The sequence below is a fragment of the Acinetobacter sp. ANC 3903 genome, assembly GCF_002135315.1.
Taxonomy (GTDB): Bacteria; Pseudomonadota; Gammaproteobacteria; order Pseudomonadales; family Moraxellaceae; genus Acinetobacter.
The window spans coordinates 1-57671 of sequence record NZ_NEGA01000019.1; the positions used below are offsets into that span (position 1 = coordinate 1).

General features: G+C 42.6%; 54 protein-coding genes and 2 pseudogenes (1 of these 56 running past the window's edge). 24 read left to right on the top strand and 32 right to left on the bottom strand.

The genetic code is table 11. The annotated features are described in order from the left end of the window. Positions 1–516 precede the first annotated feature (516 nt). From B9T29_RS13685 to def, 3 genes are all read right to left on the bottom strand, one after another. On the bottom strand, positions 517–2529 hold the full coding sequence (locus B9T29_RS13685) for a TonB-dependent copper receptor (RefSeq protein ID WP_086176454.1): 2013 nt from the start codon (positions 2527–2529) through the stop codon (positions 517–519). Positions 2530–2600: 71 nt separating this feature from the next. After that, positions 2601–3026 carry a DUF2946 family protein gene (locus tag B9T29_RS13690; protein ID WP_086176455.1) on the bottom strand — a complete coding sequence of 142 codons (426 nt, stop codon included), beginning with the start codon at positions 3024–3026 and terminating at the stop codon, positions 2601–2603. Between the two features lie 93 nt (positions 3027–3119). Next, on the bottom strand, positions 3120–3650 hold the full coding sequence (gene def / locus B9T29_RS13695; RefSeq protein WP_086176456.1) for a peptide deformylase: 531 nt from the start codon (positions 3648–3650) through the stop codon (positions 3120–3122). A 119-nt stretch (positions 3651–3769) separates the two neighbouring features. On the opposite strand from def, the gene B9T29_RS13700 reads away from it, so the two are divergent. The 3 genes from B9T29_RS13700 to B9T29_RS13710 all read left to right on the top strand — a co-directional run bounded on the left by B9T29_RS13700 (position 3770) and on the right by B9T29_RS13710 (position 6767). Next, positions 3770–4924 (top strand): LysM peptidoglycan-binding domain-containing protein, encoded by a 1155-nt coding sequence (locus tag B9T29_RS13700; RefSeq protein WP_086176457.1) that lies wholly within the window; start codon positions 3770–3772, stop codon positions 4922–4924. 83 nt (positions 4925–5007) lie between these two features. Then, on the top strand, positions 5008–6153 hold the full coding sequence (dprA, locus tag B9T29_RS13705) for a DNA-processing protein DprA (RefSeq protein ID WP_086176458.1): 1146 nt from the start codon (positions 5008–5010) through the stop codon (positions 6151–6153). Positions 6154–6197: 44 nt separating this feature from the next. After that, positions 6198–6767, top strand: coding sequence for an L-threonylcarbamoyladenylate synthase (locus tag B9T29_RS13710; RefSeq protein WP_086176459.1), 570 nt, complete (start codon positions 6198–6200; stop codon positions 6765–6767). A 422-nt stretch (positions 6768–7189) separates the two neighbouring features. Here the strand turns inward: B9T29_RS13710 and B9T29_RS13715 are convergent, their stop codons facing one another. Further along, positions 7190–8104 (bottom strand): DMT family transporter, encoded by a 915-nt coding sequence (locus B9T29_RS13715; protein WP_086176460.1) that lies wholly within the window; start codon positions 8102–8104, stop codon positions 7190–7192. Positions 8105–8291: 187 nt separating this feature from the next. Here B9T29_RS13715 and B9T29_RS13720 point away from each other — a divergent pair, with 187 nt between their 5' ends. From B9T29_RS13720 to B9T29_RS13740, 5 genes are all read left to right on the top strand, one after another. Further along, the gene (locus B9T29_RS13720) at positions 8292–9044 is read left to right on the top strand and encodes a helix-turn-helix transcriptional regulator (RefSeq protein WP_086176461.1); all 753 of its coding nucleotides are present in this window, start codon (positions 8292–8294) and stop codon (positions 9042–9044) included. Between the two features lie 201 nt (positions 9045–9245). After that, on the top strand, positions 9246–9806 hold the full coding sequence (locus B9T29_RS13725; RefSeq protein ID WP_086176462.1) for a hypothetical protein: 561 nt from the start codon (positions 9246–9248) through the stop codon (positions 9804–9806). Positions 9807–9964: 158 nt separating this feature from the next. Continuing rightward, a complete protein-coding gene (locus B9T29_RS13730; protein WP_086176463.1) occupies positions 9965–10510 on the top strand; it encodes a glutathione peroxidase in 546 nt (181 codons plus the stop codon). Between the two features lie 209 nt (positions 10511–10719). Further along, positions 10720–11145, top strand: a complete 426-nt coding sequence (locus tag B9T29_RS13735; protein WP_086176464.1) for an RcnB family protein — start codon at positions 10720–10722, stop codon at positions 11143–11145. A gap of 421 nt (positions 11146–11566) precedes the next feature. Continuing rightward, positions 11567–12169 carry a hypothetical protein gene (locus B9T29_RS13740; protein ID WP_086176465.1) on the top strand — a complete coding sequence of 201 codons (603 nt, stop codon included), beginning with the start codon at positions 11567–11569 and terminating at the stop codon, positions 12167–12169. Between the two features lie 74 nt (positions 12170–12243). Here the strand turns inward: B9T29_RS13740 and adhP are convergent, their stop codons facing one another. Further along, positions 12244–13278 (bottom strand): alcohol dehydrogenase AdhP, encoded by a 1035-nt coding sequence (adhP, locus tag B9T29_RS13745; protein WP_086176466.1) that lies wholly within the window; start codon positions 13276–13278, stop codon positions 12244–12246. Between the two features lie 231 nt (positions 13279–13509). On the opposite strand from adhP, the pseudogene B9T29_RS13750 reads away from it, so the two are divergent. After that, a pseudogene (locus B9T29_RS13750) lies at positions 13510–14488 on the top strand (pirin family protein). 36 nt (positions 14489–14524) lie between these two features. Then, positions 14525–14969: pseudogene (locus B9T29_RS13755) on the top strand (AAA family ATPase). Positions 14970–14974: 5 nt separating this feature from the next. On the opposite strand, the gene B9T29_RS13760 reads toward B9T29_RS13755, so the two are convergent. Then, positions 14975–15280 carry a hypothetical protein gene (locus B9T29_RS13760; protein ID WP_086176467.1) on the bottom strand — a complete coding sequence of 102 codons (306 nt, stop codon included), beginning with the start codon at positions 15278–15280 and terminating at the stop codon, positions 14975–14977. A 277-nt stretch (positions 15281–15557) separates the two neighbouring features. Here B9T29_RS13760 and B9T29_RS13765 point away from each other — a divergent pair, with 277 nt between their 5' ends. Then, positions 15558–16502, top strand: a complete 945-nt coding sequence (locus tag B9T29_RS13765; protein WP_086176468.1) for a hypothetical protein — start codon at positions 15558–15560, stop codon at positions 16500–16502. A 106-nt stretch (positions 16503–16608) separates the two neighbouring features. Here B9T29_RS13765 and B9T29_RS13770 read toward each other — a convergent pair whose 3' ends face one another. From B9T29_RS13770 to B9T29_RS13820, 11 genes are all read right to left on the bottom strand, one after another. Then, positions 16609–17268 carry a hypothetical protein gene (locus B9T29_RS13770; protein WP_086176469.1) on the bottom strand — a complete coding sequence of 220 codons (660 nt, stop codon included), beginning with the start codon at positions 17266–17268 and terminating at the stop codon, positions 16609–16611. Between the two features lie 82 nt (positions 17269–17350). Beyond that, positions 17351–17770, bottom strand: a complete 420-nt coding sequence (locus tag B9T29_RS13775; RefSeq protein WP_086176470.1) for a F0F1 ATP synthase subunit epsilon — start codon at positions 17768–17770, stop codon at positions 17351–17353. 26 nt (positions 17771–17796) lie between these two features. Next, the gene (atpD, locus tag B9T29_RS13780) at positions 17797–19191 is read right to left on the bottom strand and encodes a F0F1 ATP synthase subunit beta (protein ID WP_086176471.1); all 1395 of its coding nucleotides are present in this window, start codon (positions 19189–19191) and stop codon (positions 17797–17799) included. A gap of 29 nt (positions 19192–19220) precedes the next feature. Then, positions 19221–20090: a F0F1 ATP synthase subunit gamma gene (atpG, locus tag B9T29_RS13785; protein ID WP_086176472.1), complete on the bottom strand. Its 870-nt coding sequence runs from the start codon at positions 20088–20090 to the stop codon at positions 19221–19223. Positions 20091–20178: 88 nt separating this feature from the next. Next, on the bottom strand, positions 20179–21723 hold the full coding sequence (gene atpA / locus B9T29_RS13790) for a F0F1 ATP synthase subunit alpha (RefSeq protein ID WP_086176473.1): 1545 nt from the start codon (positions 21721–21723) through the stop codon (positions 20179–20181). 63 nt (positions 21724–21786) lie between these two features. Beyond that, a complete protein-coding gene (locus tag B9T29_RS13795; protein ID WP_086176474.1) occupies positions 21787–22323 on the bottom strand; it encodes a F0F1 ATP synthase subunit delta in 537 nt (178 codons plus the stop codon). A gap of 12 nt (positions 22324–22335) precedes the next feature. Continuing rightward, complete coding sequence (locus B9T29_RS13800; protein ID WP_086176475.1) at positions 22336–22806, bottom strand: F0F1 ATP synthase subunit B; 471 nt, start codon at positions 22804–22806, stop codon at positions 22336–22338. Positions 22807–22844: 38 nt separating this feature from the next. After that, complete coding sequence (atpE, locus tag B9T29_RS13805; RefSeq protein ID WP_000424060.1) at positions 22845–23090, bottom strand: F0F1 ATP synthase subunit C; 246 nt, start codon at positions 23088–23090, stop codon at positions 22845–22847. A gap of 82 nt (positions 23091–23172) precedes the next feature. After that, positions 23173–24048: a F0F1 ATP synthase subunit A gene (atpB, locus tag B9T29_RS13810; RefSeq protein ID WP_086176476.1), complete on the bottom strand. Its 876-nt coding sequence runs from the start codon at positions 24046–24048 to the stop codon at positions 23173–23175. Between the two features lie 111 nt (positions 24049–24159). After that, a complete protein-coding gene (locus B9T29_RS13815) occupies positions 24160–24552 on the bottom strand; it encodes an ATP synthase subunit I (RefSeq protein ID WP_086176477.1) in 393 nt (130 codons plus the stop codon). Positions 24553–24722: 170 nt separating this feature from the next. Next, a complete protein-coding gene (locus B9T29_RS13820) occupies positions 24723–25562 on the bottom strand; it encodes a metal ABC transporter solute-binding protein, Zn/Mn family (RefSeq protein ID WP_086176478.1) in 840 nt (279 codons plus the stop codon). 141 nt (positions 25563–25703) lie between these two features. Between B9T29_RS13820 and B9T29_RS13825 the strand changes: the two genes are divergently transcribed. The 3 genes from B9T29_RS13825 to znuB are packed head-to-tail and all read left to right on the top strand — an operon-like array spanning position 25704 to position 27769. Beyond that, entirely contained in the window at positions 25704–26201 is a 498-nt protein-coding gene (locus B9T29_RS13825; protein WP_086176479.1) for a transcriptional repressor, read from the top strand. Further along, positions 26174–26965, top strand: coding sequence for a zinc ABC transporter ATP-binding protein ZnuC (gene znuC, locus B9T29_RS13830; RefSeq protein ID WP_086176480.1), 792 nt, complete (start codon positions 26174–26176; stop codon positions 26963–26965). Before B9T29_RS13825 ends, znuC begins: the two co-directional genes overlap by 28 nt. 3 nt (positions 26966–26968) lie before the next feature. Then, on the top strand, positions 26969–27769 hold the full coding sequence (gene znuB / locus B9T29_RS13835; RefSeq protein ID WP_086176481.1) for a zinc ABC transporter permease subunit ZnuB: 801 nt from the start codon (positions 26969–26971) through the stop codon (positions 27767–27769). Positions 27770–27888: 119 nt separating this feature from the next. Here the strand turns inward: znuB and B9T29_RS13840 are convergent, their stop codons facing one another. Then, a complete protein-coding gene (locus tag B9T29_RS13840) occupies positions 27889–28509 on the bottom strand; it encodes a LysE family transporter (RefSeq protein WP_086176482.1) in 621 nt (206 codons plus the stop codon). A 162-nt stretch (positions 28510–28671) separates the two neighbouring features. Here B9T29_RS13840 and B9T29_RS13845 point away from each other — a divergent pair, with 162 nt between their 5' ends. Then, positions 28672–29589 carry a Dyp-type peroxidase gene (locus tag B9T29_RS13845; RefSeq protein WP_086176483.1) on the top strand — a complete coding sequence of 306 codons (918 nt, stop codon included), beginning with the start codon at positions 28672–28674 and terminating at the stop codon, positions 29587–29589. 61 nt (positions 29590–29650) lie between these two features. Here the strand turns inward: B9T29_RS13845 and B9T29_RS13850 are convergent, their stop codons facing one another. The 3 genes from B9T29_RS13850 to B9T29_RS13860 are packed head-to-tail and all read right to left on the bottom strand — an operon-like array spanning position 29651 to position 34447. Further along, the gene (locus B9T29_RS13850) at positions 29651–30016 is read right to left on the bottom strand and encodes a lysozyme inhibitor LprI family protein (protein WP_086176484.1); all 366 of its coding nucleotides are present in this window, start codon (positions 30014–30016) and stop codon (positions 29651–29653) included. Then, on the bottom strand, positions 30000–31583 hold the full coding sequence (locus B9T29_RS13855) for a hypothetical protein (RefSeq protein WP_086176485.1): 1584 nt from the start codon (positions 31581–31583) through the stop codon (positions 30000–30002). Before B9T29_RS13855 ends, B9T29_RS13850 begins: the two co-directional genes overlap by 17 nt. Further along, positions 31580–34447, bottom strand: a complete 2868-nt coding sequence (locus B9T29_RS13860; RefSeq protein ID WP_086176486.1) for a type VI secretion system Vgr family protein — start codon at positions 34445–34447, stop codon at positions 31580–31582. Before B9T29_RS13860 ends, B9T29_RS13855 begins: the two co-directional genes overlap by 4 nt. A 223-nt stretch (positions 34448–34670) precedes the next feature. On the opposite strand from B9T29_RS13860, the gene B9T29_RS13865 reads away from it, so the two are divergent. From B9T29_RS13865 to B9T29_RS13885, 5 genes are all read left to right on the top strand, one after another. Next, on the top strand, positions 34671–35825 hold the full coding sequence (locus tag B9T29_RS13865) for a methionine aminotransferase (RefSeq protein ID WP_086176487.1): 1155 nt from the start codon (positions 34671–34673) through the stop codon (positions 35823–35825). A 139-nt stretch (positions 35826–35964) separates the two neighbouring features. Continuing rightward, positions 35965–37332: an MATE family efflux transporter gene (locus B9T29_RS13870; protein ID WP_086176488.1), complete on the top strand. Its 1368-nt coding sequence runs from the start codon at positions 35965–35967 to the stop codon at positions 37330–37332. Between the two features lie 164 nt (positions 37333–37496). Continuing rightward, positions 37497–38867 carry an LLM class flavin-dependent oxidoreductase gene (locus B9T29_RS13875; RefSeq protein ID WP_086176489.1) on the top strand — a complete coding sequence of 457 codons (1371 nt, stop codon included), beginning with the start codon at positions 37497–37499 and terminating at the stop codon, positions 38865–38867. A gap of 302 nt (positions 38868–39169) precedes the next feature. After that, positions 39170–40531 carry an LLM class flavin-dependent oxidoreductase gene (locus tag B9T29_RS13880; RefSeq protein ID WP_086176490.1) on the top strand — a complete coding sequence of 454 codons (1362 nt, stop codon included), beginning with the start codon at positions 39170–39172 and terminating at the stop codon, positions 40529–40531. 251 nt (positions 40532–40782) lie between these two features. Beyond that, positions 40783–42150 (top strand): LLM class flavin-dependent oxidoreductase, encoded by a 1368-nt coding sequence (locus B9T29_RS13885; protein ID WP_086176491.1) that lies wholly within the window; start codon positions 40783–40785, stop codon positions 42148–42150. Between the two features lie 125 nt (positions 42151–42275). On the opposite strand, the gene B9T29_RS13890 is transcribed toward B9T29_RS13885, so the two are convergent. Both B9T29_RS13890 and B9T29_RS13895 read right to left on the bottom strand, forming a co-directional pair. Continuing rightward, entirely contained in the window at positions 42276–43103 is an 828-nt protein-coding gene (locus B9T29_RS13890) for an ABC transporter ATP-binding protein (RefSeq protein ID WP_086176492.1), read from the bottom strand. Between the two features lie 37 nt (positions 43104–43140). Next, positions 43141–43356, bottom strand: a complete 216-nt coding sequence (locus B9T29_RS13895; protein ID WP_086176493.1) for a TOBE domain-containing protein — start codon at positions 43354–43356, stop codon at positions 43141–43143. Positions 43357–43585: 229 nt separating this feature from the next. Between B9T29_RS13895 and B9T29_RS13900 the strand changes: the two genes are divergently transcribed. Then, the gene (locus B9T29_RS13900; protein ID WP_086176494.1) at positions 43586–44674 is read left to right on the top strand and encodes a sigma-54 interaction domain-containing protein; all 1089 of its coding nucleotides are present in this window, start codon (positions 43586–43588) and stop codon (positions 44672–44674) included. Positions 44675–44871: 197 nt separating this feature from the next. Here the strand turns inward: B9T29_RS13900 and B9T29_RS13905 are convergent, their stop codons facing one another. The 9 genes from B9T29_RS13905 to B9T29_RS13945 form a co-directional block, all read right to left on the bottom strand. Further along, the gene (locus tag B9T29_RS13905; protein WP_086176495.1) at positions 44872–45702 is read right to left on the bottom strand and encodes an ABC transporter permease; all 831 of its coding nucleotides are present in this window, start codon (positions 45700–45702) and stop codon (positions 44872–44874) included. A gap of 22 nt (positions 45703–45724) precedes the next feature. After that, positions 45725–46558, bottom strand: coding sequence for an ABC transporter ATP-binding protein (locus B9T29_RS13910; protein WP_086176496.1), 834 nt, complete (start codon positions 46556–46558; stop codon positions 45725–45727). Between the two features lie 21 nt (positions 46559–46579). Continuing rightward, entirely contained in the window at positions 46580–47608 is a 1029-nt protein-coding gene (locus tag B9T29_RS13915) for an ABC transporter substrate-binding protein (protein ID WP_086176497.1), read from the bottom strand. An 11-nt stretch (positions 47609–47619) separates the two neighbouring features. After that, complete coding sequence (locus B9T29_RS13920; protein WP_086176498.1) at positions 47620–48432, bottom strand: ABC transporter permease; 813 nt, start codon at positions 48430–48432, stop codon at positions 47620–47622. A gap of 2 nt (positions 48433–48434) precedes the next feature. Further along, the gene (locus B9T29_RS13925) at positions 48435–49280 is read right to left on the bottom strand and encodes an ABC transporter permease (RefSeq protein WP_416202494.1); all 846 of its coding nucleotides are present in this window, start codon (positions 49278–49280) and stop codon (positions 48435–48437) included. Next, positions 49274–50524 (bottom strand): MFS transporter, encoded by a 1251-nt coding sequence (locus tag B9T29_RS13930; protein ID WP_086176500.1) that lies wholly within the window; start codon positions 50522–50524, stop codon positions 49274–49276. Before B9T29_RS13930 ends, B9T29_RS13925 begins: the two co-directional genes overlap by 7 nt. 15 nt (positions 50525–50539) lie before the next feature. Continuing rightward, the gene (locus tag B9T29_RS13935; protein ID WP_086176501.1) at positions 50540–51595 is read right to left on the bottom strand and encodes an ABC transporter substrate-binding protein; all 1056 of its coding nucleotides are present in this window, start codon (positions 51593–51595) and stop codon (positions 50540–50542) included. A 25-nt stretch (positions 51596–51620) separates the two neighbouring features. Next, a complete protein-coding gene (locus B9T29_RS13940; protein WP_086176502.1) occupies positions 51621–53120 on the bottom strand; it encodes a carbohydrate porin in 1500 nt (499 codons plus the stop codon). Positions 53121–53704: 584 nt separating this feature from the next. Next, positions 53705–54553: an SDR family NAD(P)-dependent oxidoreductase gene (locus tag B9T29_RS13945; protein WP_086176503.1), complete on the bottom strand. Its 849-nt coding sequence runs from the start codon at positions 54551–54553 to the stop codon at positions 53705–53707. A 235-nt stretch (positions 54554–54788) separates the two neighbouring features. Between B9T29_RS13945 and B9T29_RS13950 the strand changes: the two genes are divergently transcribed. The 3 genes from B9T29_RS13950 to phoR form a co-directional block, all read left to right on the top strand. Further along, positions 54789–55478 (top strand): TetR/AcrR family transcriptional regulator, encoded by a 690-nt coding sequence (locus B9T29_RS13950; protein ID WP_086176504.1) that lies wholly within the window; start codon positions 54789–54791, stop codon positions 55476–55478. Positions 55479–55716: 238 nt separating this feature from the next. Then, positions 55717–56424, top strand: coding sequence for a phosphate regulon transcriptional regulator PhoB (gene phoB, locus B9T29_RS13955; RefSeq protein ID WP_228146618.1), 708 nt, complete (start codon positions 55717–55719; stop codon positions 56422–56424). Between the two features lie 24 nt (positions 56425–56448). Further along, positions 56449–57671, top strand: the 5' portion of a protein-coding gene (gene phoR / locus B9T29_RS13960; RefSeq protein ID WP_086176505.1) for a phosphate regulon sensor histidine kinase PhoR. Its footprint extends 136 nt past the window's final position; 1223 of the gene's 1359 nt are visible here — the first part of the coding sequence; the start codon lies at positions 56449–56451; its stop codon lies off the right edge, out of view.

The window sequence follows — 57671 nt, forward strand, 5'->3', positions numbered from 1 at the left end:
AACTTCGAGTCATTTCTACCATCAATCAATGAAAATAATTTCGATCAATCAACCAGTAAAAATCCACACAAGTTGTTCTTCATAATCTCTTAATGATCTTCTTGCTGATTCGTCACCAGCAAGCTAGGTCGGCTATATTACACTAGATATTCTCAGTGTCAATCAGTAATTCAAATTATTTTAAACTTTCTTTCTAAAACCCAATCTTAACACTTCGTGCTAAGTTGCTGTTTTATCAGAAGTTTTAATCTTCATCACCGCCGATGGATGTGCATTCTACAGGATTTCAGAGGGCTTGCAACACCTTTTTTAAATGAGTTGAATTGTGTGTTTATTTTATAAACCACAAAATTTATAAGTAATTGTTTTATATATTTAAATTATTTAAGAAAAATGTTTATTATTTTCTTTCGAAATATCAATAGATAATAAGATATTGATATTTATCTATTTTTAGTATTTTAAAATACAAAAAGCAGAGCTTATGCCCTGCTTTTTGCTTTAAATTCAACCGAATTAGAACTTCATACTCATCCGTGCCCAGTAGTTACGTCCAATATTGTTAAACTGTTCATTACTGTCAAAACCAAAACCTGAACTGCCAGCTTTATTTAGATGCTCGGTATAGGTTTTATCAAAAACATTATCAATACCGACTGATACATCCACCCCATCACGTAAATGATAGGTGCCATTTAGGGACAAAGTTGTAAAACCTGCACTTTCTTTAAAGTCCTTACCTACGATATTACCTTGATTTTGACTAATGCGACTTTGATCATCCACTACTCTCCATAATGCACCGAGTGTATATTTATCCTGAATATAACGAAGATTTACTCGCCCTTCTAAAGGTGCAATTTGCGGTAAAGGTTTATCATCGATGGTATTTTTACCCCAAGCATACATCGCACTGACATCAGCTTGCAGATGATTGGTAAATTGATAACCCATACCCGCTTCTGCACCTGCAATGGTAGCATCCACATTGCGTGAATCTGCTGCATTGACCATCATGCTTGGCATCTTGGCTGGATCATAAGTCATCAGGATAAAATCATTAATTAATCCTGCATAAGCTGATACCCATGAGTTCAATGCACCATGCTGATGTTGATAGCCTAAATCTAGTTGTAAAGTCTTTTCTGTATCTAAACGTTTAAAGGTATGCATAGTACCTTCATAATCTGTTTTAAAAAGTTCCCAATAATCCGGCATACGTTCAACATACCCCAAACCAAGATAGCTTTTGGCATCATGATCTGGATGCTGGCTTTCTAAGCGTAAAAAGGCACTTGGTAAGGTCTCAGTCCGCTTCACCCCTTTTGCCAGTTTTTCCACACTCACATCATCAACTCGTACACCACCCAGCAATTTATGTTGCTCATTCAACTGATAGCTTAATTCACCGAATGCACCATAGGAATTAAATTTCATATCGGTTGTCACTGGCATCTTCATCATGGCTGAACTCATCCCGCCAGCATGATGGTTTTGCTGTGAATCCACACCCGATACAAGTTGAAACTTATCCCATTCACTGGTCATCACGAAACGTGTATTAAGCGTACGGCGCGTCACATTCATGGACTTATCTGCTTCAAGAACATCACGTAAGCTATAGTTATCCATGACATGATCGTTAAAGTTGTAATTGATTTGCCCTTCAACTTTTTTAATCACGTCACTGATATTCTTTTTCTCAAATCGCAAGCCTAGACTTTCCCGGGCAAATTTAGAGCCATCCATATCACGGCCAGCATACACCGCTTCACCATCAGCTTTACCACCCGTCAGTTCTAGCCAGGTATTTTCATCCGGTGTCCAGCCAATCGCCAGATCAGTATTCCAGCGCTCCCATGCCGATGGAACGCTGTCCCCATTGCCATCTTGATAATCATCTGCCTCAGAACGATTGGCATTCAGACGGATGTATTTGGTTTCATCACCAATTGCAGTTTCCACATTCTGATCCAGCCGACCATAAGAACCGAGCAGCACACTTGCCTGACCACGATAATTTTTTTCAGCCGTTAATTCAGTTTCCGGGCCACGCTCAAAGATTACCGTCGCAGCCGAACCGGTATTGGCATATTGAACCGTTTGTGGTCCTTTAATGACCGAAATACGGTCATAACTTTCTGGTGAAATATACGAAGTCGGTGAATCCATACGACTTGGACATGCCCCGAGGTTTTCTGTGCCATCAGTTAAAATTTTAATCCGTGAACCAAACATGCCACGGAAAGTAATATCCCCATTGGTGCCTGCCCCGCTATTGACCGCACTAAAACCGACAATACTTTGTAAATAGTCAGCACCATCACTGGCTGGAATCGGCTGGATCGGCTGTTTTGGATCGGCATGCACAATCAAACCATTGGCATCATTACCCTGATGAGCTGTGGCCACAATGGGCGCTAAAGTTTGCACGATTGCTGTTTGCTGCTCAGCAAAGGCTGAAGCTGAATAACATGCAACACAAATCGCAGCCGTAAGCGGCTGTAAATAAAATTTAGGCTGAGCCATTTTTATCTCACTGAATTCATAAATTAAACACGGCCTAAGTCAATCAAGACCCAAGCAAAATCAATGTGGATTTATGCAAATAGTGGCGGGGCTCGCCCTTGGGGGATTAAAAAGAGTCGTTGTAAGACAAACCAGACATGACCAAAGGTCTTTTGGAAGGCCAGTAAACGTACTTGAATACGGTCTAAAACTTCCTTGACCTCAAGCTCAGGCGGCAACACCAGATTGCCATAGACGGTACAGTACTGACATTGATGATGGGCATCATGATGGTCATGCTCTGCAGACTTTTCATGCTGCTGAGTTATTTGATGATGCTGATGAGAATGTCCGGAAACAGAAAATGGGTAAGAAATTGGTTTTTGTAATAATGCACGGGTAATAGTTTCACAGACCGGAGCAATCTGATATTGCTTCGGTAATAAAGGCTGCAAAAATACAGCAATCTGTAAAAATACTGCTAGAAACGAGAGTAGCAGCCCACCCCGCAGAACCATAGGCAAACCCTAGAATTTGTCGCAGGCAAGTATAACAAAGCCCAATTTGAATTGGGCTTTTTTTTAAACTCTTTAATCCAGAAGTCGTAAGGATTAGCGTTTCACTGCAACTTTTTCTTTTTGACGCTGACGCACCACTTTTTCTACTTTTTCACGTGCACGTTGACGTTTTAAAGGCGATAAATAATCGACAAATAATTTGCCATTTAAGTGATCCATTTCATGTTGAATGCAAACAGCGAGAAGTTCATCCACTTCCATCTCAAAGGATTGACCCTCAAGGTTAATTGCCTCGATTTTTACACGTGACGGACGCTCAACTTTATCGTATATTTGAGGCACTGACAGGCAGCCTTCTTCATAAGGCTGAGTTTCTTCAGTTAATGGCGTGACTTTGGGGTTAATGAATACCATGGGTTGATCTTTGTTTTCAGATAAATCCATGACAATCAGCTGAATGTGACGATCCACCTGTGTGGCAGCCAAACCAATACCTGGGGCTTCATACATGGTTTCAAACATATCGGCTGCGAGCTGACGAATTTCATCAGTAACTTCTTCGACTGGTTTAGCAATGGTACGAAGACGGGGATCCGGGAAACTTAAAATAGGTAATAAGGCCATACGGTGTCCTCACTTATGCCATTGATCAAAAAACAAAATGAAGGAATGCTTCATCAAAAAAATGTGTGTAATATCGTTATTATAACGCAACTACATACATAATTTTAGGAATTATGATAATGAAAAAGGTTTTGAAGGGCATGCCAACTTTTAGTGCCTTGGGGTTTAGAAAACAATTATTGGCACTTGCCGTATGTGTAAGTGTTGGGGCCGGAATGGTGAGCATTGCTGAAGCAGCACCTACCCGTAACGTCAATCCACCTGCATTAAAAGCCGGAGCACCACAAGTTTATGTGGTGAAAAAAGGCGATACTTTATGGGATATTTCCAAAAGATTTTTGAAAAATCCGGTGCGTTGGCCTGAAATTTGGGCCAGCAATAAACATGTGAAAAATCCACACTGGATTTTCCCGGGCGACCGCCTGCTCATGTGTACCTATAATGGCAAACCGATCATCGGTAAAGATGAAGGTGATGGCTGTGAAGGGATTATCCGTCGTTATACTGGTGGCACCAAGTTACAACCTCAGGTTCGGGTGGAATCATTAAACAATGCTATTCCTGTGATTCCACTGGAATACATCAAACAATGGCTAGAACGCAGCACTATTGTGGCACCTGAGTCAGTTACAGGTACGCCTTACATTGTAGGAACTGCTGACCAACGCGTTCTGGCTGCTCAAGGTCAAACCGTTTATGCACGTGGCAATGGACTGGAAGTCGGTCAACGTTATGCGGTTTACCGTGAAGGTGAACCGTATATGTTTACCGATGCAAAAGGCAAAAAATACAATGCCGGTCTTGAATTGACTCAGGTTGCATCTGGAGTTGCGGTACGTGGTGAAAATGACATTACCACCCTAGAACTAACAGATACTTATAATTCTGAAGTTCGTCGTGGCGACCGTGTACTGCCTGAATATGATCCAATGCTGCCAACTGTGTTCTACCCGACCAATGCTGAAGATGTGGTTGCCGGTGGTCAAGTTGTTCGCGTGATGGGCTCAATTGGTACAGCTGCAAAACACAGTGTTGTTACCATTGACCGTGGTAGCTTGCAGGGTGTTCAAACCGGACAGGTATTGTCGGTGAACCAAAAAGGTGAAGTCGTGACTGATCCAAAAACCAAAGAACGCGTTCAGCTCCCTGGACAGCGCATTGGTAACATTATGGTATTCAAAAGCTTTGATAACTTAAGCTATGCTTATGTACTGGATAGCGAATTACCGATTAAAGTCGGTGCCGGCATTCAGCCGCCACTGATGGATGAATAATCCCTAAATCTAGAAATGAGGCTGAAATTCAGCCTCATTTTATTTTCAAATAATAAAAAGAAGACACAATTAAAGGTCTCGTTATGCTCAACTCATTAAGCTCCTTGCAGCTGGATTACATTCGCGTATGGTTTTTGGTGCAGCACTCGATCACCAGCTTTTATAAAATCAAGCAACACTATACCCATCTAGCTGAGGCAACACAGCCTGATCAAATTGAAACCTGGCAAAAGCTTGGCATTCACAAAAACCATATTCAACGCCTGCGAGATTTTCATCTTCCTGAATCACAGCTGCAATTCCAGCATTGTGTTGCCCTGATTCAAAAAGATAGCGATTTCATTCTCACATTCGACCATCCTGACTACCCCACCCAGCTGCTGCCTTATTGCAACAAACCGCCGATCCTGTTTGGTCAAGGAGATGCTCAAATCCTGCTGCAACCACAAATTGCCATCGTCGGCAGTCGTAAACCCAGTAACCACGGACGTCAGGTCGCCTATGACTTTGCTTATTATCTTAGTGAACAAGGCTTTTATATTAATAGTGGCTTGGCGCAAGGCATTGATGAGGCTGCCCATCAGGGGGCTTTGCAACACAATCACACCATTGCGGTGATGGGAACCGGACTAGACCAGACCTATCCCAGTCAACATCAGCAATTACGCCAACAGATCCTTGACCATTCAGGCACCGTCATTACCGAATTTTTACCCGGAACCGCGCCTTTGCAGCAACATTTTCCACGGCGCAACCGTATTGTCAGTGCCTTAAGCCTCGGCGTCATTGTTGCAGAAGCGGCACTGAAAAGTGGTTCTTTAATCACGGCGAAATGGGCAGCCGAACAAGGTAAATCTATCTTTGCCATTCCCGGTCATATTTATAGTGAGCACCATCAAGGCTGCCATCAGCTGATTCGTGAAGGTGCCATTTTAGTGGATCATCCTGAACAGGTGATTGAAGATCTGGCTCTACCGACTCAATGGCAAACTCAACAGCATAGCGAACAAGCCAGTAAAATCGCACCTTTGAATACTCAACCCGTACTGCCAGCGTATTTGAGCATTCTGTATAACCAGTTGGACTGGATGGGACAACATCTGGATGAGCTGGTCACTCAGCAGCAGTTAGATGTTGCCACACTGACCAGCCAACTGATGGAACTGGAGCTGCTTGGCTTGTGTACCCAACAGGCAGGCTTGTATCTACGTTGTCGTCCAGGCAAATAAGGTTCACAATAGCCCTTTAACAAATGTGAAGGGAAAAAAATCTGATGATTACCACCTCTGTTGCCGAAGCTGCTCAATGTTTAAAACAAGGACATGTTTTAGCATATCCCACAGAGGCAGTTTGGGGCTTAGGCTGTGATCCTTTTAATGAACAAGCGTTCCTGGAGATTTTACGTTTAAAGCAACGTCCGATTGAAAAAGGGGTTATTTTACTGGCAGCGCAAATTGCGCAAGTCGAACATCTGTTAGAACCACTGACTGCAGAAATGCGTCAAAAAGTGATTGATTCCTGGAGCCATCGCTCTCCGACTGAACGCGCAACCACCTGGTTGTTACCGGCAGGCGATCATATTCCTGCATGGATTAAAGGCAACCATCCCAAAGTGGCGGTACGAGTCACCACACACCCCTTATGCGTTGCACTATGCAATGCCTTTAACGGTTTTATTGTCTCAACCAGTGCCAACCCTGCCGGGGAAAATCCCGCCCGCTCTTTGCAAGAAGCCAGCCAATATTTTTCCAGTCAGGTCAATTATTTGAATGGTGATTTGGGTCTAAGCAAAGAACCCAGCCGTATTATCGATGCTGAAACAGGTGAAGTGATCCGCGCTTAATGCGGGTCATTGCTATGTAATAAATAAGGGACTGAGCTAATTTTCAGGCAAAAAAAAGCTCAACCATATAGGGACGGTTGAGCATAAAAAGGATGTGCATAAATCACATCCAGAGGGTCTGTGAATCTGGTTGCGAAGGTTTAAAGATTGTTAAGAATAACTTAAACATTCACGATATAAATATTATGTAATAATTAATTTCTTTATACAAATATATTATTTATCTTAAAAGACAGCTAAAAACTATCAAATATTTATCATTTTTTATTAACAATTTAAATTATCTCACTATTTTTAATTATCTTTTAGCTAAACATCCATTTTAAATGCTTTTTTTAAAACTACGATTCAGAGTTTATTTTCATAAAAATTAGTGATAAAACTAGTTTATTTGTCTGTTTTTTAATCGGCTGTTTTTGCGTTTATGCATTTAATTTTGCTGTTGTTACCACCCGATCCTTCTTTTGAGCCAATAAAATACCCAATAAAATGATCAGCCCCCCCATGCTGTGATACATGGTCCATGCTTCACCTAGCCACAGATTGGCAATAATGGCGGTACAGACTGGCATTAAATTCATAAAAATACTGGTGCGATTCGGCCCGATCATCTGTACCGCCAGCATCCATACCAGTGGTGCAATTAAAGACGGAAAAATACCGGCATACAGCACACTGCCTACATTGTGTTGATCAATTGCATCCAGTCCCAAGTATAAAACAAAGGGCAAATGGTAAAGCAGGGCAAAAACAATCTGCACATACAGGCTAATCAGCAAGGGAATCTGGAGCTGCCATTTTTTCAGGAAAACCCCATAAAATGCGTAAAAAAATACCGCCAGTACCATCATGACATCACCCGGATGTCCACCGGACTGCAGCAGATGGGTGAAATTTCCCTGAGCCATGACATAAAGCAAACCGGCAAAAGACAGCATACTGCCTACAACGGCAAAACGGTTAGGCATGTCCTTCAGCATAAACATGGACACGAAGATGGTAAATACCGGAATGAAGGCATTGATAATGCCCATGTTGGTGGCAGTGGTATAATGCGCTGCGCTATAACCCAGACCTTGATACAGCACCATTCCAAAAGCACCAAGAACAGCAAGCTGTTTCCAGTGTACCAAAACCAGCTGCCGTTCACGCCAGACCTTGCCCAGCATAAACGGGGTTAAGACCACAAAAGCCACCAGCCAGCGATAAAAGCTGATACTGACGGGTGAAATATAGTCGGCGACATAGCGGGTTACGGTAATATTCATCGACCAAATTAAGACTGCCAGCAAGGGCAAAGCGATTGCCCACCAGACTGTTTTGTGTTGCTGTGTCATGCCCTTTCCCGCGCCTGAATATCCCCATATTCATTTTTACCGAAGTCTGAAATAATTAGAATATCGAATTTCAGACATCAGTATTGAGCTACAGACACTGACTGACCGGATTGTGACTATTCAAATGACTTTCCAAATCTTTCAATGATCGCTCTACAAATAAAAAAATGAACACAAGGATATTCATATGCTGAAGCATATTGAGCACTATATAGAAGTGAATGACTTCTTTTATCAAAAAGATGAAATTGTGGCACCACACAGTTCTTTATGGGGTGATTTCAATTTTAGCCTGAACGGTATTCTGGAATATGAAATAGAAGGACAAAGATATCTGTCGCCTCCCAACTATGGTCTGTGGCTTGCTCCACAAACCGCACATGCCTCGATCGCACTGGATGAACAAATCACCCATTATGTCTGTATTCGTGTGCATCCTTGCCTCTGTGAGCATTTTGCTGCTTGCACCAAAACTTTAAGCATTCGCCCCTTTCTTCGGCATCTGGTACATGAAATTCTAGAACAGAAACAGCAAGGCATCAGCACGCTGCATTATCGGAATTTATTACAGGTGTTATTCGATCAACTAAAAACTGCACCTGCCTATGAGCATTATTTACCGCAAAGCCATCATGTTTTGCTGCAGCCACTATTACAGCAATTGGCCAATCCACAGCTATTTCACAAGAGTTTGCAGCAACTTCTCAGAGACTCATCCATCAGCGAACGACATTTACTGCGTTTAAGCCAGCAGGAATTACAATTGAGTTTATCTGAATGGCGCAATCGGGCTAAAATTTTGTATGCGATCACACAGATTCGCCAAGGCAAAACAGTGAAAAAACTGGCCTATGAATTGGGATATCAGCACAGTTCCAGTTTTATTGAATTCTTTAAGCGTTATACCGAACAAACCCCTGCACAACTGCGCGATATCTAATCCTTCATGTTATTAAATAAATAACTCTTTTTGCAATTTGCAGCAGCTTCACAACAAAAACGCCCTAGTCACCAGTTAACGTCCTATGCCATTTTGATCACAGCACTCTGTTGAATCGAGTCTAAACTATATTTTTAACGTTTTTAATGTTTGTTTTAATATTTAGATCTGATGTTTTCATTGGATCTATAAGGATGCGATATGAAAAAATCATTACTGGCTTCACTGTGTGTGGCTGCTCTGGCATTAACGGCCTGTGATAAAAAAACAAATGAGGCACCCGCATCATCAGCAACCAGCACAACCTCAACCTCAACCACCACTCAACCGGTCACAACCAGCCTTAGCTCGAATAATTCAGCTGATATTAAAAGTGATTTAGATCAAATCCAGATGCTCTCCAACAGGAACTCCCAAGAAGCTACGGATCTGCAAAATAAAGCCAATCAGGCTGCGCAAAAAGGTGACAAAGCTGCTTTAACCAGTACTGTGGCACAGATGAAAACCTATATTAATAAATTTAATCAAGAACTTGATACCTTAAAACTGAAAAGTGGCGAAGTGAATGTTGTTCGTGACAAAATCAAAGAATCCAACAATTTAGGCATAGCGCTGGCAGAAACCAGTCTTGAAAGCTCACCGGATAAGCAAAAAGTGACGGAATTACAGAACCGTGCTGCTCAATTGCAGAAAGAATTGATGACTGAAATGCAGGCACTGCAAAACCAGGTCAAAACTACCCCAGCCAAAACAGCCCCCTAAACTCTGCCAAATACCCCAAAACAGGTCGATTGACCTGTTTTGGGGTATTTGGCTATGAATGAATATTGATATCTTCATATCAATAAAGACTTGTCGGCATGCAGAATAAGCTTTAAAACAAAGCAGTAGTTCACATTCAAATATTTAAGGACTTTTTCATGAGCCAATCTGTTTATGACATTCCCGTCAAAACCATTGCCGGACAGGACATCACGTTAAATCAATATGCAGGCAAAGTATTGCTGTTGGTGAATGTGGCATCTAAATGTGGCTTAACTCCACAATATGAAGGCCTACAAAAGCTGTATAAAGAAAAGAAAGACCAAGGACTGGAGATTTTAGGCTTTCCTGCCAATAATTTCTTGGCACAGGAACCAGGTTCTGATGAGGAAATTCAGGAGTTCTGCTCTTTGAATTATCAGGTCGATTTTCCGCTATTTTCTAAAATCTCAGTGGCGGGTGAAGATAAACACCCGCTTTACCAGACCTTGACCCAAGCTATTCCTGAACGTATCGGTGAAGGTCCCTGGTGGGAAGACTTGGTCGATTATGGCTTAACACCTAACCCTAAACCTGAAGTGCTCTGGAACTTTGAAAAATTCCTGATTAATAAAAAAGGTGAAGTGATTACCCGCTTTGCGCCAGACATCAAGGCAGATGATCCGCGTATTGTTGAGGCGATTAATGCTGAACTCGGCAAGTAATTTGTAACAGTAATGTAAGCATCTACACAGCCTGTAGGTGCTTATATTTTTCATTTAAAAACAAAAGCTTAAATAATTAAAATAAAGAATTCTGCTCTTCATTTTTCTTTCATGATTTTAATCATTCAACAGCAACCCATCCTATATCTATCAATAACTTAGAACTATGATCAGCTCATAAACACACCGCCATGATTAAAAGGTGAAGTATGAATACTCTAGTAAAAGCAATCGTTTTATCCTTATCTACTGCTTTGGTTGCTGCACCTGCAATGGCTGCGCCACAAGAGCATCACCAGTCGCATCAAGTGAGTCAACACAATCAACCACATCACGTTAATCAACACAAAGCGCCGGTTAAACATCAAACACCGCATGCTCAAAATCAGCATAAAGCATCTATGCAGCAACAGCACAAACCAGCTGTTTATAAAAAAGCAGTGAATCCGTCACACGACTGGAAAGTCGGTCAAAAAGTACCAGGTCAATACCATGGCAAAAGCTATAAAGTGGACCATACCAAATACAAAAAATTGAGCAAACCCAGTAAAAACCAGCAATGGATTAAAGTGAATGGCGACTATGTGTTAACCAACGTAATGAACCATAACATTATCAAAATCATTCGCGGTTAATGTTCGATAATCTCGGTGAAAATAGACAATGCTGTCCCATAGTTGAAGTCTATGTGTTAAATTCGCGAGTGTGGCAGGGATGCCACACATTCCCCATCACGACAGGAGGTCGTGTATGGGGGAATAAAGACTTTTGCCTACTTTTGGTCTGTCAAAAGTAGGGTTTAGCCTACACAAAGCCATTTACACTTTTAAAGAAAAGACAAGGCTGTGAAAAATATAAATATCAAATATTTAAAGATAACAAATCATCATGCTGATTCAATACTAAAATAAAATTCAAACTATGGGACAGTAGTGGTGCTTCGGCACTCTTTTTTAATGCCTACAAATAAATTTGTTATCACTTTGCAACAATCAGTTTTTTCTACACATTTCAGCCTTATATTCATCTTTACTGAAATAAAGATCTGAATTGGTTATGAAAAAATTCATCCAAAATGTGGTTTCTCCTTTTGTGATGTTTAGTGCGGGCCTTATATTGATTGGTTGTGAGCAAGCCAATACTCCAGACTCAACAGAAACCCAAACTTCACAATCAAGCGAAGTATCTGAACAGGACGCTCAGGAATTAACTACCGAATCAACCGCAATGCCAAAAGCCGAACTGAAAAGTGGCAACATGTTTTATATCGTGCGTGATGTGGCCGATATGCAGTTGAAAGCGGGTGATTATGTCGAGCAGCTCAAACAAACCCAGACTGATTTACAAACTGCCATTGAGGATAAAGATCAGGCACAGCTTCAAGACAGTGCCGATACCTTGAAACAGCAACTGACCGGATTTAATCAGGCACTGAGTAGCCTGAACTTAAAAAGTCAGGAAATTGAGTCCATTCGCCAAGATTTGCTGCAGGCCAATCAGCAAGTACTCGCAACTCCCTTGCTCAATGGAGAAATCAACGTGGCTCAGGTCGATTTCAAGAAAATTGAAAAACAGATGGGTAATATCCAGCTGGAAATGGTCAAGCTTGCCAGCATGATTATTCCTGACAGTCAGGATAAAGATGCTCAAAAAAGCTAGTCTCTACCTAAAGATAGACGCATCAGAGACAGACCAATTCAGTTGTGCTGAAGTGGTCTGATTCTGTTGGCAGATTAAAGTTTCATATCAATCACAATACGACCGTCAATTTTGCCATGCTCCATGCGGTCAAAAATATCATTAATATTTTCTAACGGTTCTACACTGATATGGGCTTTGACTTTGCCACGAGCAGCAATATCCAGTGCTTCTTTCAAATCTAAACGTGTTCCGACGATCGAACCACGTACGGTAATGCCTTCCAGCACCATATTAAAAATAGACAAGTCGAATGTTCCGGGTGGCAAACCGTTCAAGACCATGGTTCCGCCACGTCGGACAATGGCAACGGCTTGTTCAAATGCTTTAGGCGATACGGCGGTGACTAAAACTCCATGACAGCCCTCACCACCAGTGGCTTTCAATACTTGTTCTTTCACATCGACTTTAAGCGCATTTAATCCAACATCTGCACCCAAGCTTTTTGCCAAATCAAGTTTAGTGTCATCTACATCAATCGCCACCACATTAAAGCCCATGGTTTTGGCATATTGAACGGCTACATGCCCTAGGCCACCAATACCGGAAATGGCCATCCAATCACCGGTTTTGGCTTCAGTCATTTTCAAGCCTTTATATACCGTTACACCCGCGCATAGAATCGGGGCGATTTCCAGCAGATCGACACCTTCAGGAATCACCCCGACATAATCGCCATCTGCCAAACAATATTCGGCAAAACTGCCATTGACTGAATAACCTGAATTTTGTTGTTTCTTGCACAGGGTTTCCCAACCTGCATAACAATGATCACAATGCCCACAAGCTGAATATAGCCATGGAACACCGACAATATCACCGACCTTTAAATGCTCAATGCCCTCACCTACTTCGATGACTTCACCTACACCTTCATGTCCAGGAATAAAAGGCAAAGTCGGTTTCACTGGCCAATCTCCATGCATGGCATGCAGATCGGTATGACAAACACCTGTGGCAATAATCTTCACCAGCACTTTGCCGGGACTGATTTTAGGAATTTCAACATCTTGTATTTGCAGCGGCTGACCAAATGCAGTCACCACTGCTGCTTTCATTGTTGTTGCCATATTTACTCTCTCCATATGACACATATTGAGATCGCTTTTTTAATAAGCTGGTTCTACTATAAAGAAGAATAAATAACCCCATAGTTGCTAATTTGTAGCAAATTCACTCATGTTGATGCATCTTACAGTTCAGCTATAGACCATTTTTCAGCCCAGCTTTAAAGTCATAAAACAAGTTGCTTATTCATCTATTGCTCATAAAAACAAAAATCTGATTTCAGGATATCGCGCATGAACGACTTGCCCATACTCTCGATTGTTCCAGTTGAATTCCGTCTTGATCTGAAAAATCCGTTTATCTTTACTGCCCATCATATTGATCATTTTCCAGCAGCGAATGCCTAGATGGGGCCACAAACTGCGGCAAAAAATAAAGAGTTCAATATGTACTATGACGATATCGTGCCCGGTTTTCCGGAACATCCACATACCGGTTTTGAAACCATTACTCTGGTCGAGCAAGGCTATGTCGATCATTTCGATTCGTTGGGAAAGGCTGACCGTTATGCGGCCGGTGATGTGCAATGGCATTAAATACTGTGAAATGTTTCCTTTATTGCAGGAACATCAAGAGAATCCTTTTGAGCTGTTTCAAATCTGGTTTAATTCCTCCCCTGAACAAAAACAGCAAGATGCCCCCTATAAAATGATGTGGCGTAAACATATCCCTCATGTGATTGAAAGCGATCTGGCAGATCATCAATCAGATATTCGGGTCATTTCAGGAAGTATTAAATCAACCAATGCGATTCCATGCCCGCCACATTCCTGGGCCGCAGCCAGTGAAAATAGGGTGATGATTAGTTTAGAGCCACACGCAGAACTCACTATTCCTGCAAGCTCTGCGACTGCGACCCGGTTTGCCTATTTTTATCAGGGCAACAAACTATGGATTGAAGCTCAGGCAATTCAATTTAAACATCTGGTTTAGCTCAAACCGGATCAGGCAACCCAGTTAAAAGCAGGTGGACTGGAAGCACGGATTTTATGGCTGGAAGGTGAACCGATTGCTAAACCCGTTGCTATGCGTGGGTCTTTTGTCCTCAACACACAACAAGAACTGAATGATGCCTTCAAGCGCTATCGGGAAACCCATTTTGGCAACTGGCCTTGGGATACTCCTGCCCCAGTGTTTAAACGGACACAGCCTCGCTTTGCCAGTTATGGAGGCGGCAAGCGAGAAGAATATCCCGAAATAGACGATTTATGATTTAATAAAACCTGACTTCAAGATGTAGCACGTATCATGCAACTGATTATTTTTACAGGAATTCAGGCTTCAGGTAAATCCAGCTTTTACCTGCTGAATCTGCACCATAGTCATTTGCGCATTAATCTGGATATGCTGAAAACCCGGCATCGGGAAAATATGATTTTTGAAGCAGGTCTTGCCTCTAAAACCAAGATGGTGATTGATAACACCAACCCGACTCAAGATGATCGTGCCCGATATATTCAACGCGCCAAAGATGCTGGCTTTGAAGTGATTTGCTATTATTTTGAGACGGACTTGCACAGTACCTTAGAACGAAATAGCCTCCGGGGTAGGTAAAGCCAATATTCCTGAAGTGGGTGTACGTGCCACCCATAAAAAGCTTGAAGTACCCAATTTGAATGAAGGTTTTGACGAAATTTTTAAGATAAGAATTATCGGCAATGGTGAGTTTTCCATACTCCCCCTTTCCGAATAAATCGCTTAGTCTGCTTTTTGACTATTCTGCCACGCTTTAAATGCTGCCTGCATGGCCTGACGCTCATAGGGTTTGGCCAGACGGCTTTCCATTGTAGAAAAATCACCTTTATAGGCCGAAGCCACCAGAGATTTTGCCAATTCCTGAATGCTCTCGCGACCGCGGTGTTCATAACCCTGTATTTCCTCTTGTGTTAAGACCAAGTCCCAGCAAGATACGACTGAACTCATATCCACAGCAATACTGAGATAATAATGTGTGTCGTCGCGATAGAGTTCCCAAAAATGTGGTTCATGGGCAATGAGGTTCATAGGGTCTAAGCCAGCGAATGATTTGTTTTAGATTAAGAAAATGTGCGGATAAAATATATGCAACTTTAGATATTGTTGACTACCCATTTTCAAACATCCAAAAGCATTGAGAAAAAGAAGCCTTGTTTAAGCAAAACCTTCATTAGATTTTTAAGCTAAATCTGACAATTAATAGGGATTTTTTATAAACAATTAATATTTTTATAAAAAACATTAACCAGTTCTCATTTTTACGATAGGATGTACAAATAACAAATAAAGAGAACACATTTATATAATGAAAAAAATTGTTCTAGTGATGGTCTGTTTAGCAACCCTGACATATGGCGTATTCCATTTCATCATGCCTGAAAAAGCTATCCCACGCTTAAATCAATTTTTTTCTCAACCCATAAAAGATGTTCAACTGATTCAAGATTGGCTCAAATACCGCCAACAGCAGCAATTGTTATTGGTTAATGTTATTCAACCAGTCAGCCCAAAGCAAACTGGTCCTTATGTTGAATACATCAAACAGCGAATTGAATTTAATCAACAAAATATTCAACGTATTAAGCTCAGTCACTATCGAAGCAAGGCATTTAAAGAAATTCAGCAACTTGAAATTCATGCTTTGCAGCAATGGAATAGTGTCCATCAAAGCAATATTGTGGATGCTTTTGAACAGCAACAACGCTTTCTAGAGCTTCCTATTACAGAGTTGGAACAACTTGATACTGAAGCACGTTATGTGCTTCAACAAAAAGAAATTAACGTATTGCAACGACTTCAACAGTTGATCCAGCAAGATAGCGATTATGTTGCAGATATTGACCACAGCCTGCTTGGTGACTGGCTTGACTACCATTTGATGCAACATGAAATTCACCCGATCATTGTCGAAGGGCAAAGTCCTTCCTCCACTGCCCCAGATGATCGTTTAGAAACATTACAAGATTTGCAACTGTATAAACGTTTTCAGCCAGATACGGATGAATATAAATACATCATGGCTCTTTCAACTCAGCTTTGGCATGTTGAATATCCCGCTTCATCCAATTTGGTCACAGCAAATCCTCGACCTATTTCATATGCTGACCAATCTGGAGAAGAAATTATCGTTCCGGAAGATGCACCCAAAGCTGAAAAATTAAGACAACTGATTAAGATTCAAGACGACAAGGTGAGTCAGCTGTTATTAGCTCAACTTAGACAGGCTTTCTTTAAAGACAACAAAAATTAGAATTTTAGTTTAGAAAATAGGTCAAACAGTTTTAATGAGATGTTTAAGGTAAAGATTTTGAGGAATGGGGAGTTTTTTATCTGTAATCTTAGTTAACACCCATAAATTATCTTAGAACAATCTTACTCGACATTAATTCAATTAAATCTTCATCATATTTTTCCAAAATCTTTGGAAGTTTTGATTTTAAATTTTCCGCATTATTCAAATGCTCTGAATTATGAACAACTCCTTCTCTTTCATGACATTCCACCAGTATTGGCTGCAATAATTGGTCCAATTCATCCTTAAGCTCATCAATCTTTTGTTTATATGATTGATCTTTAAAAATTAAAGAATAGTAATGGAATTTACTTTTCAGTTCCTGAAGATGTTGTTGAACTTCAAATATTTTTTTGATCAGACCACCGTCTTCAAAGTCTTGTATTTCCCCATGATTTCTATATATATCTTCCTTCCAATAATCATGCAAATTTTGGAGCTCAATCATTGAATCTTTTAATTCAATATATTTATCAAATGTCTTCTGCAAATATTCACTTTTTAAATTGGTTCTGTGCTGAACCTTCCAATTGTCAAGTAAGAGATAAGCAACTACAGCAGCATATAAAGTTGCCCCAAAACTTAAACAAGACGCTAAAGTAGCTCCTCTATCAATAGATATTGGCAAGATGAAAACAATGGTTATTAATACTACATAAGAAAAAATAAACAAAAACATAGAAAGCATCTTTCTATAAAGACTAAGCTCTGAAAACTTTTTCAAACCTATTTTCCTTCTTATTTTTAATTATTTATACCATAAAAAAACCACCCTTTCGGGTGGTTTTTCAATCTCGAACCGTCTCTTATTGAGCGCGGTTTTTGATTTTGCGGATGGTTTCCAACTGTGCAGCAGTTTCTGCAAGAGCAGCAAGCGCAGCAGCAGAGTCCAAGTCGCTCTTTTGATTCGCAAGCAATTGTTCAGCATTTTTACGTGCTTCAATAATTGCAGCTTCATCTAAGTTTTCTGCACGGACTGCAGTATCTGCAAGAACCGTAACAACATGCGGTTGAACTTCTAGAACACCACCAGATACATAGATTAATTCTTCTGTACCGTTTTCAAGCAGAACGCGGATTGCACCCGGCTTGAGCAAAGTTACCAGCGGAGCATGGCCAGGCATAATACCCAACTCACCGCCAGCACCTTTAGCAATTAGCATAGTTACAGTGCCTGAGTACAAAGACTCTTTAACACTTACAACGTCACATTGCATAGTTGACATGAGAATCTCCTAAATTAGGTAACTAATTAAAGTTTCTCAGCTTTAGCAATAACTTCGTCAATACCACCAACCATGTAGAACGCTTGTTCTGGAATGTGGTCGTATTCACCAGCTAGAAGACCTTTAAAGCCACGAATTGTTTCTTTAAGCGGTACAAGTTTACCAGGAGCACCAGTAAACACTTCAGCTACGTGGAACGGTTGAGAGAAGAAACGTTGGATCTTACGTGCACGGTATACAGTAAGTTTGTCTTCTTCAGCCAATTCGTCCATACCAAGAATTGCGATGATGTCTTTCAATTCTTTATAACGTTGAAGAACGTTTTGAACTGAACGAGCAATCTCGTAATGCTCAGTACCCACTACTAATGGATCTAACTGACGTGAAGTAGAGTCAAGTGGATCGATCGCTGGGTAAATACCAGAAGATGCGATGTCACGGCTCAATACTACAGTTGCGTCCAAGTGGGCGAACGTAGTTGCAGGCGATGGATCTGTTAAGTCATCGGCAGGTACATATACCGCTTGGATAGATGTAATCGAACCAGACTTAGTAGAAGTAATACGTTCTTGAAGAACACCCATCTCTTCTGCAAGAGTCGGTTGGTAACCTACTGCAGATGGCATACGACCTAGAAGTGCAGATACTTCGGTACCAGCCAATGTGTAACGGTAAATGTTGTCTACGAACAACAATACGTCACGGCCTTTACCGTTTTCATCTTTTTCGTCACGGAAGTATTCAGCCATGGTCAAACCAGTTAACGCTACGCGTAAACGGTTACCCGGTGGCTCATTCATCTGACCGTAGACCATTGCTACTTTGTCAAGAACGTTAGAATCTTTCATCTCGTGATAGAAGTCATTACCTTCACGAGTACGTTCACCAACACCAGCAAACACAGATAAACCTGAGTGAGCTTTAGCGATGTTGTTGATCAATTCCATCATGTTTACAGTTTTACCAACACCGGCACCACCGAACAGACCAACTTTACCACCTTTAGCAAACGGGCAAAGTAAGTCAATTACTTTAATACCAGTTTCTAAAAGGTCAGTAGAAGCTGCTTGTTCAGCATAAGAAGGTGCTTGACGGTGAATCGGCAAACGCGCTTCAGTCGCAACTGGACCAGCTTCGTCGATAGGGCGACCAAGAACGTCCATGATACGACCTAAACATGCTGTACCTACAGGTACAGAGATAGGTGCGCCAGTATTCGTTACGTTAAGACCACGTTTAAGGCCTTCAGTAGAACCCATTGCGATGGTACGAACTACACCATCACCAAGTTGTTGCTGAACTTCTAAAGTAGTTTCAGTACCGTCAACTTGGAGAGCGTCATAGATCTTAGGAACGCTATTACGTTCAAACTCGACGTCGATAACCGCGCCGATGATCTGAATGATACGACCGCTACTCATTGCTGTCTCCTCAATTCAAACTAATAATGTTAAACGGCAGCGGCACCACCAACGATCTCAGAAATTTCCTGAGTAATCGCGGCTTGACGCAGCTTGTTATAAATAAGTTGTAGGCTCTTGATGAGGTCGCCTGCGTTGTCAGTTGCAGCTTTCATTGCAACCATACGGGCAGACTGCTCACACGCGATGTTTTCAATCACGCCTTGATAAACCATAGACTCGATGTAACGAACCAATAAGCCATTTAACAGCTCTTCAGCTTCTGGCTCATAGATGTAGTCCCAACCGTATTGACGGTTTAGACCATCGTTTTCTTCAGCAGCTGCTAAAGGAACAAGTTGTTCGATCTTTTGATTTTGAGTCATGGCGTTAACAAAGCCATTTGACACTAGATAAATACGATCTAACTCGCCTTTATCATAAGCATCCAACATCACTTGCACAGAACCAGTTAACTGTTCAAGACTCGGCGCATCACCTACGTTTGTAGTCGCACCCAGCACTTTACCGCCGTAGTTTTTAAAAAACGAAACCGCTTTTTGACCAATTAAAGCAAATTGAACTTCAATTGACTGCTCTTGTTGCTGTTGAACGTGTTTTACCACTTTCTTGAACAGGTTAATGTTCAAACCACCAGCAAGGCCACGATCTGAAGACACAATAATATAGCCAACGCGCTTAACAGGACGTTCAACCATATAACGGTGTTTGTATTCAGGGTTCGCTTGTACCAAATGAGCAATTACACGGTGCATATTTTCGGCATACGGACGGCCTTGAGCCATGCGCTCTTGCGCACGACGCATCTTAGAAGCTGCTACCATTTGCATCGCGCGAGTAATCTTTTGCGTGCTCTTGATACTAGCTACTTTGGCGCGAATTTCTTTTAAATTTGCCATACGCTTAACCTAGTATTCGAAAGCTCTTTCGAGCTTCCGAAGGTTGATCCGTGAACCAAACCAACACTAAATTCAACAAAGTTGAAACTTAGTAAGTTTGAGTCGCTTTAAAGCTTTCAATACCTGCTTTGAATGTTGCTTCGATATCTTTATCCCAAGCACCAGTCTCGTCAATTTTTTGCATTAACGCAGCGTGTTCTGAACGGAAGTAAGAAACTAACGCAGCATCAAATGCAACGATTTTCTTCACTTCTACGTCAGCCATGTAGCCTTCGTTAGATGCGTAAATTGAAACAGCTTGGTCAGCGATTGAATATGGAGCATATTGTTTTTGCTTCATTAATTCAGTTACGCGTTGACCGTGTTCAAGTTGCTTACGAGTTGCTTCATCAAGGTCAGAAGCAAACTGAGCGAACGCTGCAAGTTCACGATATTGAGCCAAAGCGGTACGGATACCACCAGACAATTTTTTGATGATCTTAGTTTGCGCAGAACCACCAACACGAGATACAGAGATACCCGCGTTCACAGCAGGACGAATACCCGCGTTGAACAATGATGTTTCTAGGAAGATCTGACCATCAGTAATCGAAATTACGTTGGTTGGTACGAATGCAGATACGTCACCCGCTTGAGTTTCAATAATCGGCAATGCAGTTAATGAACCAGTTTGGCCTTTAACTTCACCGTTAGTGAATTTCTCAACGTAGTCAGCAGATACACGAGAAGCACGTTCAAGTAGACGACTATGAAGATAGAATACGTCACCTGGATACGCTTCACGACCTGGTGGACGGCGTAAAAGCAATGAAATTTGACGATACGCAACAGCTTGCTTAGACAAGTCATCATAAATGATTAACGCATCTTCACCGCGGTCACGGAAGTATTCGCCCATTGTACAGCCAGAGTACGGAGCTAGATACAGCATTGCTGCTGGATCAGCTGCAGCTGCTGCTACAACAGTTGTATACGCCATAGCGCCAGTTTCTTCTAGCTTGCGTACTACGTTAGCGATAGTCGATTGTTTTTGACCAATTGCTACGTATACACATTTAATGCCAGAGTTTTTCTGAGCGATGATCGCATCGATCGCCATTGCTGTTTTACCAGTTTGACGGTCACCAATGATCAACTCACGTTGACCACGGCCTACTGGAATCATTGTATCTACTGATTTATAACCAGTTTGTACAGGTTGATCCACTGATTGACGCCAAATTACACCTGGTGCTACTTTTTCAACAGCATCAGTTAATTTTGCATCAATAGGGCCTTTACCATCAATCGGGTTACCCAAAGCATCTACTACACGGCCTAAAAGTTCTGGACCAACCGGAACTTCTAATACACGACCTGTGCAACGCGCTTTTTGACCTTCTTGAAGGCTTAAGTAGTTACCTAAAACAACGACGCCCACTGAATCCTGTTCTAGGTTCAGTGCCATACCAAATAAGCCGCCGTCGAATTCGATCATTTCACCGTACATTGCATCAGCAAGGCCGTGAATACGCACAATACCGTCGGAAACCATAACAATGGTCCCTTCGTTCTTAGCGGTCGCGCTGGTGTCCAGATCGCCGATACGCTGTTTAATGAGCGCACTGATCTCGGATGGATTCAGTTGTTGCATTGCGCTATACCTCAATCTTTTTAAAGTTCAGTCTTCTTTTACGCAGTAATTTTTTATAAATAATTACGCAAGAAGACGAGTCCGCATTTTTTCAAGCTTGTTAAGCGCAGAATCATCTATCACTTGGTCGCCTGCACGAATAACTACACCAGCAATTAGTTCTGGTTTAACTTCTACAGAAACATTTACCGCAGCGTTAAAGCGTTTTTTCAACGCATCTGCAAGTACTTGTTCTTGTGTAGAAGACAATGGGAATGCAGATTCAATCACTACATCCACAGTGTTGTTATTCTGTGATTTGAGCTGTTCGTATTCTGTCGCAATTTCAGGAAGAAGTTCCAAACGGTTGTTTTCAGCAAGCAATGTCAAAAAGTTTGACACTGCTGCAGTTTGATCTTCACCTAAAACTTTGGCAAAAACACTTACCTGCTCTGCAGGAGTAAGCTCAGGGCGATTTAAGTAAGCTGAAAATGCTTCATCTTGCACCGCAGCACTGAGCAAATTCAATGCATTTGACCAAGAGTCAGTTGCACCTTGCTCAGAAGCGTAAGCAAATGCTGCTTTAGCGTATGGGCGTGCCAACGTCAAGAGTTCAGCCATAATCCGCCTCTCTTAAAGTTTAGCAGCCAGCTGAGTCAGCATGGCATTGTGAGCTTCTGCGTCAACTTGCTGGGTCAGAATTTTTTCTGCGCCAGTAACTGCAAGAGCAGCAACTTGTTGACGTAATTCTTCGCGGGCAGAATTGATTTCAGTATCAACAGCTTCTTTAGCCTGTTGACGAATACGCTCACCTTCAGCAGCTGCTTGAGTACGCGCTTCTTCTACCAATTGCGCACCGCGACGGTTCGCTTGTTCGATCAATTGAGCCGCTTGTGCTTTAGCTGCGTCTAATTCAGCTTTCACTTGAGCTTGCGCATCGGCAAGGTCAGCTTTCGCTTTTTCAGCAGCGTTTAAGCCATCAGCGATTTTACGCTGACGCTCACTAATCGCATTGATTAGTGGTGGCCATACAAACTTCATGCAGAATGCGACGAAAATCGCAAATGCAATCGCTTGGCCAATCAATGTGAGGTTGATATTCATTGCTATTCCTCAATGGTTTAATTTAGGAATTAAGCTGATTAACCTACAAATGGATTAGCGAAGATGAAGAACAAGCCAATACCAACACCGATCATAGGCACAGCATCAAGAAGACCCGCGATTAAGAACATACGAGTTTGAAGTTGTGGAGCCAATTCTGGTTGACGAGCTACAGCTTCAAGGAAACGGCCGCCTAAAAGACCAAAACCAATCGCAGTACCTAAAGCACCAAAAGCGATCAAGATAGCAGATGCAATTGCAACTAGACCTAAAGTGAGTTCCATGATAATTCCTCAGAGGTTAGGTATATACCAAATTAAAGTAAAAAATTAAGCCCAACCATCGGTTGACAGTCAGGCAATACCATTAATGTTTTTCGCTAGCCATACTCAAGTATACGATAGTCAGCATCATGAAAATGAATGCTTGTAACGTAATAACAAGAATGTGGAAGATCGCCCAAGGCACAGACAACGCCCACTGGATCCAGAACGGTAATAACGCGATGAGGATGAAGATTAACTCACCTGCATACATGTTACCGAAAAGTCGTAGAGCCAATGAAACTGGACGTGCAAGGAATGTTACGAGTTCCAGAATCAAGTTCACTGGAATGAGCAACGCTTTTGCAACTGGGTTACTTGGGTTAAATGGGTTGAGTGCTAACTCGCCGACGAAACCGCCGATGCCCTTTTCACGAATGCTATAGAACAAGATAAGTACAAATACCGACAATGACATACCAAGGGTAACGTTAGGGTCAGTAGATGGAACGATCTTGAAGTAAACGTGGTGCGGGTCCATACCAAATACGTTTGAACCAATAATTCCTGCAAGATGCGGGATGAAATCTACTGGTAGTAAATCCATCGCGTTCATGAGGAAAATCCACACAAAAATTGTGAGGGCTAAAGGCGCAATTAAGCGTGATTTGCCATGGAAAGTGTCACGGACACTTGAGTCAACAAACTCGATGATCATTTCGATTGCAGACTGGAACTTGGTAGGAACACCAGCATTTGCAGCTTTCGCTACTAACCAGAACAACAAACAGAAAACCACACCGAGAGTGATAGACCAACCCATTGAATCCAAGTGAATAGCAGTGAACCCCATCTGTTGAGCTTCATCAGCAGTCTCAGCCAATTTCCAAGAACCATCAGGCATTTTGCCATAGGTTAAATTGGTCAAGTGATGCTTGATGTACTCGGTCGAAGTAAGGGCATGTTCTTCAGCAGCCATAAATCACACCTGGTCAATGTCAAATACTAAATAGAGAGAACGAACATCGCGTGCTGCCTGATATCTCGTTCTTCTCCTAAAAAACTTTTCAATTTTTTGTTGTGTTTAAACTCATTTCTGGAGTCGTGACGCCCAAAAAGGTGCGACCCACGTCATCGTCTGAACAAGTATAAATCCACAAAACAATGCCACCGCTGACAACGGTTTAACATTGCTTAAAATTAAAATGAAACCAACAATCACAATTGCAAATTTGCCCATCAAGCCTCTATACATGTTCGAAAGAACCTGTTTTGAAGCTCGCGCACCTGCAGCTCGAAACGATTGCCAGGAAAAATAACAACTTGCAAGCCAACACACCAACGCACCAAGTGCGGCACTGTAAGCTGCAGTTGAGTCTTTCACGACCCACGCTATCAAGGCTGAAACAGGGATCATGCATGCTTGTAAGATGACTAAAGCTTTCGCTAATCGTCGGTCAATCATTCGACTAGTTCGGCTCATTATTTATTCACTCACAGCAATCATGCTTGACAAGTTTAGCTGATGATCGTTTTTAATCGCAGGCATTATAGAGTTACACCCCTGAACATGCAATCTTTTCCCGACCTAAGTCGGATTTTTTAATTACATAAATCGCTTTCGAACTCATCAATTGTTGCTTAATTTTTGCATCATTTCCGTGCATTTTGTACACATTTATATGTTTGATCGGCCAGTTTCTTCCACGCCAGCACAAAGTCCCCTTCCCTGCCCATGCTTTCATCGACCGCTTGAAAGGTAATCGGATTCAATTTTTGGTACTGGTTTTTACTGGCATGCCCTTCTGCCAAGAGGCACATATTGCGACTTGGTCGGCTGTCATTTAAATATTTAATTTGGGCCAGTGTAGGTGCTACATGGGGATCATCGGTCAATGCACCGGCAAACTTCAGGTTTAAAGCACGTTCCAGATACTGATACGCATCATGATATGACCAGTAAGGTTTGGCTGTAGTCTGGCTATTGTATTGTTGTGCACTCAGCAACATCTCTTGCGCAAAGCGTTTGGCATTGGCCCAGTAGGCATCTTTATGTTCAGGAAATTGTTGTGAACGCAAGGCTGCAATAAAAAAGCCAATCCGAACTGCATTATTGGGATCGAGCCAAACGTGCGTATCTACCGTATTGTTCAACGCCACACCACGGGTAGTACGCTGAGGCAGCGTTTGCACAATACCAGAATCTAAAATCGCAATCGCTTTGGGATTATCAGACAACAGTTTATTCAATGGGGCTTCATGTGCCTTACCTAGCCAGATCACCAAAGAGGCATCCAGAATGGCTTTGCGATGCGCCGGAGTCAGGGTAATGTCATGTCCAGACTGATCTCCCAACAAAAGCACAGGCTTCTCGATACCTTGAGTCACTTCCTGAGCAATCAGATAAATTGGATGTGTAGAGACCACCAGATTTTGCGACCAGCCAAAGCTACTCAATAAGGCCAGGGCACAAAATGCAAAGAAACGGGACATGAAGAAGATCACCAAATGTTCAATAAGTGTTATAATATAACAAATCGACAAAAATACCTATGCTTGATCGAAACTGTAGGTGCTTCATGTTAAGATTTAATGTCCTTTGATTTTTATAAATTTCGTACTTGAGGTTTTGCTATGAGCTTATGTTCGCACGAACATCACAATGCATTACATGGCGTACATGACCATCATAATATAGCAACACGTCTTGCTGAAGCAGAAAGTCTCTGTACCTCTGCAGGTGCGCGTTTAACCCCATTACGTAAAGAAGTGCTGGAACTGATTTTAAATGCCAGCGGTCCCATGGGCGCCTATGACTTGCTGGCCAAAATCAAGAGCGAGTCTGACCGTCCTGCTGCACCGCCAACGGTGTATCGCACTTTGGACTTTTTACTGGAAAAAGGTTTAATCCATCGTTTAACTTCGATTAATGCCTATATACCCTGTTGTCATCCGCGCGAAGGACATCAAGCGGCATTTTTAATCTGTACTGCTTGCAAGAAAGTAAAAGAAGCCTCGGCTCAGGGTTTATTAACACAATTAGATGAACTTTCAGCCTCCGATCAATTTACTGCACATCACAGTATTATTGAAATTTCCGGGATATGTCAGCAGTGCCGCAACAAACAGTAATTACCAATCCCCTGATTGCTTTAGACAAAATCAGTGTTCGGATTGACGAACGTGACATCTTAAAGAATGTAGATTTCGCCTTGCATGAGCGAGAAATTGTCACGCTGATCGGTCCAAATGGTGCGGGAAAATCTACTCTGATTAAAGTGCTTTTGGGGATTGTGAAAGCCAGTTCAGGCAAAATTCATAGCCATAAAAAACTCAAATTCTCTTATGTGCCGCAAAAGTTTAATCCATCGCATAGCCTGCCTTTACGGGTGCAAGATTTACTGGCTTTAGAACATTGCGATGCCGATATCAAAGCAGAAATTATTCGCGATACCGGCATTACCAAATTGCAGGATTGTAAAGTTCAGCAGCTTTCAGGCGGTGAACGGCAGCGTGTATTACTGGCACGGGCTTTACTACGTCAGCCCGATGTACTGGTACTGGATGAACCGATGCAAGGCTTGGACATTCAGTCTGAAGCTGAACTGTATGAATATGTCAGAAGCTTACCAATCAAGTATGACTGTGCCGTGTTGATGGTATCGCATGACTTGCAATGGGTCATGCAAGGGACTCATCGGGTAGTGTGTTTGAACAAGCACATCTGCTGTAGCGGCTTGCCGGAAAATGTTCAGCAGCATCCGGAATATCAGGCCATTTTTGGCACCAACCGCGTGTTCTATCAGCATCATCATGATCACTGCGCCCATGGTGACAGTGCGGCTCCATGTCAGCATGATTCTCGCCCTCATATTCACCCTGAACCGGAAGCTTAAGCCATGATGGAATGGTTACAACTCTTGTTACCTGCATGGACCATGGGAACCCTGTTGGTGTTTCTGACTGCTCCGCTGGGCTGTTTGATGTTATGGCGACGCATGTCCTTTTTTGCCGATACCATGGCGCATGGCACTTTATTGGGTGTGGCGATTGCGGGTGCTTTAAGCTTGCCTTTGTGGTTAGGCGTGAGTTTTCTGGCCTTTTTATTGGTGGCCATTTTATGGGTACTGCATGATCCACGCTTGCCCAATGATGCCTTGCTGGCCCTCTGTTCAGCCACCCTACTTTGCTCAGGCTTACTGTTTATACAGCATATTCCAAGCCTAAGACCGGAACTACTCAGTTATTTGTTTGGTGATCTGCTACAAATTTCTTGGTCAGATTTGCCGATGTTTGCCATCGTCATTATTGCGGCTTTGGCAGTCTTGTATAAAAACTGGAAAGCACAGATTCAAATCGCGATTGATCCTGACATGGCAGTCAGTGAAGGTGTAAACGCAAAATGGCAACGCCTGGTATTTATGCTACTGTTGGCACTCTTTACTATATTGGCTTTACGTGCAGTCGGTTCATTGTTGATGGGTGCTCTACTGGTCATTCCAGCATTAACAGCACGACTCTTAGCAAACTCACCTAAACAAATGGTGGTGTGGGCTTTTGTGATTGCACAATTTGGCATCAGTGTAGGTTTATGGTCAAGTGCAGGTTTAGACACCTCGACCGGTTTAACGATTGTACTGACCATGGCGATATCGTTTGCCGTGATTTTTGCAGTGCAGAAAGTGAAGAAGATGGCTTAGTCTTTCCTTTATATGTACATTATTTTTAAAATGATTTTTATTTTCTAACATCCTCTCCTTTGCCAACCCAGAATATATTCTGAGGATTCTTACTTCTTTAAAGGAGAGGGAAACAATCCTTACTGATGCACCAAACTCAGTAATCCAGCTGCACAGCTAAACAACACGGCAAAAGTTCGGTTCATATATTTTTGCTGTTTTGGCGATTTAAGCAATCTTAAAACTTTGGCTGCCAGTCCGGTATAACCCGCCATCACGATCAAATCAATGGTGATCATGGTTGCTGCCATCACTACATACTGAATCCACTGCGGTTTAGACAAGTCTAGAAACTGAGGTAATACGGCCAGTAAAAAGACAATCGCTTTCGGATTACTCATATTGACCAAGAAGCCATACAAGACCAGTTTAGGAATCGATTTATTCGGTTGTTCCTGTTGAATCTCAATGGACTGTGCAGGTGCTGTCCATTGCAGGTATGCCAAATACAAGAGATACACCACACCAAACCATTTCACCAGCAGAAAAGCCCAAGGTGTAGTCGCGAACAATACCCCTACCCCAGCAGCCACAATGCCAATTTGCACCAACAATGCCAGCTGTAAACCTAAAGCATTCCAATAGCCACGTCGAAAGCCATAATTTAAACCGCTCGACATCGAAGCAATTGCACCTGCTCCAGGAGAAATACTGATGACCCAGCATGCCAACATATAGGCAAGCCAAACTTGGTAAGACATAAAATACAAGGAGATAAAAAGACCGGCTCATTATATGACTTTTCACACTTATAAAGCGTTAAAAATCCACGATCAAAATAAAACTTTGAGCTATTCACCCAGGCAGTGATGAGGCACAATAAAGCCAGTCACATATTTTATAAAAATTGTTAGGAGCCCTGTATGACTGCCCAATCTGTAATTTTACCATTACCTTCAGATCATGCTCGGTTTATTGTTTTACGTTTAAAAGACTTAACGATTGATGAGTTAAAAGAGAAACTTGCAGATTTATTTACCACACGTGATCGTTTAATCACCCAGCATCCTAACGCGCAAATTAAAACAGGTGTCGCTTTTGGTCCCGAACTTTGGGCAAAGCTCTATAATCAAATTCCTGCTGGCTTTAAACAGTTAGAACCGATCCAAGGTTCATTTCAAATGCCTGTTGTTCCTGCTGATGTGCTGATTCATATTGCCAGTGCTCGTGCCGACATTTGCTTTGCCTTAAGCCAGTCTTTCTTTGAAGGTATTCAAAATAAAGTTGAAGTGCTGGATGAACGGGTATGCTTCCGTTATTTCGACGGGCGTGACATTACAGGCTTTATTGATGGGACTGAAAATCCGCAATTCCCGGATGATCGTGCCGAAGTCGCTTTACTCGGTGAAGATGCCGGAATTTTTGCTGATGGTTCATTTGTCTTTGCGCAGCGTTATGCTCATAACCTGGAAAAATGGAAACAGTTAAAAGTAGATGCACAAGAAAATGTGATGGGTCGAACCAAGTTAGAGTCGATTGAACTGGATGATGAAGTGAAGCCTGAAAATGCCCACATTGCCCGTGTTGTAATTGAGGATGAGAAAGGTGAGGAAATGGAAATTTTACGTCATTCTCTTCCTTATGGAGAAGGTCGAGGTGACCAGGGTTTATTCTTTATTGCTTATACCAAAAACTTAAGCATTATCGATCATATGTTGGAACATATGTTTGGCACAGCTGGTGATGGTATTCATGACCGGCTGCTTCACTTTGTGACGCCAATGGACGGGGCTTATTACTTTACACCGAGTGAGGAATTGCTGGAAGAAGTTGTGGCATAATAATAAAATGAGAAATAGCTTATTAAGCTATTTCTCATTTTTTAATGGTTCAATATATAAATCAATTATATTTTTCTAAAAATAATATTCTTTCTTTAGTCATGTCTATTTGACATTGCATAGCATCAAAATGACTTTCTCTTCCATAATTTTTTTCATCTGCTACACATATTGATTCCTTAAGCTTGATCCATTCTCGTTGAGAATTTTTTAATTTATTTTTTTTAATTTTCGATAGCTTACTTATTTTATAAGCATATAATTCATTCAAATTTTTATCATATTTATTATACTCATTTATATAACACCCTAAAATATCATTAAAAATTACGCTATCAGGAACACATTTTTGACTATAAGCAAAACATGTTATTGAACTAATTAATAATAATATAAAAATTAATATTTTTTTATTGAAAACAATCACATTTTAATCCTTCTTCAAATATAGCAGCTTCCTGCCTTCTACGTATTCCTACCCCCCTATTCCCATTTTTCCCTGTCTTATTCCAAAGCTTTGACATGTCTCTAAAAATGGCCGGAATTTTATCGATCTCATTATTTTTAAATGCATCTTTAATTTGCCGCATATGTTTTCGTGTTAACTGCCCTTTTTTATCCTTTAATCCTGGCCCCCGATTAAAGACAAGTGAAAGTAACACTCCCTGACAATGAGGATGAAGATTTAATGCTTCAGGATAAATAGAGAGAACTTGATTAGCATAACGAGTCTTGAGCACGGTCGCTAAACGTAAAGCTTTATCTTTTGTAATCGTAATATCTGATAATTTTGGTATCAGTTCTCTTGCCACAGCACCAATTTTACCTTGTGCAGTCAATAATCGATTAATTTGCTCTGCCGAATAAAATGATGCTAAATCTTTTTGAATCTGTGCTTTTGTTTGTTGACCTAAATCATAGCCTATTGCAATTGTAACACCACTAGAATTATCCCCTGGTTGGTATGGTTTAGCTTCGTAAGTTTCAAATTCTAAAATTTTCTTCCAAGTTAGCATGGAAATAATATAAGGACCTGGTTCAGTATTAAATGTTACTGTTTCGATAATACATTCTTTTGGGCATGGTTTATTTTCGATATTTTTATTAATATTCGGTTTATCTTGCTGAGTACTTCCATTCGTTAAATCCACATCTAAATGCAACTTGACTGAATTTTCCTTTACTCTTTTTGGCAAATAATTTACCGATTTTAGTGGCGTACCATCAGGTTTATATACTGTTATCTTCAACCATTTTCCAATATGACCACGAACTAGAATTTTTCCATTTGAAACAGGGATTATATTTTTTTCCTTACCCTCTAAAGCCAATATTTCAACATTAGTTTTTTCTACACTATATTTATTGTCATTTCTATCTAGCAGCGTAATCGTCGATAAACTTTTAAAATTATCATAGGGTTCATCTAATTTAATAAAAATCGGCTGTGGTGAACCATTGCCAGAATTTACTGAGCTTTTTAAAACAAATTTATCACTCGATGTCAGAACCAGAATTTCTATTTCTCTATTTGGAGAAGATTCTATTTCTACAAGTCCTTCTTCGTTGGTAGAACGTTCAAAAGCCTTTTTCCCTTTAGGACGTGATTGTATAGGAAAATTGCTCATCACTTTTCCATGACGATCAATCACCTTAAAAAGATTCTTTACAGTTCTACTTTGAGGAGTTTTTATGTTTTCTTGTCGATATTCTTCAATCGTTTTTGGCAATTTCACTTTTATGGGATTACTGACAGATGAGGTTGCAGACGAATTAATAGTTTTAAAAATTGTATATTCTTTAGCATTCGGTGGTTTAGCTAAAATTTCGATTGTTCTGTTAGAAGAAGCCTGAAAGATGAATAAACCCTTTTCATCTGTCTTTTGCAAGTTTTCTCTACTTGATCCTTGATAACGGGACTTTACATTTAGATTAATAATTCGTTGACCAGATTTATCATAAAATTTAGAAAAAATTGTGACTAGATGGCTCATTCATCAAAATCCTCTTCTGTGTAAACGTCATCATCTTCTAGAATTTCTTCTTCTGTTTCTTCTATCAGCTCATCACCATTATCATTTGATATGTCCTGACTTAAATAAGTATTTAAAGAGTTAAATCCCAAGGCGGTAAATTCTGCTTGTTGTGGAGTATAGAATCTTAAGGAACTCATATTTTTTTCACTATCCAGCTCATTTTTAATATTTTTAATTAATTTTCCATTTGATTGATCAACAATAAAAATTTCCTTTTCACCCTCTGAAAAACGATTCCAGCTGTAATCCATCTGATTACTATAAGGCGTTTCAAGCATTGGTAAACTTACCGGAGGTGTCAGCACTTTAGCTCCTCCCACAAAACTATGCTGCCCCGCCTTACTCTCAAACTTACCACCCGTAGTCGTAAAAACACCTTCTGCATTGATCTTTAACTGTGAACCACCTGCTGTCAGTACAATCTCTTTAGGACTGCTAAGCTCAATTTTATCTTCAGTAGAAATCAGCTTAATTACCTTACGGGCTATGGCTTCAATGGCATCATCCTGTGCCTGAAGCTCGACTTTGCCTTTCGCAGCATATGCACTAAAGCCCTGCTGCGCTGCAAACAGGCTAATCTTGTCTTGAGCATGGGCAATCAATGATTTTTGCGTAGAGAAATTAATCGCATCTCCGGCAGTTTGGCTGATCTGTCCATCTGCCGAGAGATATAAATCTTCATGGGTGACACAGGCGATAGAGCTTGGCGCAGCAAGAATCATCAAAGCCTGTTTAAAGGCATTTGCTTTGGCTTCATCCCTGTGTTCCATCTGCTCTAGAAAATGCTTTAAATTGTCTAAAACGGTGAGTGAATCTGTTTGCTGATTTTTCGCTATGTCATTGAGTGTTTTTGAATGATTTAAACTATTTTCAAGCTGACGTTTGGCCTGATTCACATCCAAATGATAACCTGCTGCGCTATCTTGTTTATGTGTGGAAATGAGCAAACCTTCACCCGCCCGGACAGCACCCCATTGATCCGTCCTTAGCTCAAAACCTTCACCACGTCCCTCACTGGTCTCGGCAGCTTTGGGGTGGCTGAGATGACCTAAATTCAGCTGACTTGCGCCATGGCTACTTTGTAACTGGGTGCTGATCTGTCCTCGGGTATCATCAAAACGGAGTTGGTTAAAACCCGAACCAGCCACTTCTTGCGAACGTATACCACTGAGTTTTTTGGTATCCGGTAAATGGCCTTGAATATCAAACATGGTTTGATGCCGTTCTGCTTCATGAATCCGTCCAACCACAAATGGGCGGTCAACATCACCTTCAAAGAAATCAATCACCACGATTTCACCAATCCGTGGATGAAAACGCGCGCCATAACCTTCACCGGCCCACGGGGTCAGTACATCAACCCAAGCCGAGTCGGTATCGTTGTCATTGCTTCCGGCTCCGCCATCATGTCCATGATCCTCATTACGGGTAAACAAAAAGCGGACTTTAATTCGCCCCCACTGATCCACATAAATACTTTCCCCTTCCGGACCGACCACTCTGGCACGTTGCGGATACGCTACAGGTCGGTGATTTAGGGGATGATATTCAGGGACTACGGCAATATTGCGTCGCACCAGATAAAGCTCATTGGCCTGTCGTTCATCTCCCTGATGTTGCCAACGGCTTAAACTCAACAAAGCGTCCAACTGGCGCAGCATGTCTTTAGGTAAATTATTCTGGTTATAAAAAGATTTACCCAAAATCAGAAATTCTTTATCTGAACCTGAATGCTGGTCAATTTCAGGATGATCGAGCAATTCAAACCAGTAGCCTACATGGGCGTCACGCACGCTACTCTGCGCAGTAAAGTATTTGGCCTGCAAGTCTTGGTACTGGCTCAGTTGCCGATTCAGTTTTTCCAGTTGCTGACTGTTTGAGACGGTACTTTGATCCGCCCCGCTTAAATCCGATGTCCATGCCGGGCTAATGCTCCATGCCTGTTCCAGACTTAAACTTGCATTGTCTTGCACATCACTATGCTGATGGTTGCTTAACTGGTAATTGGCCTGATCCTGAGACAGATAATGCGCTTGCCAACGCTGCACCTGAACGGCGGTCGACTGCAAAGAACGTTGGGCAATAAAACTGGTGATGCTATCAAACGCTTCTGTGGCATGACTGCGATGAAAGCGAACTGATCTTCTTTTTAAGGCATTAAATTGATGATTCTCATCAATTAAGCATAATTTTTGCGCTTGTATTGCTGCTGCAGGACTGGCAACGACATGCTCGGCTTCATCAATCAGCCAATTGATGCCTTCACTGCGCCACAGTCGGGTTAAAAATTCATAATCTGTTTCATTGGCCTGCATCACAAAAGGACGCACATCATAGTCTCTGTTTAGGCCTTGCATATTTAAACTGAGACTGGCGGCAAATAAGGTACTTTTCGTTTGCCATTCCTTAAACAGAATTTCGCTGATATCCCGCACACTTTTGTTGATAAACACACGGCTGTTACGGCGCTTGTGCCACAGTGCAGTTGCATCTTCAATGCTCAGTTTATATAGGGTGAATGCACCATCACTTTGGCCTTGACTGGCGGCAGTAATTACCCCAATCATCCGGGACAACTCGCCTGAATCCGTCACCTGATCCACAGCCACCTGTCCGCCAATAAATTGTTTTAGCGGAATATGGGCATGCGTCGACAAGCACATCAGTTCGGCTTTTAAGCCCTGATTGATGCGATGTTGCCCTTCAATGCGTTGAATAAAGACCTGAGAATTCAGCAATTCATTGGAAAACTGGATGTGCAGGGCACGCTTTTGCAAACTTAAGCCCATACTGTCCATCAGCATATGGATATTTTTAAACATCATGATTTATTATTTTTATAGGATTATTTTAATTTGAGACGCATTCTAGAAAATGTTGTTTTTTTAGTCCAGTAGGTTTTTTGTTAATTTTATCTATGGGCGCAATTCAGTTAAATGGATGAAATTAGATAAAAATGTGCAGAGATTAAGCCCATCCTTTTATTCTGCTGTGCTGAGCTTGCTGTTACACTGAAAAGCATAAGAATATTGAAGAGTTCGGGTCATGATTGACATTCATTCCAAACTACCGGCACAGGGTGTCACCATTTTCAGCGTGATGACCGCCATGGCACATCGCCTGAATGCCTTAAATCTTTCTCAAGGTTTTCCCGACTTTGCCGCACCACCCGCGCTACTCAAAGCCTTAAGCCAGGCGACTCTAGATGGTTTTAACCAATATGCCCCCAGTGATGGTCTGATTTCACTGCGTGAACAGGTGGCTCAGCAATTTTTAAAACGCGATCAATTGGTAATTGATCCACTGACTGAAATCACCATTACGCCCGGGGCCACGATTGCCATTTTTGTTGCCATTCAAGCGCTGATTCATGCCGGTGATGAAGTCATCATTTTCGATCCCTGCTATGACAGTTATGGCCCCAGCGTGCAACTGGTCGGCGGAAAAGCCATTCATATTCCCCTGACCGCCCCACAATTTTCAGTGGACTGGAACCGGGTTAAAGATGCCATCAATGATAGAACCCGAATGATCATTGTAAATACGCCGCATAATCCAAGCGGGGCAATCTGGTCAGGACAGGACTGGCTCACTTTAATTGAACTGATTCGGGATAAAAATATCGTTGTACTGTCCGATGAAGTCTATGAACATCTGGTTTACGATGGCCACAAGCACTATTCGGCGCTGTCATTCCCTGAATTACGTGACCGCAGCATTGTCGTCGGTTCTTTTGGTAAAACTTTCCATGTCACCGGCTGGAAAACCGGATATTGCATTGCCTCACCTGAACTGATGAAAATATTCAGACAGGTCTATCAGTTCGCCAGTTTCTGCGGGGTAACACCAGTACAAATGGCACTGACCACTTTTATGCAGCAGCATCCCGAACATATTGAAGGACTTGCAGATTTTTATCAGGAAAAGCGTGACCTGTTTAATTCAGGCCTGCGTAACTCGCGCTTTCATTTTACCCCTTCACAGGGCACCTATTTTCAAAACCTGAACTACAGTGCCATTCGTCCCGATCTGGATGATGTCGAGATGTGTAAATTTCTGGCGGAACATCATGGCATTGTTGCCATTCCGGTTTCGGTTTTTTATCAACAGTCCCCGGAAAATTTACGTTTAATCCGCTTTTGTTTTGCCAAAAAAGATGAAACCTTGGAACAGGCCTCGGCTATTTTATCCGCAGTTTAAGTTCATGATTTATTCATGAAATTTAGCCTTAGTTACTTAACAACGCTTAGTTACTTAACAGCTAAGGCTTTTTAAAGCGAACTCGGGTAGTGTGACTTTAAATCTGAAAAATGATAAAAATAACGTTACAGGATGATCCATGCCTCAACATAAACCGCTGCTCAGCCAACAAAAACTGTGGAAAACATTTCTGATTTTTCTATGGCCGTTGATTGCGACCAATATTCTGCAAAACCTGTCTGGAACGATGAATACCATTTTTGTTGGACAAATGATGGGGGTGAATGCGATTGCAGCAGTGGCAGTATTCTTTCCGATTTTGTTCTGCCTGCTGGCTTTTGTGATTGGACTTTCTGCAGGTGCTACGGTATTGGTTGGACAGGCATGGGGGGCGCAAAACATTGAAAAAGTACGCTGTGTGGTGGGTTCTACCCTGTTTATGACCTTAATTGGCGGCAGTATTATCGCCTTGTTTGGCGTGCTTTTTTCTAAGCATATTTTACTGGCTCTGGGTACCACTCCAGATGTAATGCATCTGTCCCTGCCTTATGTACAGTGGATGCTGACCGGTAGTCCCTTGCTGTTTATTTATATTATTTATACTTCCATTTTACGTGGCGTGGGTGACAGCACCACACCGCTGATTGCTTCCGGCATGACCATTCTGATTGGTGTAGTAATTACCCCGGTACTGATTGCCGGCTATTTTGGCTTTCCCAAAATGGGCATTATTGCACCGGCTATTGCCACCGCTGTTGGTTATCTGGCAGTACTGGTCTTTTTGGCCGGCTACTTAAATAAAAAAGACCACCCCTTAAAACCTGACCGTCATCTGCTCAGCCATATTCGCCATCATCCTGAACTGAGTAAAATTATTCTGCGTTTGGGTATTCCTACCGGTGTGCAGATGGTCACCACATCTGTTGCCGGGCTGGTTATTGTCGGCCTGGTCAACCGTTATGGTTCACATGCCACTGCAGCCTATGGTGCAGTCAATCAGGTCTTGAATTACATCCAGTTTCCTGCCCTATCCATTTCAATTGCTGCCTCCATTTTTGCAGCACAGGCGATTGGTGCAGAAAAATCGGATCTGCTCAATAAAGTGACCCATACTGCACTCGCTATGAATATTGTGATTACCGGTGGATTAGTGGCTTTGGCTTATCTGTTCTCGAAATATCTGATGGCGCTGTTTATCACCGACCCGACGGTGGTGGTACTGGGACAGCAACTGTTATTTATTGTGCTGTGGTCCATCCTGTTCTTTGGTGCCAGTGCAATTTTTGCTTCCATCATGCGTGCCAGCGGTACGGTAACGATCCCCATGCTAATTAACATCGGCACAATTTTATTGATTGAAGTGCCTTGTGCTTACCTGTTCAGTTACTGGTGGGGCTTGCAAGGCATTTGGTATGCCTATGCGCTGTCATTCGTCTGCTTGTGTATTTTGCAGGCACTTTATTATCAGTTGGTGTGGAAGAAAAAGACCATTAAGGCACTGGTGTAATATTCAGCCTTTAACAGCGAAATAAATCCAAGCAAAAAACTTGTGATTGGCGTATTTCCTGCTTAATCCATATTTTTTATATGGATTTAATTTTATCGTATTTTTAAGCCTGAAAATTCCTTGTTATAACCAGCTGACAACATAAAAAACACAAGGTTTTTCTCATGGCTGAACGTAAAATCCGTCTTGGTGCTTTTATTCCAACCACTTCTCAGCATGCTGCCGGCTGGCGTCATCCAGAATCACGACCGCAGGATCATTTAAATATTGACTATGCCATTGAGCTGGTCAAAACGGCAGAACGTGGCTTATTTGATGCCTACTTTTTAGCAGATACTTTGGCAGTGCGTGGTGACTGGGGTTCCGCCACCAGCAAAGGCTGGGGTCTGGGCGATAAAGATACTGGCTTTGAACCAGTCACCCTATTCGCTGCCCTGTCTGCAGTGACGAAAAATATTGGTTTTGTCGCTACTGCATCGACCACCTATGAGCACCCATATACGCTGGCACGCAAATACGCCTCACTGGATCATATTTCCAAAGGACGTGTGGCATGGAATGTAGTCACCACAGCCTCTAAACAAGTCGCGCGCAATTTTGGCCTGTCCGAACATCCAGATGCCAAAAGCCGCTATGCACGTGCACATGAATTTATTGAGGTTGCACAGAAACTCTGGGATTCTTGGGAAGATGATGCCTTTGTATATCACAAAGCCTCTGGACAGTTTTTCCAGCCAGAAAAATTTCATGAACCTCAGCACAAGGGCAAATATTTTGAAGTGCAAGGAGCATTAAACGTACCGCGCCCGCCACAGGGCTATCCGGTGATTGTACAGGCAGGTCAGTCGGAAGATGGCCGTGAGCTGGCTGGAAAATATGCCGAAGTGATTTTTACTGCACAGCAGAATTTAGCCGATGCACAGGAATTTTACCGTGATGTGAAAGGTCGTTTAGCTAAATATGGCCGTCATCCGGATGACCTGAAAATCATGCCGGGTGTTTCGATTTTTGTGGCAAAAACGGCAGAAGAAGCACAGGAAAAATACGATCTGTTAAACAGTCTTATTCATCCACAAGTCGGTCTGGGTCTGCTTTCCGGTTTGGCCGGCGGAATCGATCTGGAACAATATGACATCGATGAGCCTTTCCCTGAACTGGATGAAAGCTTGATCAATTTTGGCAGTCGCCAGCAGATGATGATTGATATTGCCCGTAAGCATCATTTTACCATCCGTCAACTGTATGAATATGTAGCCTCTGCACGTGGCCACTGGACGCTGGTGGGTACTCCTGAGCAGATTGTGAACCAGCTACAAGAATGGTTTGAAAATGAAGCTGCAGATGGCTTTAATATTCTGCCACCAAGCACGCCTGCCGGTTTAAATGATTTTGTCGACCTGATTGTGCCAGAACTGCAGCGCCGTGGCCTGTTCCGTACCGAATATGAAGGCAGCACCCTTCGTGAAAACTTGGGACTGAAACGTCCGGAAAATCAGTACGTACTCGCGCAGCACAACACGGCTGCAGCTTCTTAAGTTAGTCACTATAAAAAATGCCCTACGGGGCATTTTTTATGTATTTTGAAATTCACCTCATTTTAATCTTTCTCATCACTACTTTGCCCCAAAGTATTCTTTTTTGAAGATCGACCTTATTTCATATAAGCACTGCGTTTTTTCTACTGTCTGTTTTGAAACAAAAGCGCCTGATGAGTGCTGATTCTTCAACATATAAAAATAACACCCAAAATAAGATTCTGTTTTTTATAAATTTTTAACTTGGCACAATGTTTGAAGCAGCTGTTTTGATTATTGATTAAAATGTACAGGATATAACAATGTCAAAACGTCAAATTAAACTTGGTGCCTTTATTCCTACCACTTCACAGCACGTTGCCGGCTGGCGCCATCCTGAATCTCGTCCACAAGATCATCTCAACATTGACTATGTGATTGAACTTGCACAGACAGCTGAACGCGGCTTGTTTGATGCCTATTTTCTGGCAGATGGCTTATCGGTACGTTGGGGTTCTGCAATTGAAGGCGAAAAGGGTCTGGGCGATAAAGGTGTCGGCTTTGAACCGGTTACCCTATTTGCAGCACTTTCCACAGTCACCAAAAATATTGGCTTTATTGCCACGGCTTCAACCACCTATGAAGACCCCTACATTTTGGCACGTAAATTCGCGTCTTTAGATCATATTTCCAAAGGGCGTGCAGCCTGGAACGTAGTCACAACTGCTTCTGCTGATACTGCACGGAATTTCGGCCTAGAAAAGCATCCTGATGCCAAAGTCCGTTATGAACGCGCCGATGAATTCATTGAAGTGACGCAAAAACTTTGGGATTCCTGGGAAGATGACACCTTCATCTATAACAAGGAAGATGGTCAATTCTTCGATGCCAGCAAACTGCATGAACCATTACATGCAGGAAAATACTTCAATGTACAAGGTGCGCTAAATGTCTCACGTCCACCGCAAGGCTATCCGGTGATTGTTCAAGCCGGTCAGTCTGAAGATGGCCGTGAACTTGCGGGTAAATATGCCGAAGTGATTTTTACCGCACAGCAAAGCCTGGAAGATGCGCAAGAATTCTACCGTGATGTGAAAAGCCGCCTGTTGAAATATGGCCGTCATCCGGATGACCTGAAAATCATGCCGGGTGTGTCTATTTTCGTGGCCAAAACTGAACAGGAAGCTCAAGAGAAATATCAGCTGTTGAATAGCCTGATTCATCCTGAAGTCGGTCTGAGCCTATTGTCCGGCCTGGCAGGCGGAATCAATCTAAAGAAATTTGATCTGGATGCGCCGTTCCCGAAACTCGAAGATACCGACATTAATTTCTCTAGCCGTCAGCAAATGATGATTGATATTGCCCGCCGCCATAACTTTACCATTCGCCAGCTATATGAATATATCGCTTCTGCACGAGGTCACTGGACCCTGATTGGTACGCCTGAACAGGTGGTGGATGAGCTGCAAACCTGGTTTGAAAATGAAGGTGCTGACGGCTTTAACGTGTTGCCACCGACCACCCCTGCTGGCTTGAATGACTTTGTTGATCTCATTGTGCCTGAACTGCAACGCCGTGGCCTGTTCCGTACTGAATACGAGGGTTCGACTTTGCGTGAAAACCTAGGGCTGAAACATCCTGAAAATCAGCATGTCATCGCTCAACAGGCAAACAAGGCATCTTGATCACCTGAAAACACATGCTCCAGTTGGGGCATGTGTCTTATACCCATAAAAAATTATGCCTTTTTCATCCTCAGCATATTCAATGCAAGTTTTAAGCTGAACTCATGGCAACATAACAACAGTTAAGCTGTTGATATAACAACAATAAATTAAATTTAAATTACTAAATATATGATTTTTATTATTTATTTTATTGGCATGCTCTTTGAACTATATAAAACCATAATCAACAACATCAAACAGGTTTTCATATGTCAAAACGTCAAATTCGACTCGGTGCTTTTGTACCAGGCACTTCTCAGCACGTTGCAGGCTGGCGCCATCCGCAAGCTCGTCCACAAGACAGCCATAACTTAAATTACTTTATTGAACTGGCCAAAACGGCTGAACGTGGCTTATTTGACGCCTATTTCCTTGCTGACGTTCCAGTGACTGTTGATCCGGATACCACTCCGAATCTAGGTTTAACCGGCGGTTTTTCTGCAGGACTTGAGCCTGTATCCCTGTTTTCTGCGCTAGCAGCAGTGACCCAAAATATTGGCTTTATTGCCACTGCCTCAACCACTTATGAAGAGCCATACAGTCTGGCACGTAAATTTGCTTCACTGGATCATTTATCCGAAGGTCGTGCTGCCTGGAATGTGGTGACGACTGCGGGAGCACATGTGGCTAAAAACTTTGGTTTAAACGATGCTCCCCATCCGAAAGAACGCTATGAACGTGCCGATGAGTTCATTGAAGTGGCACAAAAACTTTGGGATTCTTGGGAAGATGATGCCTTTGAATACAATAAAGAAACCGGACAATTTTTTGATGGGGACAAACTGCATCCACCGCGTTTTAAAGGCAAGCATTTAGCCGTACATGGTGGATTGAATGTGGCACGTTCACCGCAAGGCTATCCAGTGATAGTCCAGGCAGGTCAGTCGGAAGATGGCCGTGAACTGGCGGCAAAATTTGCCGAAGTGATTTTCACGGCACAACAAAAACTGGAAGATGCCCAAGCCTTCTACCGTGATGTAAAAGGCCGTTTAGCCAAATATGGCCGTCATGCCGATGACCTGAAAATCATGCCAGGTGTATCCATTTTTGTTGGCAAGACAGAAGAAGAAGCACGTGCCAAATATGATGAACTGAACAGCTATATTCATCCGACCTTGGGTCTGTCTTTAATCCAGCAACTGGGCGGTTTTACCGAAGACCTGTCACAGTTTGATCTGGACCAGCCCCTCCCTGAGCATATTGGACAAATAGAAAATGGCGCCAGCCGTAACCAGCTGATTCTAGAGATTGCACGTAAAAACAATTTCACTATTCGTGAGCTTTATCAATGGGTGGCAAGTGCGCGTGGTCACTGGACCATTATTGGTACGCCAGAACAGGTAGTCGATGAATTACAAGCCTGGTTTGAAAATGAAGCCGCAGATGGCTTTAATATTCTGCCGCCAACCACGCCAGCCAGTCTGGATGACTTTGTTGATTTGGTAGTACCTGAACTGCAACGCCGCGGCCTGTTCCGTACCGAGTATGAAGGTAAAACCCTGCGTGAAAACCTGGGCTTAAAACGTCCTGAAAACCAGTATGTGCTGGAAAAGCGCCATACCGCTCAGGCATCTTAAAGAAAAAAATTCCAAAAAAGAAAATGCCCTGCGGGGGCATTTTTTTATGTTCTTAATTTTAGTTTTTAAAATTTTCAGGCATTAAAAAAGCCTTGTTTCCAAGGCTGTCGGTTTGAATCTGCGGATTACCAGGCAAATTGATAATCTGAAAACTTGGCTGCCGGTTTATTACGGTGTAACTGGTCTTTTAGCGGATCGCTAAAATCCGTCAAAATGTCATTTTTAATATTGTGCAAACGTACATCTTCACGTTTACGCGGATGCGCAACCGGGATCTCAACAATACGTTTAATCCGACCCGGATGCGGCTGCATCACCACCACGCGGTCACCTAAAAATACCGCTTCTTCAACGTCATGGGTCACAATCACCATGGTAATTTTTTCTGCCTGCCAAATACGCTGTAATTCGTCTTGCAGGTTCTGACGGGTTAAAGCATCCAGTGCGCCAAAAGGCTCATCCAGAAATAAAATTTCCGGACGATTCACCAGACTGCGGGCAATCGCCACGCGCTGGTTCATGCCGCCTGAAAGCTGGGATGGATAGGCATTGGCAAAACTGGTCAAATTGACCAGTTGCAAATGTTCATCAATCAGTTTGTCTTCTTCAGCCCGTGTCAGCTTACTCTGATGCAGTGCAATACGCACATTTTCACGCACGCTTAACCAGGGAAAAAGACGGTGGTCCTGAAACACGATCCCGCGCTGTAAACTGGTGCCAAAAATCTTTTTGCCATCCACCTGGATCTGGCCTTGATAGCTGTTTTCCAGTCCCACCAATAAGCGTAACAGTGTGGACTTGCCGCAGCCACTGCTGCCGACAATACTGATAAATTCACCCGGCTGGATGTCTAAATTAATATCGTCCAGCACAGTTAAAGCGTCATTGTTTTGTGTCGGATAGGTTTTGCTGAGCTGCTGAATAGATACATGGCCTGTTGCTTGCTGTGTCATCTCTCAATTCTCCTGTAAAGCTTGAGGCACTGGCGAATTAAAGCTTCGCCAGGGACACTTCCGTCGATTTGATCAACACCACCACTTCAGAACCGACTTTAAGATCCAGGTCTTTGACTGAACGGGTACTGATAATTGAAGTGAACAGACCGGCTTTGGTTTCCACATTTATTTCTGAAACAACGTCACCTTCTAATACTTCTTGAATAATGCCTTTAAACTGGTTACGTACATTTACTGAAGTAATTGCCATTTTAATTATACCTTTTGTTATTTAGAGATCTCTAATATAAAACAGATTATTGATTTACTTTATCTTGATTTATCCTTTAGTTATCCCTATTTTTTTTATCTTTTAAAAAGATAAATAATCCCAGCTTTAATTTATATCTGAAAGCGATAATCAAATACCGATATATTATTTATCATTCCATTTTAAATATTTCATGATGATTAACATTTTCAACAAGTATAAGAATCTCATGTCTATTTTAACCCACCCCAATGTACCCTCTGCCCTGAAGCATAAGCGTGCAACGGCGACGGTATTTGAAGATCCTTTATCACAGGCGCTGCTTGCCCGTATTGAACAGATTGCGCCAAGTGAAGCCAATGCGTTGATTATTGGTGACACTGGCACAGGCAAGGAACTGGTCGCCCGGCAAATTCATCAGCTCAGCCATCGTGCCAAAGGCCCGTTTGTGGCGGTGAACTGTGGCGCTTTCACCGAATCATTAGTCGAAAGTGAACTTTTTGGACATGAAAAAGGTGCTTTTACCGGTGCAATCCATACCCGTGTGGGCTGGTTTGAAGCAGCCCATAATGGCACTTTATTTTTAGATGAAATTGGCGATTTATCGCTGTCGATGCAGGTCAAATTACTGCGGATTTTACAGGAACGCGAGATCGTGCGTGTCGGTTCACTCAAGCCGATTCCGATCAATGTTCGCATTATTGCCGCGACCAATGTCGATCTGGAAAAAGCCGTGCAGGACGGTCGTTTCCGGGAAGATTTATTCTATCGCCTGCATGTGGCTTTACTCAAAATTCCAAAGCTTTCAGAACGTCGCGATGACATTCTGCCGCTGGCAAAACACTTTATTCAGGTCTACCAGACCGACCCGCATGCGACCCCATTGCGCCTCAGTCAACTGGCGCTCAAAAAGCTGACTTTGCACCCTTGGCCCGGCAATATCCGCGAACTGGAAAACACTATTCATCATGCCGTTTTAGTCAGTAAAAATGGCGTGATTGAACCGGAAGATATTACTTTTTCCAGTATTCAATCGATTGCCCAGAAAGCTGAACCTTTCACTTTTGCTTCAACTACTTCGGTGAATGGAACGATTAAGGATCTTCAGGATGCAGGACAACTTTTGGAACAGACATTTCAGAGTATTTTTCAGTCTTCAGAACAGTTTAATCAGACCAATATCAATGAGCTGATTGAAGAAAAATTCATTCGCAGTGCCTATCAATACTGCCAGTACAATCAGGTGCATACCGCAAAATTATTAGGCGTGACCCGTAATGTCATTCGCACCCGGTTAATTAAATATGGTTTATTATAAATATCCACTCATTTATTTTATTATGCTTTTATTTTACTATTTAAATTTTAACCATATAATAAAAAACCTCGATTTATCTATCGAGGTTTTTTATTAGGCTTCTTTTATAAATTCCTTTTATTTCTCCCTATGGGAGAAAAATAAAGAGGGTGTAAATAATTATGAAAGAAGTCTATTTTAATGGTTTTTATTTCTTATTATTCGATTGGATTACGCTTCCAGGCCGTAAAGTATTTTTCCAGGCCAATTAAAATATAATTAAACGATAATCCGACTAAGGTAATCACTAAAATTCCCACGAACATTTGCGGAATTTCAAAACTAAACTGTGAATACATAATCAGATAACCCAGTCCTGCTTTGGCACCAAACATTTCTACTGCCACCAAAGCCAGGATCGAGATCGCTCCGGCCAAACGGATGCCGACAAAAATAGTCGGTACAGAAGCGGGTAAAATCACTTTACGGAACAGTTGATAGGGTTTTAAGCCCATGGTACGTGCTGATTTTATTAACAGTGGATCAACCGTTTGTACACCGGTAATGGTATTTAAAAGAATCGGCCAGGTGCAGGCATAAACCAACAAGCTGATTTTGGATGCTTCACCAATACCCAGGAACAGGATGAATAACGGCATTAAGGCTAAGGCGGTAGTATTACGGAACAGTTCCAGGAGTGGATTTAAGGTTTCTGCAACCAGTTTATACCAGCCGATCACCAAACCCAGTGGAATGGCAATCGCCAGTGCCAGTACAAAACCGACAATTGAACGGCGAATACTGGCAAAGAAATGCGTACCCAATTGACCGCTTTGATATAGCTGCCAGGCCGTTTCCAACACAGTGGATAATGGCGGTAAAAATGCCGGACTGACCACACCTGTTCGAGGTAAGGTTTCCCAAAGCAATAAAAATAATATGATGGCGATACTGCGTTTAAAAATGGTGTTCAGCCAGCTTAATTCCAGGCGTGGTTTTGACGGGCTAAAGGCTTCGCTATGCGGAATCGCCTGTTGAGTCGATGACATGATGAATAATCCTCAATTTTATTTATGCGTGAGCAAGCTGTTTATCTTTTTCGAGTGCTTGTGCCTTAATCACTTCTTCGCTTAAAAGCGACCAGATTTGATGACGTAATTGGCCGTATTCTGCAGTTGAGCGAATATCTTCGGCATTACTTTTTAGGCTGGGTGGAATTTCGATGACTTCCTTAATCCGTCCCGGTCTAGAGGTCATAATGGCCACGCGTTGGCTAAGGAAAATCGCTTCATCAATACTGTGGGTAATGAAAACAATGGTCTTTTTCGAGCTTTGCCAGATTTTGATCAGCTCTTCTTGCAAGGTTTCACGGGTTTGTGCATCCAGTGCAGCAAAGGGTTCATCCATGAGTAGAATTTCAGGTTCATAGGCGAGGCTGCGTGCAATCGCGACACGCTGTTTCATGCCGCCTGAAAGTTCATTCGGATAATGCTTTTGAAAGCCAGAAAGTCCCACCAATTGCAGATAATACAAAGCTTTTTCACGACGGGTTTTCTTGTCTACACCTTTGGCTTCCAGACCAAATTCAATATTTTCTAAAGCGGTCAGCCAAGGATATAAGGCATATTGCTGAAACACAATGCCACGATCCAGACCGGGTTGGGTAATCTGTTTGCCACTGAGTAAAATCTGCCCTGAAGAGGGTTTGGTCAGGCCGGCTATCAGGTCCAGTAAAGTCGATTTACCGCAACCACTAGGACCCACGATGGAAACAAATTCACCTTGCTGAATATCTAAAGTGACATCTTCAACCGCCACGAATTCTGGTTTATAATTTTTGCTATTGGCATGATTTTGTGCGGGAAAAACCTTACGCACATGATCTAAATTTAAAGCACTGGTCATGGTTATATTCCTTTTTTAATCTTAATTTTTTTGTGGTGTATAAGGATTAAATTCATTGCTGTACAACGTGCTGACATTGAGCTGATGCGGTTTTAATTTCTGCTCTTGTACCAAAGCCTTGACCCAAGGCTCGAAGTCTTGGTCTTTTTGTACCCCACCCACTGCATGTACACCGGTTCCGGTATAAAACGGGATCAGGACTTTGGTTTCGTTGCGCTGACGTTTATCAATAATGCTTTCCATACGCGCCACGATTTGTTCTTTCGGGGTGTGGTGTAACCACTCTTGTGCACGTGCCACACCATTGACAAAGGTTTTGGCCAGCTCCGGGTTTTGCTCAATAAAGTCACGGCGCATTGAATAACTGCCGGCAGTAAATGGTCCGTATAACTCAATATCTTTAAACACCGGACGTACACCACCGCTCTTTAATGCGCGTTTTTCCAAAATGCCCGAGAACACGGCAATATCAATTTGCCCATTGCGTAAGGCTTGCTCGGCACTGATTGGCGGCAAGACAATCAGCTCCACCTCACGGATTTCTTTTTCGGTTAAACCATGACGCAGTAAATAATCTTTCACGATAAATTCATAATGTGCACCAAAAGCATTTACCGCGATTTTTTTGCCAATAAAATCGCGTGCGTTACGAATCGGGCTATTTTCCAGTACATAGAAACCCACGTTCATTTCCGCATCGCTACCATAAGATGCAACAACCGGTACAACATCCAGACCTGCAGCAATCACTTTCACCACCGCCCCATTAAAGGCCGAGGCAAAGTCGACATCGCCTGCAACCAGCGTGAGCAGGTCTTGTGGACCACCCTGTACCGTGCCGACGTAATCCAGTTTAATTTTGCCGAAATAACCCAAGTCTTGTGCCAGTTCAGGCAAGGACACCAGACCGGGATAACTTTGGTAACGCAGATTCGTCACTGCAGCGGCAGGATTTTTTTCCAGCTGTTGTGTGCTACAGCCTGCAACGACACTTGCACCGATCACGGCTGCCAAGACCGCTTTTTGCCAAATTTTTGGGAGTATTTTCATTATTATTTCTCCTAACTGCGCTGCTGCCAGCGCAGGACTTTTCGTTCTATACGGACAAGGATGCTATTTAAAATCACCCCGACAAAACCAATGCTCAGCATGCCTAAAATAATCAAGGACACATTAAACTGCTCACGACCACGAATGACCAGATTACCCAGTCCAACGCCATAATTTGCCAGTAAAAATTCGGAACCCACGGTTGCCAGCCAAGCGAAAATCAAGCCCAGTTGCAGACCGACAAAAATCTGTGGACTGGCGGCCGGTAAAATCAGCTTGCGGTAGGTATACAGTTTTGGAAACTGATAGACTTTTGCGACTTCACTGTATTTCGCACTGATGCTGCTCACGCCTTCAAGGCTATGCAGGGCAACGGGATAGAATACTGAAAGGCTGATAAACAGGACTTTTGCGCCGTTACCGTAGCCTAAAAAGGTCGAGATTAACGGTAACCAGGCAAACAGCGAGACCTGACGCAACACGTTAAAACCGGGTGCAAATAACCAGTTGATCCAGCGTGTAGTCCCTAAAGCCACACCAAAGGCTACACCGAGCGTTGCGCCAATGGCATAGCCGACAAAATTACGGCTTAAGCTCACCACAAAACCCTGCCAAAACTCGGCTTGGCTAAAGCTCTGGATTGCCCCGTTGAATACCGTCAAGGGTGATGGAATCAGTTTGGCATCCAGCCACTGTAAAGCTGATGCCACGGCCCAGAGTGCAATAAAGGCGAGAGGGAAAATCAAGGCTTGCAGCACTTTAATGCTTTTTTCCACAGCTGAATTTACACGGATGGCTGATTTTTCAAGACTGAGTTCTGACATGATTAACCCCCTACCCGTGTTGCATAAAAACGAGCAAGGCGTTCAAAGGCAGCCAAACCACTGTCCAGAACAAAACCCGTGATGCCGATTAAAATGATGCCCATGAAAATAATATCCATCTGCATCAATTGACGTCCCCATACCATCAGGAAGCCAATGCCTTCACTGCTTGCCAATAATTCTACAAACACCAAGGCCAACCAGGCTTGCATCACACCCTGACGCAAACCGCTAATAATCGCAGGGAGGCCAGCAGGCAGAATCACCTTGGAAAAAGTCTGAAGTTTGGAAAACTGGTAGACCTGTGCCACCTCAATTAAACGGTTTGGTACTTGCTGAATGCCTTTAAAGGTTGCAATCAGCACCGGTGAAACCACGGCTAATGAGATCGCAACAATCTTCAAGGCTTCATCAATACCCAAGAAAATCATCAGCAGTGGAATCCAGCCAATAATCGGAAACTGGGTCAGGAGCTGAATCGTTGGCAAGACAAAACGCTGCGCGCGCTGTGATAACGCAAACCAGATCCCTAAACTTAAGCCTATGCTCACCCCTAAAGCCACACTCCAAAAAATACGTTTGGCGCTGGTGGCAAAGTGAAATTGCAAATCGCCAGACTGCCAAAGTTCAACGCTGGTACTCCACACCAATTGTGGCGCTGGCAAAATTTGCTCTGGCAACCACTGCTGCACGGTTGCCACATGCCACACCGCCAACAACAACACCGGTAGCAGCAGACCACAAGCCAATTGCAAGGTTACTTTCAGGTATTTCTTAAAAAATTCAAATGCACTACGGTAACTTTGCCACTGTACCGAATGTGCGGTTACATTCGTAAGGCTCATGATTCTTGTCCTTCTGCGAGTTGTTGTGGATCATCAGGCTTTAAAAAAGAAATAAATGCCTGATCACGAGAGATCAATAAAATTAGTCCGATAAAAGCCAGACCAATCGGGAAAAACAGGTTTTGCAGACCCACGCTGGCACCAAATACTGCACCGAGAAAACCACCCAACAAGCCACCTGTTGGGCCAACCAAGGCTAGAATTGGAGAGATTTTTGCCATCGCAGTTTGTTCGCCCACTTTGGCAAAGGACATGAAATTTGCGATATGCAGCATGCCTAGACCGAGTCCCAACATCAGCGATGCGGGCCACATCCACAGCGTGACTGATGTAATTGCCAAAGTCAGTAAGGCACTACTGATCAAGCCCAATCCGATCAAGTAAAATTTCTGGTATCCCACCAGTTCCGCCAGGCCACCCATAGTAAAAAGTGAACCGACAAAAACGATGCCTTGTGTGGTGAGCAGCATCACCGCCATAGATTCCGCTAAAGAGAAACTCTGGATCGCAATCACCACAATAAAAAAGCCAAAATAGTTATTCGCGACGCTACTTAAAAATTCCAAGGCGCAAATTACCCGTAATGGCGCATGGGTTTTCAGCAAGGCCAGTGGTGCAACCACATCTCGCCATTGAAAACTCGGCGTACTTTCGGTGTGTTGATGAACTTTTTGAAAGCAAAACGGGGCAAAAAATAATGTACCCAGAAACAGCAATGCCACGCAGTAAAAACTGCCGCTATAACCAAAATGCTCGATCAGCAATACACTTAAAGCAGGAGCAATCAGGAAGAATCCCATCATGTGTGAGCCACGGAACCAGCCGGCTTTGGCAGGGCCTAATCGCTTCAGATTGCTCAAAAACACGGTATTGATGGAGACAAAGCGCATCGGCAAAAAGCAGCTCACCAGTGCGGTTAAAATCATCACATACCAGGCATTGGCTTGTAAGGGGGTAAGGAAATACAGCACGGCGCCCATCACACTGCCGATGCTGAATACCTTTAATGAACCTAAGCGCTGTACCAGGACACCAATCGGCAAGGCCATAAATAAAATGCCAATGTTTTGTGCTGCCGAGATCAAACCAAGTTGCAGTTCAGATGCGTTCAGGTGCACCGCATAAAGTGAAATCAGTACCCGTGCCACACCTACGCCCAAACCGGCAATAATCGTGAGTAGCACAAAGCTACTCATGAATTTTACGGTTAGTGGTGTGGTCACAACATTGGTTTCAATGGGATTCATAACCACGTTCCTGAATTATTTTGGCTGACCATTGGCATTAAATGCATGCCAGTAATTCTGTAAATTCAGTTCTTTTAATGCATTGTTCAGATACTTTGGCTCATACCAGGTTTTGGTATCCACATCACGACGAATCAAACGTGAGTCTTTGGCAATTTTTAAAGCACTGTCGACTTGTGAGCGATGGAATTCATCTAATAATGGGCTGTTACGATCTTTTAAATTCCAGCCATCCCAGGTTTTTTGATAATCCACCAATGGAATCCCGCTTTGCGCCCATAGCTTGTATTGGGTGACACGGTTGGCTTCTTCAGAACTCCATTTTGCTTGTTTAATTAACGTGGTGACCACGCGCTGAGTTACTTCTGGATATTGCTTTTCAAAGCTTTCGGTTACCCAGAAATGTGCCAATGGCGCCACTTTTGGATCCTTAATTTCAAGTAAAGTTTTTGCGACTCCACGTGAAACCAGACTAAAGGGTGAAGTAATCGCGGCATCAATATCCCCGGTTGCAAGTGCGGTACGTGCGGAATAACTATCTTGTGAAATCACCCGTAGATCACGTTCGGTAAAGCCATATTTAGCCAGGACACGGTTAAAAACGATTTGCTGGTTTGTACCCTTAAAGATTGAGAATTTTTTACCCTTGAGGTCAGCAAAAGACTTCGCATTAGAACTGGCTGGTACAGCTACATATACTGGTCCAAAATGCCCCGTGGAGAACAGTACTTTGGTTTTAAGTCCAGTAGAACGCCCCACCAATGAAGGTAAGTCACCATGTAAAGCAAAATCGACTTTACCGTTGGCTAAAGCTTCATTGGTTGCAGGGCCTGCACCCGGGAAGAATAACCACTTCACCGCAATGCCATCTTTTTTAAATTCTTGCTCTAATACACCGCGTAAATGTGCTGAAGCCACAAAGCTCCCGCCTGTTTTTGGCTTACCGCCTTCACCAGCACCCGACATAGAAATGCGGATTTCTTTTGGATTGGCTGCATGGATGTGTAAACTTAAGCCAAATGCAGAGAGCGCTAAAAATGTGGCCGCAATTTTTTTAGAAAAAAGTTTCATTAAATCTGTTCCTTAACAATCAAAATTAAAAGGTATATTGGAATTGCGCCTGCAATTCATTGGTGTCTTTTTGGGTTGCTGTTTCTATGTCGTAGCTATAGTGGTTCAGCTGCAACTGGAATTTGGTGGTTTGCGCAAAGAACAAGTTGAGGCCCAGTGAGTGAATGTCATATTCGCCAATACGACCACTGGCTGTATCGAGAAAATCTTTCTGATTTTTATTGGGGTTATAGGTGTCGTAACGGTAGTAACCCTGGATCGATTTCGGCCAGAAGTCATCAAACTTGGCATTGGATTTAATACTGTTATAGAACTGGTCACCCAAGGTATAGAATGCAGTGACGGTATGGCCTTCAGCTTTGGCTTCTTTTACGGCAGGTACAGTACTATCAATGTAATCGGTCTTGCCTTGCAGATATTCATAAGTCACGCCAAACGGTGCATGGTTGTAATACACATCAAAACCCAGACGATCACGTTTTGCCTTGTTGTCGGTAATTCCCGATCCAGAAATTTTGGATTCACCTTTGATATAGGAAGCACCAACTTTCAACTCACGAAGCCAGCTGGCATAATCCACAGGCAAGGTAAACGCCACACGACCGATATAATCTTTGCCGTTATTGTCATCGGTTTTGTTGCTGCCATTACCATTGGTCACCCCAAGCGCATATTCAAATAAGGGCGCACGATAGTTCGCGCCATAGTCCACAAATGGCTTGGCATCGCCACGCACAATGAAACCGTTTTGACGGGTAAACAGTCCCAAATAGGTAGGCGCAGTTGCAGTGCTGATGGTGGGGCGTAAATCTTCCGGAGATTGCACATCCAGACCAAATGGCAAGAGTTGTTGACCCAAAGTCAGGTTCAACCGGGGAACTTCTGCACCGCCATTGGTTGAAAATACGTGATAGCGTAGGTAGGCATCCAGCAGGTTAAAGTTACTGTTGTTCGTACCATCATTACGTTTTGAATAGCCAAAAGAGGCTTGATAATCGAGGTTTTTGCCTTCGTTATAATCTTTAAATAAATTACCGCGTACCCCCAGCAATGCCGTACCCACATCGAAGCTCGATTTTGGGGTATTGGGTGCAGTGTTATTGTCTTGCACATTGGCACGCAGTTGCACCGTACCGAATAAAGTCGTATCACGTGTCGACTTCACGGTTTGGCGTTCATACTGACGCGACTGGTCATATTTATAGTTTTCAATATCGGCTCTTAAACCTTCAATATCGTCGGATGTTGCAGGGGTCGCTTCAGCCGTTACGACTTCTTCGCCAGTTTCACTGTCTTGAACCGTCAGCACTTCGCTGTTATCTGTATTTACAGCTGCCGGAGCAACTGCTTTTTTTGTGCTTGGTGCGCTTTGCGTTTCAACGGCATTTAAACGCTGTTGTAAAACTTCAATCTGCTTTTTGAGTCCCTCCAATTGCTTGTTGAGAGTGGCATCCTGGGCAAAACTAAAACTCGATGTCATCGTCAGAATAAATCCAATCGCAACAGTTAAACTCGTCTTTCTCATTGTTACATTCACTTCATCTATGATTAAAAAACAAAATTTCCCCTACCCCATGCCAAAGACATGAGGTTGTTTCAATTTCCTGAGTGGTTGGTTTTAAGCGGCCTGATTCTTTTTCAGCTTTTGTTCAACTTGGGTACCTTTCAAGAATTCAGGATTGTTGCTGGTATAAAAACGGTATCAATCACTGGATAATCCAGCTGTGCTTTTACCTGTGTTGCACGCAAATTCTTGGCCTTTAAATCTTTTAAAATTGTCATGAGGTTTACCTAATTTCTTATCATTACACCTCCCTGTTATTACAACAAGCGTGCCAACTATTTAAATCATTGTTTTAAATAAATTTATTACCATTATCCCAACCAAACATGTTGGTTTTAACGCGATATGTGTGTTGATAATTCAACACTTGCTTATTTAAATTCAGCTGGTTTTTGTCTTTTTATTTCTTATTTTTAGATATAAGAGCCCTTTTAAACTCAGCTCTACAGCTTCTATCAATAGGTTCAAAGCATATTTGAAACTTCATTTCCCCTATCATCAGACATAAAAAAACCCGCATGATGCGGGTTTTAAGGGGTAGGCTTTTAAGCGGATTTCTTGCTTTTATTGCCTAATTTTGTCGCCAATGCCATAACGCGCTGATAGCCGGTCGGCAAAATACGCTGCATCAAATCTATTGCCTTGGCATCGTTACCAATCAGCAAACGGCGCTTATCTTTTTGAACTGCCTCAATAATTTGACGTGCTGCTTCTTCAGGCGGACAACGTAATAATTTATTAAAAGATTTAGCTGATTTTTCAGGATGCATGCCCAAGGCGCGAATACTGTCATTCATTTTCGCTGCATTGGCAATATTGGTACGAATTCCGCCCGGATGCACACAGAGTGCACTCACGCCACAGTTTTCCATATCCAGTTCCTGACGCAAGGCTTCCGTAAAGCCACGCACCGCAAATTTAGTCGCGTTATAAGCGGACTGGGTCGGTTGAGCAGTTAGGCCAAACAGGCTGGAAATATTGATGATATGCCCTTCACCCGATTGCTTGATTAAAGGCAAGAACTCTTTGGTGCCATACACCACGCCCCAGAAATTAATATTCACAATCCATTCCAGCTCTTCATACGAAGCGCCTTCCACGGTTGAACCCAATGCCACACCGGCATTGTTAAAAATCATGTTGACTGAACCATGATCTTTCACAGTTTCCGCAGCCCAATCACGGACTTCTTCCAGTTTGGCCACATTGACTTTTTTTATCGTCACACGGACATGACTGTCTTTGACCAGTTCAACCGTTTTTGCCAAACCCTGTTCATTGACATCACTTAAGGACAAATGACAGCCTTGCTTGGCCAAAAGTACGGCCAATTGCTGTCCAATACCTGACCCCGCACCGGTAATTGCTGCGACTTTATTTTTAAAATTTTTCATGACCTATCCTTATTCAGTTTTCTGCCTCATCAGCCTAAACATCTCGATTGTTTTTCTGTCGGGATGATGTGCAGTTCATCCATCCAATATAATTTTGACAATAACCATTGTCAATATAATATGTAAGTTATCCATCCATACAGCAAAAGCCGCGGCTTTGTTTTACGCATAGGTATAGAGATAAATTATTGTTAATATAGAGCAAAATCTCGATTTCATTTGGCACACCACATTTATGACTGAACAGCACAAAAGTTTCGAAGAAAATCAAAAAAAAACGGCAAAAACCAAAGAACGTCAATTTAAAGGCATGTCCTTAAGCGAACGTAAACAGGCACGTCGTGAAAAATTGATTGAAGCCGGGATTGAAGCCTATGGTACGCATGGTTTTTTTGCAGTTACTGTGAAAGATATTTGTAATGAAGCCAAGTTAACCGAACGCTATTTCTATGAATCCTTTAAGAAAAGTGAAGAACTTTTTCAAACCATTTTTTTAAAGTTAATTGATCAGTTGCAGCACAATGTCATGCAGGCCATTATGCAGGCCTCGACTGATCCTAAAAAAATGATCGAAGCGGGTCTCACTGCCCTGCTCACCACTTTAAAAGACAACCCACCTATGGCGCGGATTATTTATATTGATGCCATGCTGGTGCAAGAACTGCATAACCAGGCCACCATCCATGAAACCATGTTGCGGTTTGACCGTATGATTCATGCTTTTGTCATGCTGATGATGCCGAACATTAACCGCTCTGAACGTGAAATTTCAATGATTTCGACTGGTTTAAATGGCTATGTCACGCAAATCGCTATTCGCTGGGTGGTCAGTGGTTTCAAGCTCTCGATAGAGGATGTACTGTCTTCTTGCAGTATCGTTTTCTTATCGCTGCTGGAGACTTTTTCGGAAAAAGAAAAAATATGAGCAAAAAGCAGCTGCTTTTACAAAGCTGTTAAAAAATATTCAACACCTTGAATTTAATATATTTATATAACTGATTTATTTTAAATTCTTCATTTTATGACATTAAAATTGTCACAATTTTTTGCGAAAATAGGCCGAACTGCCTTTTCTGCAATGATACTGTCATAATTAATCTTTGTAATAAGCCTGTCATAAATAAAAAACGGTTCACCGTTAACATCAAATAGGATATTGCGTTGTGAATGACTATATATTAATCGTCGATGACGAACTTCCCATTCGAGAGATGATTCATACTTCTTTAGATATGGCAGGCTTTCAGTGTTTACAAGCCGAAGATGCAAAACAAGCCCACCAGATGATTGTAGATCAACGTCCTGCGCTTGTTTTACTCGACTGGATGTTACCGGGTGGTGTCAGCGGTGTAGATCTGTGTCGCCGTTTAAAACGTGATGAAACCTTATCTGAAATTCCAGTAATCATGCTCACCGCCCGTGCTGAAGAAGACCATAAAGTGCAAGGTCTGGATGCCGGTGCCGATGACTACATGACCAAACCTTTTTCCACCCGTGAACTGGTTTCCCGCATTAAGGCCGTGTTACGTCGTGCCAATGCCCTAAGCGGCGAAAAAACCATTGATGCCAATGGTCTGATACTGGATCCGGTCAGTCAGCGTGTCAGTCATGGTCAAAATATTTTAGAGATGGGGCCAACCGAATACCGTTTGCTAGCCTTCTTCATGACCCATCCGGAACGGGCTTATACCCGGGCGCAATTGCTGGATCAGGTTTGGGGTGGTAACGTATATATTGAAGACCGTACCATTGATGTACATATCCGCCGTTTGCGTAAAGTGCTGGAACCATATGGTGCCGATCGTTATGTACAAACCGTTCGTGGTACAGGTTACCGTTTTTCTACCCGTGCAGATGTGGCTTTAGGCTAGTTATTTTCAGGTAAATCACTTTTTATGTATGAACCCTACCCCGTCCCCGAACTTGTGCGAGAACATAAACAGTTCCGTTACAGCAGTTTATGGACCTTTGCCAAGCAAGATTTACGTCTGCTGGTCTTTTTATTGCTGATCTCAGGTTTAATCGGTGTAGGAATTGGGTACTTCTGGATTTTTATTTTAATCGCCTTTGCGGCGTTTTTTGCCTTGCAATTACGCTCGCTGTATCTGGTCAATGAATGGATTTCCAACCGTCCTTATGATGTGCCGCCCAGTTTAAATGGCATCTGGGGAGCCTTGCTGTTTAATGTCTATCGTTCGCAGCGTCAGGAGCGTATTGTTCAGGCAGAAATGGTCGGCCTGATTGATCGGGCGCAATCTTCACTGGTGGCGCTGGCTGAAGCGGTGGTACTGATTGATGATCTGCACCAGATTGAATGGTGGAATCCGGCCGCAGAAAAACTCCTGGGTATTCAACCGCTCGATCGTGGTCGCAATATTTTAACCATTCTGCGCCAGCCCAGTTTTATTGAATATTTCAATCATATAGATCAAGCGCCTGATGGCCTGAAAATGAAATCTTCTGCCTTTGAAGACCATTATGTGCAAGTCAAAATGACCCGATTCGGTGGAGAAAGCCGCTTATTGGTGGCCTACGATGTCACCCGCATGCATAATCTGGAACAGATGCGCACAGATTTTGTCGACAATATTTCCCATGAGTTACGTACACCGCTTACGGTACTCAGCGGTTATATTGAAACTTTTACCGATCAGGAAGATTTAAATCCGCGCTGGAAACGTGCCTTCGACCAGATGCAGGCACAAACCAAACGCATGAATGCCTTGGTCAATGACTTATTGTTATTGTCGCGCTTAGAAAATGATAAAAAAATCGCTAAAAATCAGATTATTGAAATGCCAAGCTTGATGAACCAGCTGTTCGATGATGCACAAGCCTATAATGTCGACTATCACCATGCACTCAACCTCGATATTGACACTCATTGTGACCTGATCGGTTCCGAGACTGAGCTGGCCAGTGCTTTTAGCAACCTGATTACCAATGCCATTAAATACACTCCCAAAGGTGGAACCATTACCATGGGTTGGCATGATGATGGCGAACATGGCATCTTTACCGTTAAAGATACCGGCATCGGGATTGACCCCAAACATCTGCCGCGTTTAACCGAGCGTTTTTATCGCGTTGATAGCGCGCGTAGCCGTCAAACTGGAGG

Excerpts from the sequence above, each read along its gene's own strand:
- B9T29_RS13685 (WP_086176454.1), bottom strand. The coding sequence starts at position 2,529 with ATGGCTCAGCCTAAATTTTATTTACAGCCGCTTACGGCTGCGATTTGT.
- B9T29_RS13690 (WP_086176455.1), bottom strand. The coding sequence starts at position 3,026 with ATGGTTCTGCGGGGTGGGCTGCTACTCTCGTTTCTAGCAGTATTTTTA.
- def (WP_086176456.1), bottom strand. The coding sequence starts at position 3,650 with ATGGCCTTATTACCTATTTTAAGTTTCCCGGATCCCCGTCTTCGTACC.
- B9T29_RS13700 (WP_086176457.1), top strand. The coding sequence starts at position 3,770 with ATGAAAAAGGTTTTGAAGGGCATGCCAACTTTTAGTGCCTTGGGGTTT.
- dprA (WP_086176458.1), top strand. The coding sequence starts at position 5,008 with ATGCTCAACTCATTAAGCTCCTTGCAGCTGGATTACATTCGCGTATGG.
- B9T29_RS13710 (WP_086176459.1), top strand. The coding sequence starts at position 6,198 with ATGATTACCACCTCTGTTGCCGAAGCTGCTCAATGTTTAAAACAAGGA.
- B9T29_RS13715 (WP_086176460.1), bottom strand. The coding sequence starts at position 8,104 with ATGACACAGCAACACAAAACAGTCTGGTGGGCAATCGCTTTGCCCTTG.
- B9T29_RS13720 (WP_086176461.1), top strand. The coding sequence starts at position 8,292 with ATGCTGAAGCATATTGAGCACTATATAGAAGTGAATGACTTCTTTTAT.
- B9T29_RS13725 (WP_086176462.1), top strand. The coding sequence starts at position 9,246 with ATGAAAAAATCATTACTGGCTTCACTGTGTGTGGCTGCTCTGGCATTA.
- B9T29_RS13730 (WP_086176463.1), top strand. The coding sequence starts at position 9,965 with ATGAGCCAATCTGTTTATGACATTCCCGTCAAAACCATTGCCGGACAG.
- B9T29_RS13735 (WP_086176464.1), top strand. The coding sequence starts at position 10,720 with ATGAATACTCTAGTAAAAGCAATCGTTTTATCCTTATCTACTGCTTTG.
- B9T29_RS13740 (WP_086176465.1), top strand. The coding sequence starts at position 11,567 with ATGAAAAAATTCATCCAAAATGTGGTTTCTCCTTTTGTGATGTTTAGT.
- adhP (WP_086176466.1), bottom strand. The coding sequence starts at position 13,278 with ATGGCAACAACAATGAAAGCAGCAGTGGTGACTGCATTTGGTCAGCCG.
- B9T29_RS13760 (WP_086176467.1), bottom strand. The coding sequence starts at position 15,280 with ATGAACCTCATTGCCCATGAACCACATTTTTGGGAACTCTATCGCGAC.
- B9T29_RS13765 (WP_086176468.1), top strand. The coding sequence starts at position 15,558 with ATGAAAAAAATTGTTCTAGTGATGGTCTGTTTAGCAACCCTGACATAT.
- B9T29_RS13775 (WP_086176470.1), bottom strand. The coding sequence starts at position 17,770 with ATGTCAACTATGCAATGTGACGTTGTAAGTGTTAAAGAGTCTTTGTAC.
- atpD (WP_086176471.1), bottom strand. The coding sequence starts at position 19,191 with ATGAGTAGCGGTCGTATCATTCAGATCATCGGCGCGGTTATCGACGTC.
- atpG (WP_086176472.1), bottom strand. The coding sequence starts at position 20,090 with ATGGCAAATTTAAAAGAAATTCGCGCCAAAGTAGCTAGTATCAAGAGC.
- atpA (WP_086176473.1), bottom strand. The coding sequence starts at position 21,723 with ATGCAACAACTGAATCCATCCGAGATCAGTGCGCTCATTAAACAGCGT.
- B9T29_RS13795 (WP_086176474.1), bottom strand. The coding sequence starts at position 22,323 with ATGGCTGAACTCTTGACGTTGGCACGCCCATACGCTAAAGCAGCATTT.
- B9T29_RS13800 (WP_086176475.1), bottom strand. The coding sequence starts at position 22,806 with ATGAATATCAACCTCACATTGATTGGCCAAGCGATTGCATTTGCGATT.
- atpE (WP_000424060.1), bottom strand. The coding sequence starts at position 23,090 with ATGGAACTCACTTTAGGTCTAGTTGCAATTGCATCTGCTATCTTGATC.
- atpB (WP_086176476.1), bottom strand. The coding sequence starts at position 24,048 with ATGGCTGCTGAAGAACATGCCCTTACTTCGACCGAGTACATCAAGCAT.
- B9T29_RS13815 (WP_086176477.1), bottom strand. The coding sequence starts at position 24,552 with ATGAGCCGAACTAGTCGAATGATTGACCGACGATTAGCGAAAGCTTTA.
- B9T29_RS13820 (WP_086176478.1), bottom strand. The coding sequence starts at position 25,562 with ATGTCCCGTTTCTTTGCATTTTGTGCCCTGGCCTTATTGAGTAGCTTT.
- B9T29_RS13825 (WP_086176479.1), top strand. The coding sequence starts at position 25,704 with ATGAGCTTATGTTCGCACGAACATCACAATGCATTACATGGCGTACAT.
- znuC (WP_086176480.1), top strand. The coding sequence starts at position 26,174 with ATGTCAGCAGTGCCGCAACAAACAGTAATTACCAATCCCCTGATTGCT.
- znuB (WP_086176481.1), top strand. The coding sequence starts at position 26,969 with ATGATGGAATGGTTACAACTCTTGTTACCTGCATGGACCATGGGAACC.
- B9T29_RS13840 (WP_086176482.1), bottom strand. The coding sequence starts at position 28,509 with ATGTCTTACCAAGTTTGGCTTGCCTATATGTTGGCATGCTGGGTCATC.
- B9T29_RS13845 (WP_086176483.1), top strand. The coding sequence starts at position 28,672 with ATGACTGCCCAATCTGTAATTTTACCATTACCTTCAGATCATGCTCGG.
- B9T29_RS13855 (WP_086176485.1), bottom strand. The coding sequence starts at position 31,583 with ATGAGCCATCTAGTCACAATTTTTTCTAAATTTTATGATAAATCTGGT.
- B9T29_RS13860 (WP_086176486.1), bottom strand. The coding sequence starts at position 34,447 with ATGTTTAAAAATATCCATATGCTGATGGACAGTATGGGCTTAAGTTTG.
- B9T29_RS13865 (WP_086176487.1), top strand. The coding sequence starts at position 34,671 with ATGATTGACATTCATTCCAAACTACCGGCACAGGGTGTCACCATTTTC.
- B9T29_RS13870 (WP_086176488.1), top strand. The coding sequence starts at position 35,965 with ATGCCTCAACATAAACCGCTGCTCAGCCAACAAAAACTGTGGAAAACA.
- B9T29_RS13875 (WP_086176489.1), top strand. The coding sequence starts at position 37,497 with ATGGCTGAACGTAAAATCCGTCTTGGTGCTTTTATTCCAACCACTTCT.
- B9T29_RS13880 (WP_086176490.1), top strand. The coding sequence starts at position 39,170 with ATGTCAAAACGTCAAATTAAACTTGGTGCCTTTATTCCTACCACTTCA.
- B9T29_RS13885 (WP_086176491.1), top strand. The coding sequence starts at position 40,783 with ATGTCAAAACGTCAAATTCGACTCGGTGCTTTTGTACCAGGCACTTCT.
- B9T29_RS13890 (WP_086176492.1), bottom strand. The coding sequence starts at position 43,103 with ATGACACAGCAAGCAACAGGCCATGTATCTATTCAGCAGCTCAGCAAA.
- B9T29_RS13895 (WP_086176493.1), bottom strand. The coding sequence starts at position 43,356 with ATGGCAATTACTTCAGTAAATGTACGTAACCAGTTTAAAGGCATTATT.
- B9T29_RS13900 (WP_086176494.1), top strand. The coding sequence starts at position 43,586 with ATGTCTATTTTAACCCACCCCAATGTACCCTCTGCCCTGAAGCATAAG.
- B9T29_RS13905 (WP_086176495.1), bottom strand. The coding sequence starts at position 45,702 with ATGTCATCGACTCAACAGGCGATTCCGCATAGCGAAGCCTTTAGCCCG.
- B9T29_RS13910 (WP_086176496.1), bottom strand. The coding sequence starts at position 46,558 with ATGACCAGTGCTTTAAATTTAGATCATGTGCGTAAGGTTTTTCCCGCA.
- B9T29_RS13915 (WP_086176497.1), bottom strand. The coding sequence starts at position 47,608 with ATGAAAATACTCCCAAAAATTTGGCAAAAAGCGGTCTTGGCAGCCGTG.
- B9T29_RS13920 (WP_086176498.1), bottom strand. The coding sequence starts at position 48,432 with ATGTCAGAACTCAGTCTTGAAAAATCAGCCATCCGTGTAAATTCAGCT.
- B9T29_RS13930 (WP_086176500.1), bottom strand. The coding sequence starts at position 50,524 with ATGAATCCCATTGAAACCAATGTTGTGACCACACCACTAACCGTAAAA.
- B9T29_RS13935 (WP_086176501.1), bottom strand. The coding sequence starts at position 51,595 with ATGAAACTTTTTTCTAAAAAAATTGCGGCCACATTTTTAGCGCTCTCT.
- B9T29_RS13940 (WP_086176502.1), bottom strand. The coding sequence starts at position 53,120 with ATGAGAAAGACGAGTTTAACTGTTGCGATTGGATTTATTCTGACGATG.
- B9T29_RS13945 (WP_086176503.1), bottom strand. The coding sequence starts at position 54,553 with ATGAAAAATTTTAAAAATAAAGTCGCAGCAATTACCGGTGCGGGGTCA.
- B9T29_RS13950 (WP_086176504.1), top strand. The coding sequence starts at position 54,789 with ATGACTGAACAGCACAAAAGTTTCGAAGAAAATCAAAAAAAAACGGCA.